45 protein-coding genes and 14 pseudogenes (1 of these 59 running past the window's edge) are annotated in these 57671 nt (G+C 59.7%); 36 read left to right on the top strand and 23 right to left on the bottom strand.

The features are described from left to right. From X750_RS159610 to folE, 3 genes are all read right to left on the bottom strand, one after another. Positions 1–246 carry the start of a patatin family protein gene (locus tag X750_RS159610; protein ID WP_023667624.1) on the bottom strand. Its footprint begins 726 nt before the window's first position, so 246 of the gene's 972 nt are visible here — the first part of the coding sequence; it begins with the start codon at positions 244–246; its stop codon lies beyond the left edge, outside the window. A gap of 84 nt (positions 247–330) precedes the next feature. Next, positions 331–789 (bottom strand): phosphoribosyl-AMP cyclohydrolase, encoded by a 459-nt coding sequence (gene hisI, locus X750_RS159615; RefSeq protein WP_023695458.1) that lies wholly within the window; start codon positions 787–789, stop codon positions 331–333. A 35-nt stretch (positions 790–824) separates the two neighbouring features. After that, positions 825–1460, bottom strand: coding sequence for a GTP cyclohydrolase I FolE (gene folE / locus X750_RS159620; RefSeq protein WP_023667622.1), 636 nt, complete (start codon positions 1458–1460; stop codon positions 825–827). A 241-nt stretch (positions 1461–1701) separates the two neighbouring features. Between folE and X750_RS159625 the strand changes: the two genes are divergently transcribed. After that, entirely contained in the window at positions 1702–2148 is a 447-nt protein-coding gene (locus X750_RS159625) for an iron-sulfur cluster assembly scaffold protein (protein WP_023707147.1), read from the top strand. A gap of 87 nt (positions 2149–2235) precedes the next feature. Here the strand turns inward: X750_RS159625 and X750_RS159630 are convergent, their stop codons facing one another. Beyond that, on the bottom strand, positions 2236–3153 hold the full coding sequence (locus X750_RS159630) for a LysR substrate-binding domain-containing protein (RefSeq protein WP_023746751.1): 918 nt from the start codon (positions 3151–3153) through the stop codon (positions 2236–2238). Positions 3154–3246: 93 nt separating this feature from the next. On the opposite strand from X750_RS159630, the gene X750_RS1000000166310 reads away from it, so the two are divergent. The 3 genes from X750_RS1000000166310 to blaOXA all read left to right on the top strand — a co-directional run bounded on the left by X750_RS1000000166310 (position 3247) and on the right by blaOXA (position 4872). Further along, positions 3247–3405 carry a hypothetical protein gene (locus X750_RS1000000166310; RefSeq protein WP_023667618.1) on the top strand — a complete coding sequence of 53 codons (159 nt, stop codon included), beginning with the start codon at positions 3247–3249 and terminating at the stop codon, positions 3403–3405. Positions 3406–3529: 124 nt separating this feature from the next. After that, positions 3530–3898, top strand: coding sequence for a membrane protein insertion efficiency factor YidD (gene yidD, locus X750_RS159635; RefSeq protein ID WP_023695455.1), 369 nt, complete (start codon positions 3530–3532; stop codon positions 3896–3898). A gap of 158 nt (positions 3899–4056) precedes the next feature. Beyond that, positions 4057–4872, top strand: a complete 816-nt coding sequence (gene blaOXA / locus X750_RS159640; protein ID WP_023695454.1) for a class D beta-lactamase — start codon at positions 4057–4059, stop codon at positions 4870–4872. Positions 4873–4885: 13 nt separating this feature from the next. Here blaOXA and X750_RS159645 read toward each other — a convergent pair whose 3' ends face one another. After that, on the bottom strand, positions 4886–5722 hold the full coding sequence (locus tag X750_RS159645; RefSeq protein WP_023695453.1) for an SAM-dependent methyltransferase: 837 nt from the start codon (positions 5720–5722) through the stop codon (positions 4886–4888). Between the two features lie 207 nt (positions 5723–5929). On the opposite strand from X750_RS159645, the gene thrS reads away from it, so the two are divergent. Both thrS and X750_RS01000000162680 read left to right on the top strand, forming a co-directional pair. Then, positions 5930–7903 (top strand): threonine--tRNA ligase, encoded by a 1974-nt coding sequence (thrS, locus tag X750_RS159650; RefSeq protein WP_023667614.1) that lies wholly within the window; start codon positions 5930–5932, stop codon positions 7901–7903. A gap of 85 nt (positions 7904–7988) precedes the next feature. Beyond that, positions 7989–8926: pseudogene (locus X750_RS01000000162680) on the top strand (GNAT family N-acetyltransferase). 84 nt (positions 8927–9010) lie between these two features. On the opposite strand, the gene X750_RS159655 reads toward X750_RS01000000162680, so the two are convergent. Beyond that, positions 9011–9901 carry an ankyrin repeat domain-containing protein gene (locus tag X750_RS159655; protein WP_023741479.1) on the bottom strand — a complete coding sequence of 297 codons (891 nt, stop codon included), beginning with the start codon at positions 9899–9901 and terminating at the stop codon, positions 9011–9013. 156 nt (positions 9902–10057) lie between these two features. Next, positions 10058–11020 (bottom strand): hypothetical protein, encoded by a 963-nt coding sequence (locus X750_RS159660; RefSeq protein ID WP_023695450.1) that lies wholly within the window; start codon positions 11018–11020, stop codon positions 10058–10060. Positions 11021–11259: 239 nt separating this feature from the next. On the opposite strand from X750_RS159660, the gene X750_RS159665 reads away from it, so the two are divergent. Next, complete coding sequence (locus tag X750_RS159665) at positions 11260–11844, top strand: nitroreductase (protein ID WP_023746750.1); 585 nt, start codon at positions 11260–11262, stop codon at positions 11842–11844. Positions 11845–11938: 94 nt separating this feature from the next. Here X750_RS159665 and X750_RS1000000164105 read toward each other — a convergent pair. The 3 genes and pseudogenes from X750_RS1000000164105 to X750_RS01000000162675 form a co-directional block, all read right to left on the bottom strand. Beyond that, positions 11939–12424 (bottom strand): annotated as a pseudogene (locus X750_RS1000000164105) (transposase); the annotation flags it as partial. 72 nt (positions 12425–12496) lie between these two features. After that, on the bottom strand, positions 12497–12781 hold the full coding sequence (locus X750_RS1000000166745; protein ID WP_156932361.1) for a hypothetical protein: 285 nt from the start codon (positions 12779–12781) through the stop codon (positions 12497–12499). A 49-nt stretch (positions 12782–12830) separates the two neighbouring features. Next, positions 12831–13631, bottom strand: a complete 801-nt coding sequence (locus X750_RS01000000162675; RefSeq protein ID WP_245271806.1) for an IS701 family transposase — start codon at positions 13629–13631, stop codon at positions 12831–12833. A 571-nt stretch (positions 13632–14202) separates the two neighbouring features. Here X750_RS01000000162675 and X750_RS1000000164095 point away from each other — a divergent pair. The 3 genes and pseudogenes from X750_RS1000000164095 to X750_RS1000000164090 form a co-directional block, all read left to right on the top strand. Further along, on the top strand, positions 14203–14817 hold the full coding sequence (locus X750_RS1000000164095) for a GNAT family N-acetyltransferase (protein WP_084567101.1): 615 nt from the start codon (positions 14203–14205) through the stop codon (positions 14815–14817). A gap of 408 nt (positions 14818–15225) precedes the next feature. Continuing rightward, positions 15226–15900, top strand: a pseudogene (locus X750_RS1000000165640) (IS5 family transposase). A 70-nt stretch (positions 15901–15970) separates the two neighbouring features. Then, positions 15971–17057 (top strand): annotated as a pseudogene (locus tag X750_RS1000000164090) (transposase); the annotation flags it as partial. Positions 17058–17444: 387 nt separating this feature from the next. Here X750_RS1000000164090 and X750_RS159670 read toward each other — a convergent pair. From X750_RS159670 to X750_RS01000000162660, 4 genes and pseudogenes are all read right to left on the bottom strand, one after another. Continuing rightward, positions 17445–18701: an aminotransferase class III-fold pyridoxal phosphate-dependent enzyme gene (locus tag X750_RS159670; RefSeq protein ID WP_023746746.1), complete on the bottom strand. Its 1257-nt coding sequence runs from the start codon at positions 18699–18701 to the stop codon at positions 17445–17447. A gap of 217 nt (positions 18702–18918) precedes the next feature. Beyond that, on the bottom strand, positions 18919–19314 hold the full coding sequence (locus X750_RS0132265) for a Rid family hydrolase (RefSeq protein ID WP_031242569.1): 396 nt from the start codon (positions 19312–19314) through the stop codon (positions 18919–18921). Between the two features lie 110 nt (positions 19315–19424). Further along, positions 19425–20738, bottom strand: a complete 1314-nt coding sequence (locus X750_RS159675; RefSeq protein ID WP_023746744.1) for an acetyl-CoA carboxylase biotin carboxylase subunit family protein — start codon at positions 20736–20738, stop codon at positions 19425–19427. Positions 20739–21065: 327 nt separating this feature from the next. After that, positions 21066–22065, bottom strand: a pseudogene (locus X750_RS01000000162660) (transposase). 1252 nt (positions 22066–23317) lie between these two features. Between X750_RS01000000162660 and X750_RS159680 the strand changes: the two are divergent. From X750_RS159680 to tnpA, 10 genes and pseudogenes are all read left to right on the top strand, one after another. After that, on the top strand, positions 23318–24925 hold the full coding sequence (locus X750_RS159680) for an ABC transporter substrate-binding protein (RefSeq protein ID WP_023746741.1): 1608 nt from the start codon (positions 23318–23320) through the stop codon (positions 24923–24925). Beyond that, positions 24925–25866, top strand: coding sequence for an ABC transporter permease (locus X750_RS159685; RefSeq protein ID WP_023746740.1), 942 nt, complete (start codon positions 24925–24927; stop codon positions 25864–25866). Before X750_RS159680 ends, X750_RS159685 begins: the two co-directional genes overlap by 1 nt. 1 nt (position 25867) lies before the next feature. Continuing rightward, positions 25868–26749, top strand: coding sequence for an ABC transporter permease (locus tag X750_RS159690; RefSeq protein ID WP_023746739.1), 882 nt, complete (start codon positions 25868–25870; stop codon positions 26747–26749). 2 nt (positions 26750–26751) lie between these two features. Further along, entirely contained in the window at positions 26752–27759 is a 1008-nt protein-coding gene (locus tag X750_RS159695; protein ID WP_023746738.1) for an ABC transporter ATP-binding protein, read from the top strand. Then, positions 27756–28796, top strand: coding sequence for a dipeptide ABC transporter ATP-binding protein (locus tag X750_RS159700; RefSeq protein ID WP_023746737.1), 1041 nt, complete (start codon positions 27756–27758; stop codon positions 28794–28796). Before X750_RS159695 ends, X750_RS159700 begins: the two co-directional genes overlap by 4 nt. A 23-nt stretch (positions 28797–28819) precedes the next feature. Further along, the gene (locus X750_RS159705; protein ID WP_023746736.1) at positions 28820–30232 is read left to right on the top strand and encodes a CapA family protein; all 1413 of its coding nucleotides are present in this window, start codon (positions 28820–28822) and stop codon (positions 30230–30232) included. A 184-nt stretch (positions 30233–30416) separates the two neighbouring features. Then, the gene (locus tag X750_RS159710) at positions 30417–31412 is read left to right on the top strand and encodes a succinylglutamate desuccinylase/aspartoacylase family protein (RefSeq protein ID WP_023746735.1); all 996 of its coding nucleotides are present in this window, start codon (positions 30417–30419) and stop codon (positions 31410–31412) included. 64 nt (positions 31413–31476) lie between these two features. Beyond that, a pseudogene (locus X750_RS01000000162655) lies at positions 31477–32293 on the top strand (IS5 family transposase). A gap of 297 nt (positions 32294–32590) precedes the next feature. Beyond that, positions 32591–33169: pseudogene (locus tag X750_RS01000000162650) on the top strand (transposase); the annotation flags it as partial. 344 nt (positions 33170–33513) lie between these two features. Continuing rightward, the gene (gene tnpA / locus X750_RS1000000167495; protein WP_348524463.1) at positions 33514–33936 is read left to right on the top strand and encodes an IS200/IS605 family transposase; all 423 of its coding nucleotides are present in this window, start codon (positions 33514–33516) and stop codon (positions 33934–33936) included. A 623-nt stretch (positions 33937–34559) separates the two neighbouring features. Here the strand turns inward: tnpA and X750_RS159720 are convergent. Further along, positions 34560–35462 carry a LysR family transcriptional regulator gene (locus X750_RS159720; protein WP_023746733.1) on the bottom strand — a complete coding sequence of 301 codons (903 nt, stop codon included), beginning with the start codon at positions 35460–35462 and terminating at the stop codon, positions 34560–34562. Between the two features lie 235 nt (positions 35463–35697). Between X750_RS159720 and X750_RS159725 the strand changes: the two genes are divergently transcribed. From X750_RS159725 to X750_RS1000000166710, 14 genes and pseudogenes are all read left to right on the top strand, one after another. Then, positions 35698–36693: a TRAP transporter substrate-binding protein gene (locus X750_RS159725; RefSeq protein ID WP_023746732.1), complete on the top strand. Its 996-nt coding sequence runs from the start codon at positions 35698–35700 to the stop codon at positions 36691–36693. Between the two features lie 10 nt (positions 36694–36703). Then, entirely contained in the window at positions 36704–37222 is a 519-nt protein-coding gene (locus X750_RS01000000162645) for a TRAP transporter small permease subunit (RefSeq protein ID WP_023746731.1), read from the top strand. Beyond that, positions 37219–38505 (top strand): TRAP transporter large permease, encoded by a 1287-nt coding sequence (locus X750_RS159730; protein ID WP_023746730.1) that lies wholly within the window; start codon positions 37219–37221, stop codon positions 38503–38505. Before X750_RS01000000162645 ends, X750_RS159730 begins: the two co-directional genes overlap by 4 nt. 3 nt (positions 38506–38508) lie before the next feature. Next, positions 38509–39126 carry an aminotransferase class III-fold pyridoxal phosphate-dependent enzyme gene (locus X750_RS1000000166730; RefSeq protein WP_245271805.1) on the top strand — a complete coding sequence of 206 codons (618 nt, stop codon included), beginning with the start codon at positions 38509–38511 and terminating at the stop codon, positions 39124–39126. Beyond that, positions 39032–39817, top strand: coding sequence for an aminotransferase class III-fold pyridoxal phosphate-dependent enzyme (locus tag X750_RS1000000166725; protein ID WP_245271804.1), 786 nt, complete (start codon positions 39032–39034; stop codon positions 39815–39817). Before X750_RS1000000166730 ends, X750_RS1000000166725 begins: the two co-directional genes overlap by 95 nt. Before the next feature lie 76 nt (positions 39818–39893). Next, positions 39894–40058 carry a hypothetical protein gene (locus X750_RS1000000166305; RefSeq protein ID WP_198020963.1) on the top strand — a complete coding sequence of 55 codons (165 nt, stop codon included), beginning with the start codon at positions 39894–39896 and terminating at the stop codon, positions 40056–40058. Continuing rightward, positions 40051–41121, top strand: a complete 1071-nt coding sequence (locus X750_RS159735; protein ID WP_023746728.1) for a hydroxymethylglutaryl-CoA lyase — start codon at positions 40051–40053, stop codon at positions 41119–41121. Before X750_RS1000000166305 ends, X750_RS159735 begins: the two co-directional genes overlap by 8 nt. A 212-nt stretch (positions 41122–41333) precedes the next feature. Further along, positions 41334–41640 (top strand): annotated as a pseudogene (locus X750_RS1000000166720) (integrase core domain-containing protein); the annotation flags it as partial. 343 nt (positions 41641–41983) lie between these two features. Then, positions 41984–43231 carry a methylaspartate ammonia-lyase gene (locus tag X750_RS159740; protein WP_023746727.1) on the top strand — a complete coding sequence of 416 codons (1248 nt, stop codon included), beginning with the start codon at positions 41984–41986 and terminating at the stop codon, positions 43229–43231. 19 nt (positions 43232–43250) lie between these two features. Further along, positions 43251–44402: a CaiB/BaiF CoA-transferase family protein gene (locus tag X750_RS159745; protein ID WP_023746726.1), complete on the top strand. Its 1152-nt coding sequence runs from the start codon at positions 43251–43253 to the stop codon at positions 44400–44402. A 330-nt stretch (positions 44403–44732) separates the two neighbouring features. After that, the gene (locus tag X750_RS01000000162635; protein WP_245271803.1) at positions 44733–45437 is read left to right on the top strand and encodes an aldolase/citrate lyase family protein; all 705 of its coding nucleotides are present in this window, start codon (positions 44733–44735) and stop codon (positions 45435–45437) included. Between the two features lie 127 nt (positions 45438–45564). After that, a pseudogene (locus X750_RS1000000165635) lies at positions 45565–46030 on the top strand (LysR family transcriptional regulator); the annotation flags it as partial. A 388-nt stretch (positions 46031–46418) separates the two neighbouring features. Continuing rightward, a complete protein-coding gene (locus X750_RS1000000166715; protein ID WP_245271819.1) occupies positions 46419–46922 on the top strand; it encodes a hypothetical protein in 504 nt (167 codons plus the stop codon). After that, the gene (locus X750_RS1000000166710; protein WP_245271811.1) at positions 46841–47578 is read left to right on the top strand and encodes a tyrosine-type recombinase/integrase; all 738 of its coding nucleotides are present in this window, start codon (positions 46841–46843) and stop codon (positions 47576–47578) included. The genes X750_RS1000000166715 and X750_RS1000000166710 overlap by 82 nt, the downstream gene beginning before the upstream one ends. Before the next feature lie 31 nt (positions 47579–47609). Here X750_RS1000000166710 and X750_RS1000000166705 read toward each other — a convergent pair. The 3 genes and pseudogenes from X750_RS1000000166705 to X750_RS1000000166700 form a co-directional block, all read right to left on the bottom strand. After that, positions 47610–48082 (bottom strand): annotated as a pseudogene (locus tag X750_RS1000000166705) (transposase). A gap of 64 nt (positions 48083–48146) precedes the next feature. Further along, positions 48147–49373 carry an acetyl-CoA carboxylase biotin carboxylase subunit family protein gene (locus X750_RS159750; protein ID WP_023746720.1) on the bottom strand — a complete coding sequence of 409 codons (1227 nt, stop codon included), beginning with the start codon at positions 49371–49373 and terminating at the stop codon, positions 48147–48149. 330 nt (positions 49374–49703) lie between these two features. Beyond that, a pseudogene (locus X750_RS1000000166700) lies at positions 49704–49947 on the bottom strand (integrase); the annotation flags it as partial. 44 nt (positions 49948–49991) lie between these two features. Here X750_RS1000000166700 and X750_RS1000000165630 point away from each other — a divergent pair. Continuing rightward, a pseudogene (locus tag X750_RS1000000165630) lies at positions 49992–50129 on the top strand (transposase); the annotation flags it as partial. 4 nt (positions 50130–50133) lie between these two features. Next, positions 50134–50556 (top strand): annotated as a pseudogene (locus X750_RS159755) (transposase); the annotation flags it as partial. A 27-nt stretch (positions 50557–50583) separates the two neighbouring features. Here the strand turns inward: X750_RS159755 and X750_RS159760 are convergent. From X750_RS159760 to X750_RS01000000162620, 5 genes and pseudogenes are all read right to left on the bottom strand, one after another. Then, positions 50584–51990, bottom strand: coding sequence for an aminotransferase (locus X750_RS159760; RefSeq protein ID WP_023746717.1), 1407 nt, complete (start codon positions 51988–51990; stop codon positions 50584–50586). A gap of 164 nt (positions 51991–52154) precedes the next feature. Beyond that, entirely contained in the window at positions 52155–52652 is a 498-nt protein-coding gene (locus X750_RS159765) for an Lrp/AsnC family transcriptional regulator (RefSeq protein WP_023746716.1), read from the bottom strand. Positions 52653–53168: 516 nt separating this feature from the next. Beyond that, positions 53169–54713: a fumarate hydratase gene (locus X750_RS159770; protein ID WP_023746715.1), complete on the bottom strand. Its 1545-nt coding sequence runs from the start codon at positions 54711–54713 to the stop codon at positions 53169–53171. A 6-nt stretch (positions 54714–54719) separates the two neighbouring features. After that, positions 54720–56153 carry an NAD-dependent succinate-semialdehyde dehydrogenase gene (locus X750_RS159775; RefSeq protein ID WP_023746714.1) on the bottom strand — a complete coding sequence of 478 codons (1434 nt, stop codon included), beginning with the start codon at positions 56151–56153 and terminating at the stop codon, positions 54720–54722. Between the two features lie 199 nt (positions 56154–56352). Then, positions 56353–57353: pseudogene (locus tag X750_RS01000000162620) on the bottom strand (LysR family transcriptional regulator). Between the last annotated feature and the right edge of the window lie 318 nt (positions 57354–57671).

Here is a 57671-nt window from a genome sequence, read left to right as displayed (position 1 = left end):
GGCGAGATAGCAGCCGCCAACCAGCGCGCCGATCGAGGTGCCGGCGATCATTGAGACTTCGATGCCGGCTTCGTCGAGCGCGCGCAGCACGCCAATGTGCGCCCAGCCGCGTGCGCAGCCGCCGCCCAGCGCGAGCGAAATGCCTGTCTTGCCCGCGGGTTGCGGGTCAGGCACGCCGCCGGACGATGAGGGGCCATTGGCCTCCCGCACGTCCGGTCTGCTACGCAATGACGCCCACTCGAGCATCATGATCTCCCTTGTCCCGCGTCCGTTCTACAGGAAGGACGTTTGAGAATAGTGAATATGAGTGGTTTGCGACTGTTGAATGGTTCACGCGGGCTTCCGATAGGTTTTTTCCGCATCGAACAGCGGCGTGCTGCCATCGTCGGCAAGCGTTGCCTTGCCGCCGATTAGCCCCACCGTCCGATAAAAACATGAACGCCGGCCGGTGTGACAAGTTGCGTCGTGGCCCAACACTTTGACGCGCAACCATATGGCGTCCTGGTCACAATCCGTGAGCATCTCGACGACGGTCTGAAAATTGCCTGATGTTTCGCCCTTCTTCCACAGCGTGCTGCGCGAGCGCGACCAGTAGTGCGCGATGCCGGTTTCGAGCGTCAGCGCCAGCGCCTCGGCATTCATATGCGCGACCATCAGCAGCATACCGTCAGCGGCGTCGGTGACGACGACGGTGACCAGCCCGGCAGCATCGAAACGCGGGGAAAACACCGCGCCTTCTTCGAGGGCCTTCTTGTCTGATGGAGCCTTGGGAAATGTTAGTGCCGACATCGCCGGTCCTTGATCTAGCGATGCCGGCGAGGGGCTTACGCCCCGAGGCCGCGCACCATGGTGACGAAACGGACCTGTTCCTCGGGCGTGTCCTTGAACACGCCGGTGAAGGTCGAGGTCAGCGTGGTGGAGCCCTGCTTGCGGATGCCGCGCATGGCCATGCACATATGCTCAGCCTCGATCATGACGGCGACACCGCGCGGATTGAGCACGTCCTGGATGACGCCGGCGATCTGTGCGGTCATGGCCTCCTGAGTCTGCAGGCGATGGGCGAAGATATCGACCACACGGGCAATCTTGGACAGGCCGACGACCTTGCCGTCCGGGAGGTAGCCGACATGCGCCTTGCCGATGATCGGCACCATGTGGTGCTCGCAATGCGAGTGGAACTGGATATCCCTGACGATGACGAGATCGTCATAGCCGGCGACTTCCTCGAAGGTGCGGCCGAGCTCTTCGGCCGGGCACATGTCATAGCCGTTGAACATTTCGAGAAAGGCCTTGGTGACGCGCTTGGGCGTGTCGATCAGGCCCTCGCGGTCCGGATTGTCGCCGGTCCAGCGCAACAGCGTGCGCACGGCGGCCTCGACCTCGGCTTCGCTCGGCCTGTCGGTGACCGGCTTGTCCAGATAGTCGGAAGGGGGCATTATTTTCTTGATGACGGCATCCATAAAGGCGTCTCCCGTAGTTCCTCTCTCAGGAGGAACGAGTTGAACGGACCACGACCTTTCGGGTGCTGAAAACTCGCCCGGTTTCCAGCCCGCAAGCGGCGTGAACGAAATGGGCAAGGACGATGGCTTTGCGTTGCCTTGTCGATACCCGACTGCCAGCATTATATATGGTCGTGCGCAGCGAATGAAAGACGCCACAGCGGCAATCGCTGTTCGCTTGGCGGCGACGGATTGGAAAAATATGATTGACGACGTCTACAATGCGAAAATTCTGGGTTTTGCCGGAAACATCGCCCGCATAGGCCGGCTCGATCATCCGGATGCGAGTGCCAAGGCTCATTCCAAATTGTGCGGCTCGACGGTAACCGTCGACCTCAAGATGGACAATGGCGTCGTCACCGATTTCGCTCATGACGTGAAGGCCTGCGCCCTCGGCCAAGCCTCGTCCTCGATCATGGCTCAACATGTCATCGGCGCCAGCGCCGACGAATTGCGGGCGGTGCGCGACACCATGCTGAAGATGCTCAAGGAAAACGGCGCGCCGCCGCAAGGCCGCTTTGCCGATCTGAGATATCTGGAGCCGGTGCGCGACTACAAGGCGCGCCATGCCTCGACCATGCTGACCTTCGATGCGGTCGTCGATGCCATCGGTCAAATCGAGAAGAAACGCGCAGAAGAAGCAGCGTGATGTTGGTACATGACGGCTCCTCCAACAGCCGGTGAATTGTCAAAATTGGGCGCTGAACACGTCGAGGAGCTTCTCACGTAACCGGGCTCATGCCTTGGTTTGCTGCGCCCGTCTGCTTTCGGCAAATTCGCTTCTCACCCAGTCGGCGAAGGCCTTGGCCGGCTCCGCCAGGTCCTTCAAACTCCTGGCGACCAGCCAGTAGGCGCCCGATGCGACATCAATGTCGAACGGCTTGATCAGCGCGCCGGATGCAATCTCCTCGCCGATCTGCAATAGGTCTCCGAGCGCAACGCCGTGGCCGAGCAGGGCCGCCTGCTTCGACAGCGACACATCCGCCAGCATCGGGCCGCGCGCCGGAATGGCGTCGGCAGCGACGCCGGCGGCCTCGAACCAGCGCGCCCAGCCCTGGCGGTTTTCCTCGTGCAGCAGCGTGTAGCGGGCAAGGTCGAGCGGCTTTTCGAGGGTAGGGCCTGATGCCAGCAATGCCGGCGACAGGACCGGCGAATCGACGGTCGAGGCGAGCCATTCGGCCTCGCTGCGCGGCCATGAGGTGGCGCGCGCGCTGAAGCGCAGGGCGAGTTCAGGCTGATCGCTGCGGAACTCGATCGGCCTTGGGTCGACCTCGAGGGAAACGTCGATATCAGGCCGCAACTGGCTGAACCGGTTGAGCCGCGGCAACAGCCACACAGAGGCCAGCGACGGCTCGACGCTGACGCGAACCACCGACTGTGCCGGGGCCGCCACCAGGTCCGAAAGCAGCCTGTCGATGTCGTCGAAACTCCTGACCAACTGATCGAGCAGGCGCTGGCCGGCCTCGGTCAGCTCGACGCGGCGGTGATGACGGCGGAACAAGGGCTGGTGCAGGAACTGCTCGAGTTCGCGGATCTGCCGGCTGATGGCGGCCTGCGAGACGAACAGCTCCTCGGCGGCCCGGCTAAAGCTCAATTGCCGGCCGGCTGCCTCGAAACTTCGCAAGGCCGTCAGTGGCAGCCGTCCGCGCTTCATTCGCATAACCCAGAGTTATCCGAAACGGAAATTATACTCGTTTGAAGGCGAAGGCCAGTGGGCGTCTAATCCGCTCTTAGAGGAGACACGGACATGATCCAGTTTCTGGAAATCTTTGGCGATGTGATGCGGATCGCGACGTTTCAATGGCGTGGCGACAGGCAGCATCATGTGCAGCGCACCGAGCAAAGGCCGGCCACCCGCTGGGCGGCTCCAGCGGAGCGGCATCCCTTTCGCCGCTCGCGACCCTGAAGCCGACAAAGAGGCGAGTGAGTGAAGAGGATTGCGTTTGCCGGCCGAAGCTCACATCTATCGGTTTGGAAACGCAAGCTGACCCGGAAGCCGGTTTCGGGGTCGCGTTCGGAAAGAGACTGCGGTGGGCGACCAGCATCGGCATGTGCATGCCGCCGGACAGACCCGGCGCGGGCGCAACTGGCCCGGTCCCTGGCGCAAAACACCCGGCCGCATTTTCGGCACGTCGCTGGTGCGCTTGTACCAGCTGACGCTGTCCGGCTTTGTCGGCAATTCCTGCCGGCATCTGCCGACCTGTTCCGAATACGCGCATGAGGCAATCGCCCGCCATGGCCTGTGGGCCGGCGGCTGGATGGGGCTTTTTCGCGTGCTGCGCTGCGGGCCGTTCGGAACGCATGGTGTCGACCGCGTGCCGGAGGTGCTCGCTCCGAGCTACGTCTGGTTCACGCCATGGCGTTATTGGCAGATCGGCAGGAAGCGCGGCGAGGCCTGACGGCGGACGCGCTGGGTCCCTGATATAGATCGCCAGGGCGGCATTTCTTTACGATCCGGTAGGGTTAACAACGGCCTGCACAAAGACTGCGCATTTGAGTCAAAATCGAGCCAAGACACTTCGCTAAGCGCCTCCTGTTCATTCCCAGGAGAGCCCACATGCGTCGGATCGAAACCCATCCCTTCATCATTGCCGCGGTCCTCTTCCTGCTGGCCTGGTTTCTGGGATTTCCGATGCGGGCGCAATCGGCGCCGCTTGGCGATTTCGCCTGCACGCTTATCCAGGACGCGGCGAGCGGCGAGACGCTCTATCAAAGCGGCGTCTGCGACCAACGCGTCAGCCCGGCGTCGACCTTCAAGGTGCCGCTGGCGCTGATCGGCTACGACAGCGGTGTCCTCAGCGACGCGCATACGCCGAGCTGGGACTACAAGCCTGAGTTCAACGCCGTGAAGCGCGACCACAAGGCCGTCGACCCGACGATCTGGGAGCGCGACTCGATCGTATGGTATTCGCGCGAGATCGTGCGCCGGCTCGGCGCAAAAAGCTTTGCCCTCTACGTCTCGAAATTCGGCTACGGCAACATGGATGTCTCGGGCGATGCCGACAAGGACAACGGGCTCACGCAATCCTGGATAAATTCCTCGCTTGAGATATCGCCGGTCGAACAGACAGCCTTCCTGCGCCAGCTGCTCGCCGGCAAGATGCCGGTTTCTGCCAAGGCGCATGAGATGACCCGAGCCATCCTGCCGACTTTCCAGGCCGGCGGCTGGACGGTGCGGGGCAAAACCGGCAGCACCAGGCTGGGAAACAGCAAGGACAAGCGCGCGCTGGGCTGGTTCGTCGGCTGGGCCGAAAAGGGCGGCCGCCGGATCGTCTTCGCCCGGCTGGTCGTCGACACCAAGCCGATCGACATGCCGAAAGGCCCGGCGACACGCGCGGCGTTACTGAGGGAGTTGCCGCAACTGGTGAAGTGAACTTGCTTTAGCTTCAAGTGCTCCGGCGGGCACGAAGGATGTGGCCGCCGGAATTCCTTGTCTCCGCCTTTGGCGTCCTGGAGAAGCGGGCGGCGATGTCGCTGCTTTCCAGATCTTCGATCTCATCGAAGCCGAGCTCGCGCAGCGATTGCGCCAGTGCCGCGGGCACGAAGAAGCTGATCCAGGGCTCTCCGGCAGCGGCGACGCGCGCCGCATGGAAAGAGAGGGCAGCCTGTCCAGCCGCATCGCGGTTCTCGGCCGGCTCGCTGTAGTCGAAGACGACCTCCGAACCGGGCATGCCGGCAATCCAGGACAGGGTGCTGAAGATTGCGTCCTGGCTCAGATACGGAACGACACCCAGCCAGATGAAGAAACTGGGCTCGGTCTGCCGCAAACCGGCCGATGCCAGGCCATCCGCGGGGCGCTGGCGCTCGAAGTTGACCGGCACGAACATGGTGGCCCGCGGTTCGGCAAGACCAGCATCGGCGATGCATTTCCGTTTCCAGGCCTGTGTCGCCGGGTGATCGACTTCGAACACCGCGACATCAGGGTACGGATTGCGCAGCGAGAAAGTGTCGAGGCCGGCGCCGAGCACCACCACTTGCTGGACGCCCCGGCGCACCGCCGCAGCCAGCCAGTCCTCGGCGAGGCGGGCGCGCGCTGCCACGAACAGGCGCATGCGCCGGCTGCGCTCACCTTCCTGCTCGAGCTCCTGCACCGTCGGTGCGGCATCGCCCAGTATCGCACTCGCATATGGGTCGCGAAACAGCGCCGCCTGCTGCGAGAACTGGTGGAGGGCCCGCATGCGCGCGACGCCCAAGGCGGTTCGGCTGGATTTTGCGTCTTCCATGCCGGGGATTCCAACCTCGTGTCGGGGAAATTCGCAAGCCTGTGCGACTGGCCTGCGACATCTGTCGCGCCATTTCCTGACAGCTGCGCCAACGACGGCTCTTTACCTGATGCCGCGTGGCCTCTAAAACCCGCCCGCTGCCGGATGCCTCCGGCTTCACACCACGACCACCCGCGCTCGTTTGCGGGACTGGATAGGAGATACCCGATGCTGAATTCCGTTTCCCTGACATTTCCCGATGGCTCCGTCCGCGACTATGACGCGGCGATGACCGGTGCGGGCCTCGCCGAATCGATCTCGAAGTCGCTGGCCAAGAAGGCTGTCGCCTATGCCATCGACGGCACCGTTCGCGATCTTTCCGACCCGCTTGGCAAGTCCGGCAAGGTCGAGATCATCACCCGCAGCGATCCGCGCGCGCTGGAGCTCATCCGTCATGATGCAGCACACGTGCTGGCGGAGGCCGTGCAGGAACTGTGGCCGGGAACGCAAGTGACCATCGGGCCGGTGATCGAGAACGGATTCTATTACGACTTCGCCCGCAACGAGCCGTTCACGCCTGACGATTTCCCGGTGATCGAAAAGAAGATGCGCGAGATCATTGCGCGTAACAAGCCGTTCACCAAGGAAGTCTGGTCGCGCGACAAGGCGAAAAAGGTCTTTGCCGAGAAGGGCGAGCGCTACAAGCTCGAGCTGATCGACGCCATTCCCGAAGACCAGGATCTCAAGATCTATTCCCAGGGTGACTGGTTCGACCTCTGCCGCGGCCCACACATGGCCTCCACCGGGCAGATCGGCAACGCCTTCAAGCTGATGAAGGTCGCCGGCGCCTATTGGCGTGGCGATTCGAACAACCCCATGCTGACCCGCATCTACGGCACGGCCTGGGCCGAGCAAGCTGAACTCGATGCCTACCAGACGATGCTGGAAGAGGCAGAGAAGCGCGACCACCGCAAACTCGGCCGCGAGATGGACCTGTTCCATTTCCAGGAAGAGGGGCCGGGCGTCGTCTTCTGGCACGCCAAGGGCTGGAAGATGTTCCAGAATCTGGTCAACTACATGCGCCGCCGCCTCGACGAGCAGGGCTACCAGGAGGTCAACGCACCGCAGGTTCTCGACAAGAGCCTGTGGGAGACGTCGGGCCACTGGGGCTGGTATCGCGATGCCATGTTCAAGGTGACGGTGGCCGGCGACGACACCGACGACGACCGCGTGTTCGCGCTGAAGCCGATGAATTGTCCGGGCCACGTGCAGATATTCAAGCATGGGTTGAAATCCTATCGCGATCTGCCCGTAAAGCTTGCGGAATTCGGCAATGTGCATCGTTACGAACCGTCCGGCGCCTTGCACGGGCTGATGCGCGTGCGCGGCTTCACGCAGGACGATGCGCACATCTTCTGCACCGAGGAGCAGCTGGCCGCGGAGTGCCTGCGCATCAACGATCTGATCCTGTCGACCTACGCCGATTTCGGCTTCGACGATGTCAGCGTGAAGCTGTCGACGCGGCCGGATAAGCGCGTCGGCACCGACGAGGCCTGGGATCATGCCGAGGCGATCATGGGCAACGTGCTGGATACAATCAGGACGCGCTCGGGAAACCGCATCAAGACCTCGATCAATCCGGGCGAGGGCGCTTTCTACGGGCCGAAATTCGAATATGTGCTGAAGGACGCCATCGGCCGCGAATGGCAGTGCGGCACCACGCAGGTCGACTTCAATCTGCCGGAACGCTTTGGCGCCTTCTACATCGGTTCGGATTCGGAAAAGAAGCAGCCGGTGATGGTGCATCGCGCCATCTGCGGTTCGATGGAACGCTTTCTCGGCATCCTGATCGAGCATTATTCCGGTCATTTCCCGCTGTGGTTCGCGCCGCTGCAGGTGGTTGTGGCGACGATCACCTCGGATGCTGACGACTATGCGCGAAAGGTCGTCGCACAGTTGAAGGCGGCAGGACTTTTGGCCGAACCGGATCTGCGCAACGAGAAGATCAACTACAAGGTGCGTGAGCATTCGCTGGCCAAGGTTCCTGTGATCCTCGTATGCGGCAAGCGCGAGGCGGAGGAGGAGACGGTCAACATCCGCCGGCTCGGCTCGCGCGATCAGGAATCGCTCAAGCTGGCCGACGCGCTGAAGCTGCTTTCCGACGAGGCTGTTTCGCCCGACCGAAGGCGCAGCGCGGCCTGAGCAATCAATATTTCGGAGAAATGGCGGTGGAGCGATCCACCGCCATTTTCACATGCCTGTCACGCCAACCTTGTAACGAGCCCCCATGCTCAAGCTGAAGATACGGGAAAGGCCGTTTCCCGAACTCTCCTACGCCAATGCGAGCCAGCCGGCGCTGACGCGCTGGTTCATCCATTCCATTGAAGGTCTGTCGGGGCGCGACCGGTATGCCGCGCTCTATGATTTCTGGCGCCGCCAGGTGGCGCCGACGGGCGAGCGGGTGTTCAGCCGCATGCTGGAGCTGATCGACGTCAAGGTGCGCAGCACCGATCGGTGGCCGCCGGCGGGGCTGCCGGACACGCCGCTGGTGATCGTCGCCAACCACCCGTTCGGCATTGGCGACGGCATTGCAGTGCTGTCGCTGGTCGAGCAGCTCGGGCGTCCGTTCCGCGTCATGATCCACAAGGATCTGCTGAAGGTCCGCGAAATGGAACCGTACTCGCTGCCGATCGACTTTTCCGAGACCAAGGACGCGGTGAAGAACAACATGGCGGTGCGCCACGAGGCAGTGCGGCTGTTGAAAGAGGGCGTCACCATAGTGGTATTTCCGGCCGGCGGCGTCGCCACCGCGCCGAGAGGCTTTGGCCGGGCGCGCGACCTGCCGTGGAAGATGTTTCCGGCGCGCCTCGTGCAGGACGCCAAGGCGTCGGTGGTGCCGATGCATTTTTCCGGGCAGAACGGCCGGCTGTTCCATCTGGTCAGCGGCCCGATGAACATGGGGGAGCGCGAAGGAAGGCTGGCGAAATTCGTCGGCAAGGCGTCGCTGACGTTGCGCCTTTCAATGCTCATCCGCGAATTCGGCGGCTGTCCGGCAAAGCGATCGACGTTCGCGTCGGCAACGTACTGCGCTGGGATGAGCTGGAGCCGCTGCGCGACCGCAAGACCTTGCTTGATCGCCTTCATCGCGGCGTCTTCGATCTGGCGCCCGACGCACCGCGCAGCCGCGTCCACTTCCTGCCGCGCCGTATGCGCAAGGCAGCCTGAGAGACGCTAACTAGGGCGTGTACTCATAAACGACGTTCAGTCGGTCAAATTTTCGACAACCTCGGCCTTTTTGCTCAATAGCTCCTAGGGCAGTGGGAGCGGTTTGTCGCTGAGTGTACGCAAGTAGGCGATCAGGTTGACCCGTTCGGTCTCGTCCGGGACGCCAGGCACCTCCATGTAAACACCCGGCGTGGTGAGCATGGGCTCAAGCAGATATTTGTTCAGGTCCTCGTACGTCCATACACCCTCTAAGGCCAGCAAGGTGTCGGAGTAACGCATATTTGCCATAGATGCCTTGTCGCGGCCGACGACGCCCCATAAGTTCGGTCCCGTTTTGATCCCTCCCTGTGGCTCGGCATTGTGGCAACCGTGGCACACGTGTGTGAAGTAGGTTCGGCCTTTCTCGACATCGGCAGCAGCCAACTTCATCGAGATCGGAGCTGGCGTTGGCAACACGACGCCGTTCGACATGAGATAGTCAGCAACTTCGCGTTGCCCCTTGAATTTTGCCAGATGGAGCGGTGTCTTGCCGTCCTTTGTCTTCGCATTCACGTCCGCGCCGGCCTCAACCAGTGCTTTCACGCAATCGAGGCAACCGAGATTGACCGCGATGTGGATAGCGTTTTCGCGGCTGCGCTTCGAATTTGGATTTGCGCCCCCGTCCAGCAACAGATTGATCAAATCGGTCCTGCGTTTTGCCAAAGCCAGAATAAGGGCAGGACCCAAACGCGGGTCCGGGACGGCGTTGACGTCGGCACCGCGTTCAATGAGCAGTTTTGCCGCTGCAAAATGACCGCCTTTGACCGCAAGATAGAGTGGTGTCGTGCGCCCGTCGCTCTCATCGACGCCGGCACCAGCGTCGAGCGCTGCCGTGATCGCCGCGACATCGCCCTTCATGGCGGCGTCGTGAATGCCGGCGGCATGCGATACAATCGGTGCAAGCAGTAGTGGAATGAAAAGCAAGGACATGCGCATTTGGCATCTCCCAAGGCAAACTGCGGTACGGGTCATGCTTTCAAGGCCGCAAAAACATACCACGAATGCCGGATCGTGGCCACTCCAACCGGTGCCTAGAAACGAATCGCAAGGTCGATCCGTCCGGCTGTGGCTTCGGGCTTATGAGTCCACAACCTAGTCGGCGCCTTCCTCGGGATCGATGGCCGACGCCTCGGTGGCCAGCACCTCGATCTCCTGGTTCTGCCCAGCGACCACGGTGAAATCCTTCTGGTAGATGCGGTCGCGGTTCTTGGCGATGATGGTGTATTGGCCTTCGGCCAGCACCATCGAGGCGAAGGCGCCGACGGCCTCCTTGATCGGATCGCCGGATTCGTTGAGCAGCGACCAGGATGTATCGGCGATGGCCTCGCCGCCGGTCTCGCGCACCAGCTTCATGGTCTCCTCCGCCGCGCGATGCTCGACGGTGGCTTCGGTCAGCTTGCCGGCTTCGACACGGATGTCGGAGCGAATAACGGCATTGACCGCGCCATAGGTGGAGACGACATGATAAACGCCGGCGTTGAGCCGCACGACGCTGTTCGGCTCGACATCGGGAATGATCAAAGCGCGGTCCCCATTGGCCTCGGCGGTGCCCTCATAAATGGAGAAGCGCAGTTTTTTCGGCGGAATACGCACGCCGCCCGACAGCACCGCGTCGAGCTTGAGGCCGCCGGCATCGAGCACCAGGCTTTCGCGCCTGGCGTCCTTGCCGACGGTGATGCGCTTGGTGGCGCCGGCGCGTCCGTATGAGGCGTGGACCAGATAGCTGCCGGGTTCGAGCTGGAACACGGCGCTGCCGCCATGCGCGGAAGCCACCATCGGCAGCTTGCCGTCGCCGGCGGCCTCGGGCTTGAAGACGCGCCAGACGATGCCGCGCGTGATGTCGGCGCCCTTGTCGGTCAACTGCGCCGACAGCGTTATGGCACCGCCGCCACCGAGTGCCAGCGGCGTCTCGCCCTTGGGCGGTGCATAGCTCGAAATATCGGGGAGTTTCAGATTGCCGATGCCGTCGGCATTCTGCGCCATGGCCATCGAGGCCGGCGCAAACAGCGCTACGGCGAGCCAAATCAGGAAAAGGCGCGATGTCCCCTCAAACATGCCTTGCGTTGAAGCCCAAGGCGGTGGCAATTTCAAGGCTTAAGAGTCCGATCCGCCTTGGCAACGGCTCTTTCGTCCGGCGCGTCCGCGCCAATGCACGAGCCGCCCCACCCGCAATGGCGCGCTTCAGCTCAAAATCGAGTGCTTTAGGAGACCTGGCCCCATGGCGTCGCCGATCATCGACTTCCTGCTGACNGCGCTTCAGCTCAAAATCGAGTGCTTTAGGAGACCTGGCCCCCATGGCGTCGCCGATCATCGACTTCCTGCTGACCCGAAACTCCGCACCGATTCCTGAATTGAAGGAACCGGCGCCCAGCGATGGCGATATCGCGACCATGATCGCGGCTGCAAGCCGTGTGCCCGATCACGGCCGACTGGAGCCGTGGCGCTTCATCCTCTATCGCGGCGAGGCGCGATTCGAGATCGGCAGGAAGCTGGCGGCGCTCGCCGAACAGCGCGAAGGGCCGCTGCCGGAAAACCGCCGCAACCAGGAGCTGGCGCGGTTTTCCCGCGCGCCGCTGGTGATCGGCGTCGTGTCGGTTCCGAAGGACAATCCAAAAATCCCGCAATGGGAAATGTTCCTGTCCGGCGGCATGGCGGCGATGAACCTGATGATCGCAGCCAATGCGCTGGGCTACGGCACCAACATGATCAGCAACTGGTATTCCGACGTGGCGGAGGGCCGGGCGCTGCTGGGACTGGCGCCACAGGAACGTGTTGTCGGGTTTATCCATATCGGCTCCTGGCAGGGACCGGCGCCGGAACGGCCGCGGCCCGATCCGGCAAAGCTCTATGCCGATTATGCGGGGCCGTGGAACGACTGACACCCGAAAGCGATTCCCCTTTATTTAAACACAGGCTAAGACAGCGGCTTCGGCGATGCGTTGGGGGTTGGCGCATCGACCATGGGGATTTTTTTTTGAGGCCGACGAGGAAGTCCCTCCAGGCCGAGCGGCTCTCGCGATTGGGCATCTCCACGGCCAGGATCTGCCGGCGCCCGTCCCAGTCGATACCGACCGCGATCAGCACCGCCTGGCTCATGACAACACCGGCTTCACGCACCTTCTCGTAGCACGCATCGAGGATGAGGTAAGGAAACGGCTCTTGAAGGGGGCGCCTGGCAAAGGCAGCGAGGCTCTCGTCCAGCCGCTTGTTGATGGCCGAGATCGACGAGGCCGAGAAGGCATGGCCGCACAGTTCTTCCGTGAACGCCTTCACCTTGCGGGTCGACAGGCCCTGCACATACATCTCCGCCAGTGTCGCCACCAAGGCCCGCTCGGAACGCTGGTAGCGCTCGAACAACTCGGTGGAGAAGCGCCCGGCCCGGTCCTGCGGAACCCGCAGCTCGAGCTTGCCGACCCGCGTCACAAGGGTACNGTGACGTGAACAATCACCAGCCTGCCATGACCGCCCCCTCTCAGCGAATTTGCAGAACTCTCAGCACACTACCCGTTGAAGTCAGGGTTGCGACCTATTCTACTCCTCGGCGCCCATGTCCCTGGCAACTAATCCCGCATTGCCAACCTGCACCTGCCGCCGCCTGACATCGTCGTCGCCATAGAGACCAGGCGATGATGAAGGCTTTTGTGTCGGTGGGAAGATCAGTATCCTGGCGAGGAGATAGCGGATCTCGGGGACGCTCGGGACGAGTGCAGCCATTCGGATCAGGCGGCGATTGGCTCTTTTCGTTTCGTTCGGTTTGCTCCATGCGCTGCGGCGAAGATCAGCCCATAGCTTCGAGAGGAATGCCAGGGCGGCCATGCACAGGCTCATGTGGCGATTCCACGCCTCGCAATGATCAAGTCCGAGATCATTCTTGGCGCGCTCCAGCGCAGGCCGGCCACTGCCACCAATTCGGCCAAGGAGGAACCGGGCGGGGCGAAGACCAGGTAATAGGCTTTTTCTCCGGATGTCGATCGCTTGCGGCGGACGAGAAGCCAATGCTCGAAGCCGCCTTTTGACGTCCAAGGACGGCGGATGCGTGCCCAGTCATATAGCCGAGGCCCTTGGCGCCTTCACCTGCCGCATGGCAGACCCAGTCGTCGGGCTCGAACTCGCTGGCCAGTTCCTCGGGCGAGGTTTCCTCAAACTGACGATCCCCTCCACGGCGCATGAAGTGAGCGCCTCGAACCGCCAAGACATAGGGCTGCTCGCGAGCTTCCAGCATCCGGCGAAGGCTGCTGTCCGCCCCGTAGACAGCGTCGCCCAGAACGTAAGCGCACGGGACGCCGGCATCCAGCGCCGCCTCGACCATGGCGCGCGCCATCTTTGGCTTGGCCGCAAACTCGACCGTCTCCGGGATCGACGCTGTGGCACATCGCGCCCGATCCTTTGTCCAGCTCTCCGGCAGATAAAGGCGGCGATCGACCAGCGCTTGGCCGTAGCGGCTCGCGTAAGCCAAGAACACGCCGATCTGGCTGTTCTCGATCCGCCCCGCCGTTCCCGAGTACTGACGCGCGACACCGGCGGAACGAAAGCCCTTCTTCACAGATCCCGTCTCGTCGACGATCAGGACGCCATCCTCATCGCCCAACGCCTCCACCACATAGTCGCGAACCTCGTCTCGCAGCCGATCAGCGTCCCAGTGGCTGCGCCCCAACAGCGACTGCATCCGATAGGGCCGCTCCGCTCCGACTGCTCAGTCATCAGCCAGCCTGTCTTGCGCTCAATGCCGGAAAGAAGGCCGTCAAGGAAATCTGCGACGAGGAAACACCCGCCCAACCCGCGCCTTCAGCGCTATGAGCTCCTGCTCCCAAGCCAACAACGACCCTGACCACGAGGCGACAGACATGGCTCCCTCATAACCTGTCGAAGTGAATCAGATAATCCGCACCATAGTACTACGTGCTGGCGATCTTGCCCCAGCGCGAGCTGAATCGCGTCGCCGGCGAGCTCTCTCGGAAAACTCTGCTTGCCTATGGGCCTAAACTAGGGCGCCATTCTCGACATCTCGCGCGCAGGCAAGGCATGCAACCCCCTTGGGTGATTTCAGCAACATCATCAGCGTGCAATAGCCGCGCCTCTCGGCGAATCTTGAACAGCCTTCAGCATCCCGGAAGCAATTATTACAGAGATTTCTTAGAACTTTAATCCAAAGAGCGCGGATTCTAGGAGATCATAGTCCCACGTTTGCTGTGGGTTCCACTCAACTATCGGTGCCGGCTCAGAGAAGGAATTTTCCCATGCACATCCTAGAAACCTCGCGCCTAATCCTGAGGCCGCCGTCACACAGCGACGACCTTCTTCTACATGGACTTCATAGCGATCCGTTCGTGGTAAACGCCATAAGAGATGGAGTTTATCCGACGATAGAACAGTCTAAAGCTGCGCTTATTCAGTTCATCAATCATTGGAAGCGCAATAGTTTCGGCTTGTGGATGGTTTTCGTCAAAGATGAAGGCCAGACCAGAAGATTTGCTGGCTATTCAGGATTAATATGCAGCGGCACGTATCCGCCAGAAGATGCGAATCATGTTGCCGAAGATCCGAATAATGTGGAAATGGTGACTTGTCTCCACCTTGCGGCCTCCGGGGAGGGGATCGCGGTTGAGGCTGGCAGGGCAGTGGTCCAATTTGCTTTCGAGAACTTAAAGCTTGATAGAGTGAATGGATTCATTCGCCCAAACAATACGCGTTCAATTATAAAGAATATGAAGCTAGGCTTTGTCTATGTTGGAGATGTGACGTACAAAAACAGTAGAAGAAGGCTGCATTTGGAAGTTTCGCCAATGACGGCTGTAAAGCCCGATAATGTACTGATTTATAGCTGCCGGTACCCAGAAAATACGATTAATTAGTGCTTCGACCAAACCGCATAGTTCGGGCGCTGCTTACCTTCGAGTTGGCACAATCGTTGACACCGAACCCCCGAGGGCCAGCCGTCGAGCAGGGGATCAGGTGTGAACTCATAATGTTTGCAGATGAGCGTTGTTGCACGCCGGTTCGTTGATGGCGAGCGAAACTAACCGAGCTTGGCGGGCATGACGCTCTATGGGCGACTCCTCCAGGTCGGCATCATCGATCAGTGGTACGAGGGGGCGTGACGGCGCGATCGGATAAAAAATCTTGTTAGAGCCGGTCGAAGTTCGTGAGCCGCACCTGGTCGCTGACACTTTGCTCGCCGATCTGCAGAACTGCGGTCTGATCGAACGAAGCTTGCCATTTCGGCGATCGTCTGATGCAGAGTTGGCATGAGCCGATGAGACCTGACCGACTTCGAGGGGCTGTTATCGAGCCGCTCTTGCCCAACGTTTTCTGGGTGCAGCGATCCGGCGCACCGTGGCGACACCGCCCGAGCGTTGTGGACCCGCGGACGACTTGTTACAAACGCTGGTGCGATGGCGAAAGGCAGGTGTTTGGGATCGATTCATGGACGCCGTCAGCGCCGGGCACGACGGCAACATCCAGATGATCGACAGCACCTCCCTTTGCGCCCACCACAAGCCGCGACGGCAAAAGGAGGGGCGGAAGTTCATTGTCTCGGTCGGTCGCGAGGCGGCCTCACGTCCAAGATCTACGTCGTCGTCGACACGCAAGGCCTCCCGTTCCGGCTCGGCTTGACGGCAGGACAGACACGTGATGGGCAGCAGATCGCCGATCGAGTGCTCGACCATTTTGTCCCGCGCATTATCGTGCTGGCCGACAAGGCCTAGGATGCTGACCGTATCTGGGAGCTGATCCAGCAGCAGGCGTGCGACGACCCAACGTTCCCGCCAAATGGGGAAGTGGAAACCTTGCTTCAGCAGGCTATCGCGAGCGCAACCTGATCGAGCGCTTCTTGTCCAAGCTAAAGCAACTTCCGCCGCCTCGCCACCCGCTACGAGAAGCTAGCCCGTCTTATGCACCACAACGCGTCTGAGAGGCTGGCGAATGTAGCTTAAGGGATTGAGTTGGCCTAGGATTCAGTTGTCTACGCCACCCTGCCACCGCCTCTTGCGAGCCACACCCGCCATGACCGACGATGCGTTGCTGCCGCTCTCTTTTCAGCCGTTGGGCGCAAGAAGATCACAGCCGCGGTTGACGGGGGACGGATCACCTCGGATGGTGGCGCCATGTGGCCGCAGCCGAGCGATGCCTGCAACTGGCCGACAGGTTGGCCGCAGCCATCCGCGCGATCCAGAGCGGGTGACGCACGCCATAGCCGACATTCTGCGCGCCCGCATCTTTGCTACCGTGTGCTGCTACGAGGATGGCAACGATCTCGACCGACTGAGCACCGACCCGGCCTTCAAGCTCGCCTGCGGGCGGTTGCCCGACAGCGGGCTGGATCTGTGCTCGCAGCCGACATGCTCGCGGGTGGAGAGCCTGCCGGATCTGCGCACCGTCATCCGGCTCGGCTGGGTGCTGGTCGATCTTTGGCTGTCGAGCTATGCCGCGCCGCCCGCAAGCGTCACGCTCGAAATCGACGACACGGTGGATGTCGTTCACGGCCATCAGCAGCTCTCGCTCTTCAACGCCCATCAAGGAGATCCGCGGCCATCTGCGCCGCTTTGTCCGGCGCAGCCGCGCCCGCTGGCCTGCCGCGCATTCTGATCCGCGGCGATGCCATTCTGGCCGGGCGCAAGTCGTGGCCTGGTGCGAGAACAATGTTATCGACCAGGTCTTCGGCCTGCCCGGCAACAAGGTTCTCCAGCGTCTCGTTGACGAAGCCGCCGACGACACCCGCACCCGCCGGTGCTGCGCGGCTATGCCGCGACCCGATACAAGGCGAGATCCTGGAAGACGAAACGTCGCGTCTGCGCCCGCATGGAGGCAACCTCGATGGGCCTCGGCATCCGCTTCGTCGTGACCAATCTGGACAAAGGCTCAAAGGCTCCGCCGCGCATTGTCTACACGTGATCTACTGCGCCCGCGGCCAGGCCGAAAACCAGATTAAGATGCACAGGAGCCAGCTTTCCGACCGCACCAGCTGCCGCTCACCGATTGCCAACCAGTCCGTTTCGTCCTGCACACCACCGCATACTGGTTGATGCTCACCCTGCGCGAGGCGGTGCCCACCACCCATCATCTCAGCAACGCCGAATTCGCGCGCCCGCGACGCCTCACACTCGCATCAATGCGTCTGTGGCTCCGCGCTTCGAGGACAAAGCGCGACAACCTAACCTGGTGTGCTTCCGCCGACGCTCATCTGCACTGGAAACGGAGTTCCCGCTCGCCTTGTTTCCCGCAAATTGCCGCGCTCAGCTCACATACGTAAGGCGCTCGATGATTGCGGTCGAGCGTTGAAAACTGTGTGGGTGTCCTCGCATATGCAGTCGGTCAATCTGCCATCCTGATGGGGTTTGGCGTGGCCGGGCCTCCGCAATCGGCCCCAACTTTCGAGCATCGCGTGCTTGGCCAGTTGGAAGACTGTCGCCTTTGCCGGAGTTGGAGCTTGCGCTCATCGCAGCGCCGACTCTCGCCGGACGAAAGCTCGCTGCTTTTCTCAGGTCGGAATTCCGTCAGGCCCAGTCGGAAGAGAGTCTACCGCTTGCCTGATGGCTTGCGCCATCTCGCCACAGACGGCATCGTCGTGGGCGAAGCTGAGATAGAAGCGGCCGAAGGCCTGCGGCATCACCATGACGCCTGCCCGGCGAAGCGCCCGGTGAACCGCCACTGCCAGTCCTGGATTCGCAATTGATTTCGCGTCCTCGTAGATTTTCGGCTGACTAGATGCATACCAAGGCGTAAAAACCATTCCGAGGCCGGTCGTCGTGATCGTTGCCCCGCGATCGGCAAAGGCAGCGACCAGCGCATTGCGCGAGAGATCGCCGCGCCTTGCAAGCCCGTCATAATCGCTTTCTCGAAGTTGAGAGAGCGTTGCCTTCACCGCCGCCGTGGCGACGGGATTGCCGCAATAAGTTCCGGCGCGTACCGCCCGGCCGTCGTCAGCGGCTGCCATGATTTCGGGTCGACCGAGAACCGCCGCAACGGCGAATCCGTTTCCGATCGCCTTGCCCACGGTGGCAATATCGGGATCGAGCGCCAGCCCGTGGCTGGCTAGACCGAACCTGCTGCGAAAACCCATAAGGATTTCGTCCGCGATTAGCAACGCGCCATGAGCGCGTGTAAGAGATTCAAGGGCCCTCAGATACGAAATATCGGCTTCGATGCAACCAGCATTTGCCAACATGGGCTCGAAAATGACGGCGGCGATTTCGGTGTTGTCCGAAAACAGCCTCTCCAGATCAGCCACGTCGTTGTAGCGCGTCAGCGTCATGTCTTGCCGAATGGGCCGAGACTCGCCGTTTCCGAAGAACGCTTCCCTGGATCCAGCATTGCCGAAAGCAACTGGATCAAACCACCCGTCGAAGCCCGCAGCAATCTTCGCAACGATGCGCCGGCCCGTCACGGCGCGGGCTAAACGGCACGCAAGATGGACGGCCTCGCTGCCGGAATTGGTAAAGATAACGCTCTGCAGCGGACCGCAGGGGGCGCTCAGCGCGTCAGCCGCCGTTTCTTCGCCCGCGTGCGCGAACGCCGGCATCGAGCCTTTTTCAACCGCCTCGACAACGGCCGCATTGACCACCGGATCGGCGTGTCCGAGAAGTACGGCACCAAACCCGAGGGCCGTGTCGATCATCCGGACGCCTTCATCCGTCCAAATATACGGCCCTTTTGCCCTCTCGATGTAAAGCGCTTTGCCGTCGAGCAGCGGCACGGCGCGTCCAGCACTGGAAATACCTCCGACAAGATGTCTCATTCTCTAACTTCCAATCAAAGCCGGCAGTCATTCGCTCAGGCCTGGCACGAAGACCAAAAGCATTGGCATCACCAGACTTGCGATCGAGAAAGGTACGAGCTCGCGTGAAACAGCCGCCAGTTCAACGCTACCGACATTCGCAAATTGCAAGCTAGCGATGCAATCAAAAACAACCAATGGGAAGGATCCAAATATGCTGTTCCTGCATCAGACGACTTTATGCGATCGAGAAGAACGTATTTGATGTCAGGGGTCGGGCCGCAATCACCGCAATTTCCACGAGCGTGCCGGCCGATAATGTCGCTCCGACGCAGGACAGTTGCGGCCAGTGATTCGGATTGTCGCCGACCCAGGCTTTCCACTCGATATCGAAGGCTTCCTTATGCTCTACGTTTGACAGACGAACATTTGCGAAGAGCAAATATCGCTTGTCTGTCTTCAAGTCAGAAAGAACGCGATCGATTTTGGAGAAACTAGCGGAAATTTGCTCCTTCAGATTGAGTTCCTTGTCTTCTAACGTTGCCAGAACCCATACTAGATGACCGCATGCAGAGCCGGAACTCCTTCCTGAAGCAGTTCCAGGCGCTCTTTCAATTCGGAAATCACTCTCCATTTGTCCTCCCAAATTTTTGCGGCGTCACATTTGGATCAGCAAATGCAAAAGCATTAGAGACACTCGCGAATAATGAACTAGTTACACAACGCCAATGGAAGGCTGGCGAGTCAGCTTTCATGGGCATTGGTATTACCTGGCGCCACCTGCGACGGTGCGGTCAGGTAAGGAGGCCCAGATTGTTCCTGTTCGCCAGTGGCGGGAAATGGCGTGATCGACCAACCGATTAAGTCCACGGCACGTTGAAGTATCCCCGCGGTCTGAGCAAGGCTCGATGAAGCGGCGATGACATGCCCGATACAGTCTCGGCAATCGCCTTTCCTGACGATCGGCGTCTTGGGTTGAATATACAATTCGACCTCGGCGACGCCAGGTATAGCAGCCGCCTGACTGTCGCCAACGATCCAATCGAGGGTGCCATCATGATCAGGAACTAGGATCCGCGCGGCCGCAGCATGCGAACGCCTTCTGCGCAAATTCCATTGCTCGCCGATGACAAGTTTGATGTGTTCGGCGATTAGATCGACACCGCAAGCCAGCTGAATCATCTGGGGATCTGGGGCGCCCGCAAGACGCGGATTGACTTCAATGACGACTGGGCCACGCTTGGTCCACCGGAATTCAATGCAGGTTGGCCCCCAGCCAAGGTCGAGAGCTCGCAAACAGCTCAGCGAAACATCGGCGATACGTGCATGCTCATCAGCGGTCAGAAGGGCCGGGAAGGTGAACTCACGAAAGACGAAATGCGGTGGCCGGCCGAAGTCAGCAGCGACAATCCCGATGACCTCATTTCCCATTATGTGAGCGCTATAATGGGGGCCTTGTGCGAATTCTTCGACTAGGATCCTCGGAGAAGACCCCGATATGTGCTTTCCGCCCAACAGATACGTCGTATGTTCGGCTAACTCGTCGACGCTGCGGCACAATCGGACGCCGATGCTGCCGCTGCCTACGGCTGGCTTAAGAACCACCGGCAAGCCGATCTCCGCGGCAGAGCTTTCAACCTCCGTCGCATTCCCTGCCACGCGATAAGTCGGTATTGGAATGCCGGCCTCCGCGAGGAGCTGGCGTTGAGTCAATTTGTCGCAGCATCGTTCGATCGATGCAGGGTTCGGTCCCGGTAGATCGAATTGCCGGCAGAGCTTGCCAACTGCCACATAGACCGACTCGTCATCGCCCGCAAAGCCAGTAATGCCAGCAATGTCATGGGTCGCACGTAGCCTGGAACATTCGTGGATCAGCGCATCGAGATTGTCTGTATCGGTCCGGATTGCCTCATACCTTTCCGCAGCAAGATAGTCGTACCGAGATGGCTCAGTCGACAGGGTAATTGGAGTAAGACCAAGACGCTGGGCCGCTTGGACGTATAGCAGACCAGTACCATGTGTGTTGCCTTCAAGCAGGATAAGTGCTCTTGTTGCCATTGGCGCTGGCCCTCCATTGCGTGCTGTGCGGTGGTCTGAGCGTAATCGACGTCAGCTCTTCAGCGTGCCTGCCCTCAGACCTTGTGGTAAATGTACCATTGTCAGTGACTGGCGGTCGCAAAGATTCTGTGAAGTTATTTTTAAGATCTGTTGCGAAGCCGAAAAGAAAAATCGCGGACGGCCAGGCGGACGCGTTTTCCCGCCCGCGATTGTGAAGATGGGATGGAATGCCAGCCTTCTCCGACGGCATCGCAATGTGCCAAGTTTTGTGGTGTTAGCACTACTTTGGCGGTTTAGGTTCGGTGGTGTCTGCGAGCAGCTTTTCTTTCACAGTGAGGACATTTGCAGGGCCGAGGTCGAGTGAAGAGGTCGAGAATGGCTTGTCCCACTGGCATGCTCGGTTGTGGCGGTGGTCCCCCGACTCTTTTTTGCCGTCCCGCTGCTTTGAGGCGGCGGGCTTGGAGAAGGCGTAGCCGATCATTGTCATCAAGGCTTGTCGATGTAATCCAGTCCATGATCGGCCTCGAAGTGGTCGAGGCCGAGTTCCTCCTTTAATTGCTAATGTGCCTGCTCACAGACCCACCTCGGTGGCGGCGAGCATCTTGAAGCTGGCATCGGCCGGTAAGTTCGACACATAGTATCTTTGCTCGCCACTCGACCGGCGTTCGCCGACGAGCCGGATCTCATCGCCTGGCATGCATTGCACGCGATTGTCGAGTATCCTGTGCTTATGACCATCCGCAACGCGCACACGGCGAGCCGCAAACAAGTATGTCAGCCGACCTCTAGTGGCCGCGCCGCCAGCATATCTTGTGCCATCTCTCACCAGACCGGCGGCTGGTCCGGGATGTGATATTGGCGGCGCCTGCCGGTGGTCGTGACCGGGAAGATCAGGTCAACATCGGCCCGATAGAGGTTTTGGCGTCGCGATAGTCCTACAGCCCACAGCAGACCGCGCCCACTCAAAGCCGCACGAAAGAGGTGCTCGACCCATAACCCGCGTCGGCAAGCACGCAGCCGAAACGCACGCCGGAGGCGATCATACGATCGATCTCTTCGATCGTGATCTCCGGCTACGTCAGAGCTGTCGATCCTTCGGGACGCGCGCCCGCATCATCCGCTCGGGATCATTCTCGACAAAATGATGAAGCTGATCGCAGCCGACATTGCCCGCTCGCGCGGCCATCGGCTGTGCGCTCTTACGGTCGCCCGGCCCGATCAAGCCGGCAATGCACAGCGGACACATCGGTCGTCGAGTTCGCTGCGAAAGACCTGCCGAAAACGGCTGAAGCCAGTGCTCGAGATCGGCTTGCCAGTCCACATCCATTGATCGGCCCTCCACAAGCCGACCTCCCCGAAGCAATCACAGCACTACATACGACCTTGCCAAGCCCTCGCCCCGGCGACGGGACTTTAAGAGAGCGGTGCGGTTTCGGCTCGCTCCAAACGCACTATCTTCTATGCCATCGTGGTGGCCTTGCTCCAGCGGAACCGCTCCCGTCTGTTGCGCAATAAAGGCTCATAGTCGGAGAAGGCACTATTCGGATCCGGTTGGCGCCTGTCACCGGAGATGCTCTTGGCCCCCCATTCGATTTGTTGCGGCATGTTGGCGCGGACGTGTCCCGATGGCATTTGTGACAACTTCGAGCTCGGAGCAAAACACCATAAAGATTCTTGTCCGGGTCAAGCGGGTTGTGAGTGCAAATGTTAAGGTTCTGGTGAAGGGTGACGGCTCAGCGGTTGAACTCGCCAACTCCCGTGCACGGTCACCGATCCAGACCTGCGTCCCCGATATTGAGAGGGAAGTAGCTGCCTCCATCGGACTCCGCGCCGCATCCAGAAATCGCAGCGCTCCCGTTCGAGTCTACCGGTTCCCCGTATGTAATGGCCGCGATCCGCCGTAGCACAGGGCTGCCCATCCACGACATTACGGACCTCTACCGGCTGCCGCTCGCGTCAGTCGCCTCAGGGCGATCCCATGGGCTGGCTTGCCTGTTCCTTGGCTGCCAAGAAGGCGAATGGCACTCTGATGTGGCTTTTGACAGCCGCACTTTAGCAAGCGCGATCCGCGGAGGGAGGTTGTCCACATGAGGTCATATCACGCTTAGCCACCATCTCGTTTCTAGATGACGACAATACACAAACTGTGTTTGACGGAAGCCGCTAGGGGATTGATGCTCGATTCAAATAAAGGCGCCAAGTGACTACAAGAGCCTTGTAATTCGGGAAGAGCAGATGCACTGCGTCGAGACGTTCCGCGATCTGCAGGGAGAGGCAACGGCATGGCGCCGCTGCCTCCACGAAAATCCCGAGCTCGACTATCGGGTATATAACACAGCGAGGTTCGTGACCCAGAAACCCGCTTCATTTTGGCATCAAACCTCGTCGAAAAGCCCGCGGCATATGCAAATGCATGCGACCACGACGGTCACGCCTGTTGCTGGGGACCGCGGAGTACCTTGCGAATATGCGCAACTTCAAGGCTCCCTTGATGCGCTTGCGGGTCATAGGCGCAATGATCATCTGCAATTCCACTGCGTGGGATCAACATGCGACTGAGAAAAAAGGGGAACTGGAACATGACAATCTCTCGACGCGACCTCTTTAAAGTGGGCTTGGCCGCCGGAGCGGCTATATCGATACCTTCGGTCCTGCGGGCACAGACTTCGTCAGCCGGCTCGCGAACCGTGCGGATGGTGAAGTCGTCTGACCTGCGTGTATTTGATCCGATCTGGACGGCGACGAACATCACGGCCGATCATGGCGCGGCGATTTACGACACGCTGTTCTCGCTTGACTCGAAGTTCATGCCCCAGCCGCAAATGGTCGGAAAATGGGGCGTCTCCGACGACAAGAAGACCTATACGTTCGAGTTGCGGGATGGCCTGGGCTGGCACGATGGCAGCCCCGTCACCGCAGCGGATTGCGTCGCCTCTATCCGCCGCTGGGGCCATGTGCATCCCGGCGGGCAGCTGATCATGGCACGCGCCAGTGACATCTCGAAGAAGGACGGCAAAACGTTCACGATCGCGCTCAAGGAGCCGCTTGGGCTTTTGATCGATCTCCTGGCGGACCTGACGCCCCCGTGCCTATTCATCATGCGCGAGAAGGACGCGAATCGCCCCGCAACCGAACAGGTGACCGCGAATATTGGATCAGGACCGTTCAGGTTCAATGAAGGTCTTGCGAAGCCAGGCGCGAGCATCACCTATGACCGCAATGAGAAATACGTGCCGCGCAAGGAGCCGTCTGACGGATTGGCGGGCGGGAAGATCGCCAATGTCGATCGGGTCATCTGGGATGTTATCGCCGACCAGCAGACGGCGATGGCGGCCTTGCAAGCAGGTGAGATTGATTATTTCGAGACGCCGCCGGCTGATCTCTACTCCTTGATCGAGAGCGATCCCGATCTTGAACTTCACGTTCTGGACAAGCCGGGCTGGAACGTGGTGCTGCGCATGAACTTCCAGCAGCCGCCGTTCAACAACATCAATGCGCGCCAGGCGGTGCTTCACCTGATCGATCAGGAGGCGTTCATGCGCGTCATGTCAGACCCAAAATACATCGACACCGTCACTTCGATATTCGGCAACGATACGCTCGTGTCCAACGATGAGAACACGGGATGGTACAAGAAAGGTGGCGATGCGGAAAAGGCCAAGCAGCTCTTCAAGGAGGCCGGATACACCGGCGAGAAGGTCGTCATTCTCGATCCGACGGACTCGCGGGAGTTCGACAATGCCTCACAGCTACTGGCGGCCGCGCTGCGCAAAATCGGCGTCAATGCCGAGCTTGCGCCGAGCGACTGGGGCGGGCTGACCACGCGCCGGGCAAACAAAGGCCCCGTTGAGAACGGCGGCTGGAACATGTTCATCACGGCGGAATCCAACTATTCCCTCGGCAATCCGCTCGCCACCCCCCTTCTCCTGGCGAATGGAGACGACGCCTGGTACGGCTGGCCGAAGAACGACGAATATGAGACGCTTCGCAGCAAATGGGCAAATGTCGCAACGCTCGAGGAACGCAAGGGGCTGGCCCGCAAGATGCAAGCAATCTGGTGGGACTTCGTCGGCGATGTGAGGTTGGGAAAATACGTCTCGCCAATCGCACATCGCAAGACCCTTACGGGCCTCATCGGCATGCCGCAGATCGTCCCGATGTGGAACATGCAGAAAGCTTCGGCCTGATGGCTGTCTACATCCTACGCAGATTGCTTTCGACCGTCGCCGTCATGGCGATGGTCGGGATCTTCGTTTTCCTGCTTCTCAGGCTGGCGCCGGGCGATCCAGCGGCCATGATAGCCGGCAAGTCGGCCACAGCGGAGATGATCGCCGCCATCCGCGAAAAGCTGGGCCTGAACGATCCTATGCCAGTTCAGTTCATACGTTGGGTGCGCGACATGCTCAGCGGCGATTTCGGCATCTCGATCTTTTCCGGACGACCGGTTCTCGAGCTGATGTCGCAGCGGCTTGAGCCGACCCTTTCCCTTTCATTCCTGACGATGATCCTTTCGGTGTCGGTCGGGGTCTCCTTCGGCATCCTCGCCGCGTGGCGAACTGGTGGGCTCGTTGACCGCCTCCTCGCGGCCTTTTCGGCACTTGGTTATTCCGTCCCGGTCTTTGTCATTGGCTATTTTCTCATATACTTCTTCGCCATCAGGACACACTGGCTACCGGTCCAGGGATATGTGCCGATCGACGAGGGCGTAGGGCCTTGGTTTGCGCACCTGATCCTGCCCACAGTGGCGCTAAGTCTTGGCTACATTGCATTCGTCGCGCGGGCTACGCGGGCGAGCATGCTCGAGGTCCTGTCGGAAGACTATATGCGAACGGCCGCCGCCAAAGGCGCTTCGTCCTATGCCATGCTTTTCCACCATGCCCTGAAGAATGCCGGGGTCCCGATCCTTACCGTCGTCGGCATAAGCTTCGCCTATCTTATCGGTGGCGTCGTCCTCACGGAAACGGTGTTCAACATACCCGGTATCGGTCGTCTGGTCGTGGATGCGATCAACAACCGCGACTACCCCATCATTCAGAGCGTGCTGATCCTGACTTCGGGGCTGTACGTCCTTATTAATCTCGCGGTCGATCTGTCCTATACGCTGATCGATCCCCGCATCCGGTACTGACATGTCGCACCTCTCCGCACCAGTTGAAGCCGTGCCGATCGGTCGGCTTCAGCTATCCGATCTTCCCCGTCTCGCAAGGTGGCACTCGCTGGTCCTGATCGGCGGCGGCCTTTTGGTGCTGCTGATCATCCTGGCGCTCGGCGCCCCGTTTTACGCCGGAGATCCAGTGAACATGGATCCATTCAAGCGTCTCCAGCCGCCTTCGGCCGAGATGTGGTTCGGGAGCGATAATCTGGGCCGAGACGTGTTTGCCCGAACCATCTTCGGTGCTCGCATCTCCCTCATGGTTGGATTGCTGTCGGCGGCATGCGCGGCTCTTACCGGGCTTTTGATCGGGCTTGTCGCGGGCTACAGCCGCAGCTTCGACAACGCCGTCATGCGGGTCATGGACGGCCTGATGTCGATCCCGACGATTCTGCTGGCGATTGCGCTCATTTCTCTAACAGGACCGGGGATCGGCATCCTTATCGTCGCCATTGCGATCCCAGAGACGCCAGCCGTCGCGCGGCTGGTTCGTTCGGTGGTTTTGGGTGTCCGCGAGCGTCCCTACGTGGAGGCTGCCCTCTGCGGCGGTGCGCGCCTGCCCAAGGTGCTGTGGCGACATATCCTGCCGAGCACCATTCCGGCACTGATGGTCCAGAGCGCTACTGTCTGCGCCAGTGCGATCCTGACGGAGGCGGGGCTGAGTTTCCTCGGCGTGGGCGTGCCGCCCGAGATTCCGAGCTGGGGCAACTTGATCGCCAGTTCGCGCCTGTATCTTGCCATCGCCCCATTGACGATCTTCGCCCCCGGGATCTGCCTCGCCGTCACGGTTCTTGCCGTCAACCTGCTCGGGGACGGCGTGCGCGACCTGTTCGACCCTCGCGCCAAGCGGAGGCGGTAATTATGCAGATGCATCAAACCGCAGGGAACGACGTGCTTCTCGATGTCCGAGACCTTGAGACGCTCTTTTACGGCGAGGAAAGCGTCACCCGCGCGCTGGGCGGCATCAGCTTCCAGGTGAAGAAAGGCGAAACGCTCGGCGTCGTCGGCGAGTCGGGATGCGGGAAGAGCGTCACTGGCCTCTCCATACTTCGACTGCTGCCGAAGCTCACCGCCAAGACCGTCGGCGGCGAGATCCGCTTTCACGGACGCGACCTCCTTGGGCTATCCGATCGGGAGATGCGACATATCCGCGGCGACCGAATTGCTATGATCTTCCAGGAGCCGATGACGAGCCTGAACCCGGTCTATACGGTCGGCCACCAGATCGCCGAGGCGGTGCAGATCCACACGAAAGCATCCCGCTCGGCTGCAATGAAGAAAGCCGAAGAGATGCTCCGTCTCGTCCGCATCGCGGACCCCGAGCGTCGCGTGAACAACTATCCCCACGAAATGTCGGGCGGCATGCGCCAGCGCGCCATGATCGCCATGGCTCTTGCCTGCTCGCCGGAACTGTTGATTGCCGACGAGCCGACGACCGCGCTTGATGTCACTATCCAGGCGCAGATCCTGCGGCTCATCGTCGATCTGAAAGAGCGCACGGGAACGGCCGTTATGTTCATCACCCATGATCTTGGCGTTGTGGCCGAGACATGCCAACGCGTTATTGTTATGTATGCTGGTCGAATCGTAGAGAAAGCGACCGTAATAGATCTGTTCGCGCGCCCGGCGCATCCGTACACCCAGGGCCTCATGCGATCGGTACCGGATCGGCGGCGCGGCCGACAGCGCCGCCTCCCCGAAATTCCCGGCATCGTGCCAAGCCTGCGCGAGCCGATTGTCGGATGCAACTTCGCTCCCCGCTGCCCGTTCGCGATCGATATTTGCCGCGAGAAGACACCGAGCATGCGTGATGTCGGCTCGGGCCACGCGGCAGCTTGCTGGCGCGCCGAAGAGGTAATGGGCTCATGAGTGGCCCTTTACTGAAAGTCGAGAAGCTGACCAAGCATTATCCGCTTAGCACGGGAATCTTCAAGAAAAGCATTCCGGTGATCCGGGCGGTGGAGGATGTATCCTTTTCCGTTGAGGCGGGCGAGACGCTTTGCATCGTCGGTGAATCCGGCTGCGGCAAGTCGACTGTCGCGCGGCTCTTGATGCGCCTCGTGGAGCCGACGGGCGGGCGCGTGCTGATCGACGGGACCGATATTGCTGGCCTGAAGAAGGACGCGCTTCGCGCATTTCGCCGTCGGATGCAGATGGTCTTTCAGGATCCTTATTCGTCGCTGAACCCGCGCCTTACCGCCGGACAGATTATCACCGAACCTGTCGAGAATTTTGAGCGTTTCAGCCGCAAGCAGCGCCAGGCGCTTGCCGCCGACCTGCTCCGAAAGGTCGGGATGTCGCCCGACATGATGCACAGGCTTCCGTCGGAGTTGTCAGGCGGTCAGCGCCAGCGGCTCGGCATTGCACGCGCCCTGTCGCTCAATCCCTCGCTCATCATCGCGGACGAGGCGGTGTCAGCCCTTGACGTCTCCGTGCAGGCGCAGATCTTAAACCTGCTTCTGGATCTACAGCAGCAGATGGGCATCGCCTTCGTCTTCATCTCGCATGACCTTGGCGTCGTGGAGCACATCGCCCATCGGGTCGCGGTTATGTATTTGGGGCGGATCGTAGAACTCGCCCCATGCGAGGCGCTCTTCGCCAAGCCAGTCCATCCCTACACCGAGGCGCTGATCGCGGCAGCTCCGGTGCCGGATCCGACGCGACTTCGGCTGGAGGCGCCCGTGGAGGGTGAAGTTCCGAGCCCGATCAACCCGCCGAAAGGGTGCGCGTTTCACCCGCGCTGTCCGCTCGCGGTCGAGCGTTGCCGCATCGACGCGCCGCCCATGGTGCCGATGCCAGACGGACGCATCGTGGCCTGTCATGTGCGCGCTCCGGTGGCGGAAGTTCCGGCCAAGCTGGCTGAAGCGGCAAATGCCTCGGCCATAACAGTTTCGGCGGTTTCGTAAGCAGTCAACCTATTGAGGATGCAATGGAAGAAAATTCACACGATAACGGTTCTCATCCAGTCCGGCGGGCTGATGGCTACGATACGGTCGGCTCGATCGAAACCAACGTTGCAGACGGCTTCACCATGGTCGCAGTTGGCGACCTCATCGTATCGCGACCGCTGACCAGATACGAACATCCCGGCTTCGGCGACGTCGTCAAGATCCTTTGTGATGCCGATGTCACGTTCGGCAACATGGAAACCCTGATCTTCGATATTCGATCGTTCAAGGGAAGTCCGGAGGCTGAGTACGGTGGTGCATATCACATCAGCATTCCGGAGCTCGGACCTGATCTGAAGGCGATGGGGTTCAATCTAATGAGCCGCGCAAATAACCATACGCTTGATTGGGGCCTTGAAGGCATGCGCGAGACGAGCCGCATATTGGATGAGAGCGGGATCGTCCATGCAGGTGTTGGGGAAAATCTTGCACAAGCCGGCGCCGCTCGCTTCTTGGAGACTACGCGCGGTCGCGTGGCACTGTTGTCGTTTACCTCAACGTTCATGCCGATGTCTCGTGCGTGCGGTCCCGCCGGCGAGGCGCCCGGCAGACCCGGACTCAACCCCCTTCGTTTGGCGGAAATCATCGTGGTCCCGCCAGAGATGCTCAAAAACTTAAAGCAAGTGCGCGATGCGCTGCCCGGTTACAAGTCCGGCCATGGTGACTCAGCCCGAGTAGTGGTCGCCGGAGCGACGTTCAAGGCGGGCGACAAGGCCGGCTATAGCTACGAACCCGACCCGGGCGGTGTCGCCGACATCCTTCGAAACGTTCGCCGGGGCAAGCAGTTCTCTGATTTCTGCATCGTCACGAACCACGGTCACGAGCCTAATTGGAGCGAGGAAGTAAGCCAGGAACCGCCGGATTATGAGCAATCCTTTGCGCGTAGACTTATTGATGCCGGGGCCGATGCATACGTCGTACATGGACCTCACCTGCTGCGAGGCATAGAGATCTACAAGGGCCGCCCCATCTTTTACAGCCTCGGAAATTTTTTCTACGACGACCTGCGAACGCCCGTGGGGGCTGACATGTTTGCCGCCTACGGCAAAGATCCACGACGCGACACCGATGCCGAGGTGACTGTCGACGAAGAGACGAAGGGATACCCCACGGCGGACGGCTTTGTGGGCGCGCTTGCGCAACCCATTTTCTACGAGAGCATCATCACCGTAAGCCGATTTGAGCAGAACCAGCTTGCTGAACTGCGGCTTTATCCGATCGAACTCGGCTACTCCAAGAGGTTTGCCAATCGAGGTATCCCGCAGTTGGTCCCCGGGCCACAGGCAAACGCCATTCTGGAGCGTCTTCAGAAGCTCTCCAAGCCGTTCGGGACCGAAATTGCCATCGAAAACCACATTGGAGTCATAAGGCTGAAACCCGGCTCGTCACTATGAGGTGCCTCGGGCGCGCGGCTCAGAATTCTTATCCCAGAAGGCTGCGACGCGCTTAGATCGGTGTTTAGCGACCTACCGTTTACACAATGTCATTGAAACAGATGTTGTCGCTGGTTTTACAAAAACCTGCGGCAGGTTCCGCTGACTTGCCAATCGTAAATTCTATACCAACGGAGGCTGAACAATGAGCCAAACACCACACCTTACGTTCGATCTCGACACGCCTGGCGTGAGCACGGGCCATCTTGTTATTCCCAAAGGAGACGACTGCGAAGCCCTTGCTCTTCCGGTCTTCAGCCTCAATAAAGGGGAGGGACGGCAGCTTCTTATCACTGGCGGAAATCATGGCAACGAACTGGAGGGGCCAATTGTCGCACGACGGCTTGTTGACTGGCTGCCTGAAGCGCAGACCTGCGGAAGGGTGATCATCGTGCCTGAGATCAATCCACTGGCCGTGCAGGCTTGGACCCGCAACACGCCGGTTGATGGGAAGAATCTCAATCGAGTGTTTCCGGGCCGTGCCGACGGGTCGGTAAGCGAACGGATCGCGGATGCTGTTTCGCACCTGTTGTTGCCAATGGTGGACACCGTATTCGATCTGCACAGTTTCGGACCAGGGTGGGATTTTCCACCGGCGGTCATCACGCATCCTATTGCTGATGCCTACCTCATGGCCGAGACGCTCCGAATGGCAGAGGCATTCAAACTACCCTTGACATTGCTCTGGGGATCCGACGACACGCCAGGAATGTTCGATACTTGGGCGCATAGCCAAGGCAAGGTATTCATTTGTGCTGAATTCGGCAGCGGCACGGTCAGCGCCGAAGCTTTGGCGATCTATGAAGCTGGGGTACGCAACGCTCTCATCACGCTCGGACTTGTCGAGGGAAAAGCCGAGTATCCGACCTTCCGTCAACAGAAGTCCAGCCAGACACTTCAAACGCTCTCATCTGACTTAGTAAAATCGCCCGCGCGGGGCATCTTCGAACCTCGCTGCTTGGCGCTGGACAAAGTCAACCAGGGAGACCTTGTAGGCGTCCTACATTCGATGGAGTCGCTATCGGATGGTTCTATTCATATTTGCGCGCCTAGCACATCTATCGTCTGCGCTGTAAAATCCGGATTGCATGTGGAGGCCGACGAGGAGATAGCAATGCTTGCGAGACCGCTCAACGTCTGAGAGGCGGTCTTGAAAATTGGCCTGCTGGGGTTCGTCTGAGGCTGGGTTATGATTCAAGCTGTCGATGTGGACAAAGCAGAGCCGTGGCCGGATGGCCCGGATCGCCAAGAAGACCAAGCGCTACCCGTCTGATTTGACGATTGAGGAGTGGGAGCAGTTCGCGCCGCTGATGCCCAAGCCTGGGTGGCGTGGCCGTCCGCGCGAGGTTGATGCGCGAGGCGATCAATGCGGTGCGATACCTGGTCCGTTCGGGTTGCGGCTGGCGGATGCTGCCGATCCGCTTTGGACCTTGGCAGACGGTCTAAGGCTGGTTTCGAGAGCTGGCGCGCCGGTTTCTGTTCCAGACCGTCCACGATGTGGCGCTGATGCTGGATCGTGAGCGGGCCGGACGCGAGGCGAGCCCGTCGGCGGCGGTGATCGACAGCCAGTCTGTCAAGGCCCCGCAAGCTAGAACAAGGGGTTACGACGCCGGAAAGAAGATTGTCGGACGCAAGCGCCATATCGCAGTCGATACGGATGGGCGGCTGTTGATGGTCAACCTGACGCCGGCCGATATCTCCGCAGCGCCGGCGCTCGGGCGATCTTGCATGGTATTCGCCAGCGCTGGCCCTGGGTGAAGCATCTGTTCGCCGACGGCGCCTATGATCGGCTAAAGCTCATGGACAAGGCCGCCTGGACTTCGTGGTTGAGATCATCCGTCGATCCGATGACCAGAAGGGCTTCGATGTCTTACCCCGACGCTGGGTCGTCGAGCGGACCTTCGGCTGGATGACCCGATGGCGCCGCCTCGTGCGCGACTACGAGCAGCGCATCGACGTCTCTCACGCAATGATCCTCGTCGCAATGGGCGCAACCTCATCCGCCGAAACGCCGATCCTTGAATTTCAAAACGGACTCTGAGAAACATATCCGTATCGACGAGCGAGATCGGTAGGCACCTGCTGAGACACGATTGATCGGGATAGGGAACGCCTCACGGTAGGTTTGATCGAATTTGGCTTCCAGCACCGCAAATACTGGCTGAGCCTGCGGGCGAGCAATCGGAGGCAGCCGATGACGCAGACCAAATGACGAGAGCAGCGGTTTGTCGGACGACCGCGCATCGCTATAGGCATGCTTTGGCAGGAAACAGACAGCTTCAATCCTTTGCCGACCGCCGCAGCAGACTTCATTGTCCATGGGGCAGAAGAGATGGAGAAGTCAGTCGTGGAAAGTTTGAGGCGCGCATCGGAGATGCTGACAGCAGGGCACGTCACTCTGGAGACGGTGATTGGTGCGATGCTGACGGCGCGGACGGAGTTCTGGGGCGAGTTCACCAAGCTCCATCGCGAGATGCTGAAGATCGCGAGCGCTGAAGGTTTGCCGCAGACTGATGAGCACACCTGGCGTCGGGGCCTTGGTCGCACTGACCAATCGCTCGGCAGTGGACGACCCGATGCGGTTTGGAAAATCCAGTACGGTCGGAGCCTACTTCGCGCTTACGCACAAAAAAATCAATCCGGTGAGACTGATCGAGGCGGTGGTGTCAGCAAGGTGGGCGGCGCCATGGTGCGAACCGCGCTCTTTGAAGCGGCGCACATCATGCCGACGCGGGCGACCCGCTTCTCGAGCCTGAAGCACTGGGCACTCGATGTGGCGAAAACGTCGGGGCATGAAGCGCGCCAAGGTGGCGCTTGCCCGCAAGTTGGCGTCGTCTTCATCGGGTGTGGGTGGATGCGACCGACTTCCGCCGGAGCAGGGCCATCACGATGGCATAGGAGATAGAGCGTTTGGAGCGAGCCGAAAAGGCACCGCTCTTAAGGTCCGGTCGCCGGGGCGAGGGCTTGGCAAGGTCTTGTGTGGTGCTGTGAATGCTTCGGCAAACCACGTTTCCTAGATTGACCTGTCAGCTCTGGATCTGATGGCATAGTGTGGCGGCCTTCGCGCTGACCACGGACAGAAGCATGATCCTGGTGATGACATATCGTTCAGAGGGGACTTGACGAACGAATGCCCATTACAGAAGCATCACAGTTGCATTTTAGAGTCCCCGAGAGGGGATCTGTAAACCCCACGCCTTTAGGCGGCTGGGATTGTGGCGCTTCCGGTATAGATTGTGTGGATGGAAGCATACAAGCGTGGCAGCCACACGGTTTGGGACTGCAAGTATCACCTGGTTTGGGTGACGAGATACCGTTACGCGGTGCTTGTGGCGACGTTGGGACCCGGCGGGAACTACTGCGCGAGACGGCGCAGGCGCATGAGATGGTTGTGCATGCCGGATCGATCAATCGCGACCATGTGCATACGCTGGGTGTCGATCCCGCCGAACCTGTCGGTATCGCGAGCCGTGCAGCACCTGAAGGGGCGCAGTTCACACAAGCTGCTGAGCGAGTTCGGTATATTGCGCAAGCGCTACTGGGGCCAGCACCTGTCGGCCAGCGGCTATTGGGTAACCACCAGTGGGAACGTGACCGACGAGATGTGGGGTCGAGTATATCAAGAAACCAGAAGCCGCCGGAGCCCGACGACAACTTCAACGTGACGTGAGTTTCGCTCCTGTCCGCCCATCGGCGGACCGATCCGGCTTTAAGTCGTAACCCGAAGCCACCGCCTTTCAGGCGGTGGAGCATTCACGTGAGCTCGTCGAGCGGCAGGCCTGATGGGCGCGCCTCCAGCATGACCACGCAATGACGTAGGCGGGTTTTATGCGACGCTGGGCATGGTGGCGATGCGTCGGACGCCCTGGACAGGCCAGCGGATCAGATCCTGATGGTCGGCTCCGCAGTCTTTTTTGGGGCGCCCGTGGCCTCGAGACCCGGCGCAATGACAGCGACGGTGACCTCGCATTCTTCACGACATGTTGGTCCAAAGCCCGATTTCGTCTCATTATATTGGTCGGCATCGAGATCGACGAGTTCGCGGTAGGAAGCTCTTGCGCCGCAGAATGTCACGACCGATCTTCCACTGGATGCAATGGAAACCTTCGCTAGTGCCGTGGTCTGATAGTGCGATTCGGTAGTCCGCCGTCCGAAACCACTTCGTCCCATCCCATACCAACCGTTCCGCAGCACAAATTCCAACCCAGCGCCGCCAAGCCATGGTCCGTTCGACCAGCACGGGCGCCGAGTCAGAGGGTTGAGTCCTCCGAAGTATTGCGGAAGCGGGTCAGTGAGACAAAGTTTGTGGCTTCAACGTCCGATTGGGAAACGGTTCGACCACCGTGCTTTGAAACTCCGTCCTCAAGAAAGTGGCGAGTTGCCTGACCGCCAAGCGTGGTTGTTGTGGAAGAACCATCGCCAGACGCAAAAGTGGGAGGTCCGGCATCCCATCCTCAGTCGTCAACTTGCGCCAGTCTGCCGGCACCACGGCTTCTGGCAGGACCGTCAAAAGGTCACCGGAAACAACCGCCAACTGAATGCCGGCAATATCTGAAGAAGAATAGACAATGCGCCAGCGCCGGTCCGCCCGTTCGAGAGCAGACAAAATCTGCGGGCGCGCCCGGCACCCGTCGGGGAAAAGCGCGAGTTGGACACAGCTGGCTTCCTCGGGGCGTCTGTTCGGCGCGGAACACCAGACCTGTTTTTCCAATCTGATGACCTCACCTTTGGGATCTCCTGCGTTCTGGGTGATGATCGCTATGTCCAGTTCGCGATTTTCGACCATGTATTCGAGACGGTGCGAAAAATCATACTGAAGATCGAGACTGACGGTCGGGTGCTGTGGAACGAAGCGCTGCATAAGCGCCGTACCGAACAGAGTGAGGTAGTCATCCGGCATGCCTAATCGCACTCGGCTTTCGTTTCTGCCTTCGAGGAGGGTCGCAAGAGCCTCGTCTTCTATCGCGCGAATCCTCCGCGCGTAGCCTAAGAGACGCTCACCAATCGGAGTTAGCGTTACGCGGCGGTGACCTCGATCGAACAGTCGCAGATCGAGACGCTCCTCCCACCTGCCGACTGCCATGCTGACGGCAGCTTGGGTTCGACCCAGGCGCTCGGCGGCCGCGGTAAAACTGCCTGTTTCCGCGACAGCGACGAAGGCTGCCAAAGCATCGCTGTCGAGATTGCGCATTCGTCCAGCTCCAAGGGTTCGCAGCGGTTTGATTATGCCAGATGATGACGCGTACGGTACATTAATCTGACATTGAATCTCTGACCGCGCTTGGGATGAATGACGTTTGGAGCTCCATCAACGGCTCATCAGGTATCAACTACGCTTATGCTGCAATAACAAATTTGTGGTTTTCAGGTCCGCTGGCGCGGTTATTTTAAAGTTGCGGCAATAACAAGATCGCAAAGGGGAACCAATGTTCAAGACCACGACACCGTGCCAGATTCTCGCCTCGCTCATCGGGGGCGTCTTCTGCGTCTCGAGCTTGTGGGTGGCCCAAGCAAGTTCTGAAACGACATTGCGGCTTGCGCATGCTTCCTCTGCCGATAGTCTTATCAACAAGGCGATGGAGAAATTCGCAGCCGAAGTCACGGACGCCACACAACAGTCGGTGAAAGTTCAGATTTTCCCAAACGCGCAACTGGGTGACGAAGGCCCGATCGCCGATGGTGTCGGCGCGGGCTCTATCGACATCGGCCTTGGCGGAGCCGTCGATGCAATCGACCCGCGCTTGAACGTGCTTTCGCTGCCGTTCCTATTTCGCGATGCGGATAATGTCCACAAATTCCTTGACAGTGACCAGGGGCAGCAGGTGCAACGCCTTGGGGAAGGCCGAGGCTACCTTATGCTGGGCGTTTTGGATTCAGGGTTCCGACAGTTCGCCACCAGCAAGGCGATTGTGACGCCGGCTGATCTGGCCGGAATCAAGATCAGGACACCTCCAAACCCGGTTATTCTGGCTACGATGAAAGGCCTGGGCGCACTCGCGGAATCTATCCCTTTCGGACAGGTCTACACGGCGCTGCAGTCGCACGTCGTTGCAGCCGTCGAACCCGAGATGCGCGATTACTATGACTCCAAATGGTACGAGGTCGTGAAGAGCCTCTCGATCTCCAACTATATCTGGACCGCCAACTGGTGGTACATGAACAAGGACAAGTTCGACTTCCTTACCCCCGCCGAACAGGCCTCAGTGAAAAAATCCGCCTCCGATACGGTTGCCTGGTATCGCACCGAGCTGACAGCGACCTACGCCGAAACGCAGAAGAAGCTCGAGGAGAAAGGCGTCAAGGTCACCACCGTGGATACGGCGCCGTTCGTCGTGCTCGTCAAACCCGTCTACGACAAGTTCTCCAATGAATGGGGCGCCGATCTGGTCTCCGCCGTCAAGCAAGCCGCGACCTCCAACTAGGGTGATCTCCATGGAGTCCGATACCTTGAATCCCCCTCCGGCTGGGCGGGGGTGGCTGGTGCTCGCATTCGAGTTCGTCGGCGTGGCTGCGTTCGTCGTCATGTTCGGCTCGACCCTGCTCAGCGTCATCGCGCGCTATTTTGAATTTGGAGGCGTCGAATGGTCCTTCGAGATCGCTGGCATTGCATTCATCTGGATCACCTTCATCGGAGTAATCAATGCCGAGCTGCGGGGTGAGAACGTCGCATTCGAAGCGCTGAACCACAGCGCTCCTGCTCGTCTGAGGGGGGTCTTCGACATCCTCGGTACGATCGCGCTGCTGGCAATCGGTATTGCCTTCATGGTTAGTGGCTGGGCGGTCTGGCAACGGTCATGGGCGGTGCCGACTTCCGTGCTGCGGATGCCCACCGGCGTGATCACTATCACCGTCCTTATCCTGGGCGTATCCGCGATTTGCATCGCTGCCTCGCGTGTTCCGCGGGTTCTGGGCTTGCAGTTCTCGGCGGCCGGGAAAGGCGAAGCGCAATGACGGTCGCGATCCTCATCTTAAGCTTTTCGTTCCTGCTCCTAATCGGTGTCCCGATCGCCTGGTGCATGGGCATAGCCAGCCTCCTGACAATCTATTTCGGCAACCTTGGTTTGCCGTTCGAGTGGTTCGGCCAGCAAACCATCCGAGGTGCGGATGCCATTACGCTCGCCGCGATTCCGCTGTTTCTCTTTGCTGGCGAGTTGATGAACCGGGGTGGGTTGACTGCGCGGATCATGCGGATGGCGGAGCATATTTTCGGGCGCATCAGGGGAGGTCTCGGGTTGGTAAACGTCGCCACCGCCCTGGTCTATGGCGGTATAAGTGGGTCGGCCACCGCCGATACGGGCGCGGTCGGCGCAATCATGATCCCGGCAATGGCGGAGCGTGGCTATCCCAAAGCGTTCGCGGCGGCTGTGACCGCGGCGTCCGGCACGCTGGGCATCATTGGGCCGCAGAGCGTCATCCTTATCCTGTATGGCGTTCTGACGGGCACGTCGGTCGGCGGCCTGCTTGTCGCAGCGCTAGTTCCCGGCGCCTTTATCGCGGCGACTTTCATGGTGACTTCCTACATCGTCGCGCGACGCAACAATTTCCCGCGTAGCGATACACCCGCGTCCTGGGGAGAGATCGGCCGTGACGCCATTGGTGCATTGCCGGCACTGTTGATGCCGGTGCTCGTGTTGGGGTCCATAATTGGCGGCATTGCCACGGCCACGGAGGCGTCTGCACTTGCAGTCGTCTACTCGTTCTTCGTCGGTATCCTGGTCTACCGGGAACTTCCGATCCGTTCGCTCTACTCCGCTGCGGCCGGCGCCGTGGCAACGACGGGCGTGATCATGATGATCATGGCTCTCGCCACACCATTCGGCTGGACTTTGACCGTGGAGCAAGTGCCGGCCAACGCCGCAGCGTGGATTACCGGACTGCACACGTCGCCATTGATCACCATAATCCTGGTTTTGGGATTGCTGAAGGTCGTAGGCTTTTGGCTGGATCTCGGCCCCGCGCTGATCATCCTCGCGCCTATCCTCGTGCCAATCGCGCTCGCGGCGGGGCTCACGCCCTACCAGACCGGCATCGTGTTCACCATGACGCTGGGCATCGGTCTGTTCACGCCGCCGATCGGCACAAATATCTTCGTCGTGTGCAAGGTCGCGAAAATCGACATGTGGTCGGTTTCGGTCTGGCTGGTGCCGTATTGGATCGCGAGCATTGTCTGTGTTGCGGTGCTGGTCGCGTTTCCTTCGCTCACCGAATGGCTTCCGCGCCTGTTTGGAGTTTAGGTCATGCAGCACCTGGTTGGCGGTATCTCAAGCGCGGGGCGAGTGGTACCCGATGTGAACGGGCGGCGTTTCCTCGTGTCAAAGGCAGAGGGTCCTTATGTCTGGGACGACCAGGGCCGGCGTTATGTCGACACCGCTTTGGGATTCGGAGCGACATTTCTGGGGCATGGCGATCAGCAGGTTTCGCAAGCGATCCACGAAGCGATCGATAGGGGCTCCATGCCGGCCTACGCCCATGCTCTCGAGGAGGAGGCAGCGGCCAGTCTGGCGTCCCATACCCGCAATCTCACCAAGGTGGTGTTCTTGAACTCGGGCAGTGAGGCCGTGCACCTCGCCTGCCGTGCCGCAAAAGCGATCACGGGGCGCCGCAAGATCGTCAAGATGGCGGCAGGCTATGATGGCTGGTTCGACGATGTAGCGTTCGGCAATGCCGGATCGCGCGAGGCGGCGATGGCGTCGAACGAAAGGCCGTCGAAGGGCGATACGTTGCTCCTGCGCTTCANATGCCGGATCGCGCGAGGCGGCGATGGCGTCGAACGAAAGGCCGTCGAAGGGCGATACGTTGCTCCTGCGCTTCAACGACAAGGAAGATGCCGATCTCCTCTTCATGGAATGTACTGACATAGCCGCGATCGTTCTCGAACCCATGATGGCGAACGCGGGGTGTATCCTCGCGGAAGCAGGCTACCTTCAATACGCAACTGCTGTCGCCAGACAGCATGGGGCTCTGGTCATCATGGACGAGGTTCTGATGGGGTTTCGGCTCCATCCGGGATTGGCAAGCCACTTGCTTGGTGTCGAACCCGATATGGCTACCGTTGGAAAGGCAATCGGAAACGGGGTCGCCGTCGCGGCGTTACTTTTTTCGCCAGAGATCGCGGCTGCTTTCGACGAGCAGCGGGTCAACAGAGCCGGAACCTATAACGGCAATCCGCTAGCCTGCGCTGCGGTAAAAGCCACTATGAGCGTCGTCGACACCGTGGACTATCCGTCCGTTCTGCAGGCCGGCAATCAATTGAGGGAGAGTGTCGTGAGCGCCTTCGCCGCTGAGGGCATATCCATCTGCACAAGCGGCTACGGGACGGTCTTTACAGTCTGGCGCGGAGACAAAGAGCCGACAAATTATCGCGAGGCCATGTCGATTTCGGACCCCGACTTCACATTGAACCTCCACCTGGAACTCAGGCGCAATGGCGTGATGTCAATGCACAGCCCCTATGGCCGCCATTATGTATCCGCGAGGCATGACCAACATGCCTTGGCACTATGGGCCGAGGCATTCGCGTGCACAGCCAAACAGTTCACTGCATAACAAGGTAGCTAAGGCATTTCCAAATACCTGCATAGATTTGAAAAAACAGGCAGCGAAAATCGGAAGGTTTGGCAAAATGAAAACTTCGATAGCCACCGATCTAAGTAAAAAACTCAATGTCGAGACCGGCTTCAACGGATCGCAGATATTTGAGAAAGACTTTCCGACTTCCGGCGAGAGCCTGCGGCAGGTGGGCAAGATGGTTCGCGACCAGGGACTTACGGGGCTCTCTGATGTTTGATTTTTCCGGTGATATCCTGATCGAGGACGAATTCCTCCGAGACGGCTTGCAGAACGAGGCGCGGATGTTCTCGCTCGACGAAAAGCTGCGCTTTGTCGAGGCGCTGGAGTCGGCAGGGGTCCGGCGCATCCAGGTCGGCTCGTTTGTGCATCCGAAATGGGTGCCGCAGATGGCAGATACCGATGCGCTTTGCGAACGGATCAGCCGGAAGGCAGGCGTGACCTATACGGCCCTTGTGTTGAACAAAGCAGGACTCGAACGTGCGCTTGGTGTGGGGCTGACGCATCTGTCGATCTCGATTTCTGCCTCCGAGACGCATTCGCAGAAGAATACAAATCGCAGCGTAGACGAGGGCCGCGCGGCCATCGCACCAGTTATTGCAACGGCGCTGTCCGAAGGGGTGACGGTTCGGGCGGGGATCCAGTCGGCGCTTGGCTGCGGCTTCGAGGGATTGGTCGATCCAGCGCGGGTTATCGACATCGCGCGGGATTTCGCCCTATTGGGCGTACACGAGATCAACATCGCAGATACGGCGGGGTTGGCCAATCCGCGCCAGGTCTTCACGCTTTGTCGCCGCCTGAGCGACGACATCGGTCCCGAGGTCGCGCTTTCCTTGCATCTGCACGACACACGGNATTTCGCCCTATTGGGCGTACACGAGATCAACATCGCAGATACGGCGGGGGTGGCCAATCCGCGCCAGGTCTTCACGCTTTGTCGCCGCCTGAGCGACGACATCGGTCCCGAGGTCGCGCTTTCCTTGCATCTGCACGACACACGGGGCCTAGGGCTGGCCAATATGCTGGCAGGCATTGAGGCCGGGGTTCGGGTCTTCGACGCCGCGCTTGGCGGCCTTGGTGGATGCCCCTTCGTACCCAAGGCCACAGGCAATATCGCGACCGAGGACGTGGCCTTCGCCTGCGAGGAGATGGGTCTTTCGACCGGCATTGACTGGGACGCTCTGCGCGCCCCTGTTGCCAAGGCCGAGGAACTGCTGGGTCGGACCCTTCCCGCGCGCCTAAGTCACTTGCCTGCGCCACCTGATACGGCAAAGGAAGACTGAGCTTGGCACACGCCTATTCCCTTTCCTACCTGACGGTCCCCGGCGTTACCCCCCCGGAACAGACCTATATCGCCGGCCGCTGGAAAGGACCATGAGCCCGGCGATGGCAACGCGAGATCCGGATTGACAAATACCCGCAATTAAACGGCCGTTTGACACGCCATACTCATCGCAACCTCCAACTTGAGGGCGTTGCGACGACCATTGAATCCGCCCAACATACGAGCGAGCAGTTCCAGCGATCGGTGGCCGACCACGGCATCATTTGTTCAATGAGCCGGTCGGGCAACGTCTGGGACAACGCTGCGATGGAGAGCTTCTTCTCGTCGCTCAAGACCGAGCGGACAGCCTGCGAGGTCTACAGGACGAGAGATGACGTCGATGTGTTCCGATTGCATCGAGCGCTTCTATAACCCTCGGCGAAGGCACTCGACGCTAGGCTATCTGAGCCTCGTCGAGTTCGAGGAACAAGCTATGCTGGGGCTGTTCCGGCTTCAGGCGGGTCCCGAGTACTATTGAGACAAATTGGACGGTTGGTCTTCCGTTTCGAGTCCACTATTGTGCCATATGTCGCCATTCATCACGGTTATGCACGGTTCGTCGGCAGGTTCCGAAGCACTTGACCGATATGAAGGTTCGCGACCACGTACGCCATGATCAGGTCGTAGAGCTTTAATTCGCTGGCCGTTCGCCGAAGAGCGGTGTTGCGGATTTCCTTGCGCGGGCGCGAGCTATCTGAAAACTCGATGGCACCGCCCGGAACTTTATATTGGCGAACTCAATGCCAAATGACGCATAATTGCGCGGGTAGTGGGTGGGTCTGATCCGGCCTCAAATGCGTTGGAACAAAGAGCGAAACGAAGTGCAGATCAAAGATGTCTTGCTCGCGCCTGGCAACGGCGCATTTTTCTACGACGATCAGGAAGCCATTAGGTCGGGCGCAACCCAGGACGGCTTCATCTATGTCGGCGGACCGAAAACGCGTGGGTTCAAATCCATTCGTGTTCCAGCATCTTCGCTCAGCGTCGGGCTCGTCCTTACCGACGGGGCCGTAGTTTGGGGCGACATGATGAACGTCCAGTACTCTGGAGCCGGTGGACGCGATCCTCTGTTCGACACCGATCAAATCTCAGATTTAACGTCCCGCGTTGTCGCACCGCGGCTTCTTGATGTGGATGCCTCTTGGTTTCGTAATTCTTGCGCAAAAGTTTTTGAAACTGTCGAAAATCGGCGATTACCTCTGGCTGTTGAGTATGGCGTCAGCCAAGCTCTTCTTCGTGCAGCGGCCCATCTTGAGCGCAAGACGATGGCGGAGATCATATGCGCGGAGTTTCGTCTGCAGCTGCCGACGTGCCGCGTCCCAATTTATTGCCAGAGCGGTGACGGTCGCGAAATCAACGTCGACAAAATGATTCTAAAGGTGGTGGATGTGCTTCCCCACGGCCTTATCAACTCACGCCAAAAATTCGGCACAGACGGCCAGACGTTCGTGGAGTTCGTGAAGTGGGTTGCAGCGCGCACGCGCGAAATCGGCCGCCCGGGGTATCATCCGGTGCTGCATTTCGACGTCTACGGCTGGATCGGCCTGGAGATCGGTCTGGAGCCGCAACGGATCGCCGACTTTATCTGCAGGGTTGCCGATACCGTTCCGGGTTTTACGCTCAACATCGAGTGCCCGGCGGACTTCGGTTCCACACAGGCCCAAATTGAGAACTACGCCAAGATCGTATCGATTTTGGACAACCGGGGTTCCAGCGCGCGTATTGTCGTGGATGAGAGATGCAATACTCTCGAGGATATTCGGCTCTTTGCAGAAGCGAAGGCCGCGCATCTCGTTCAAATCAAAACCCCCGACGTAGGCTCAATAGCCGATACCGCGCGCGCAGTTCTCATCTGCAAGGAGAATAGGGTGGGGGCGTATGTCGGGGGAAGCTGTACCGAGACAGATCTCTCCGCCCAGGCTTCAGTCCACATTTCGGTAGCGACCCAGGCCGACATGATGCTCGCAAAACCAGGAATGGGTGTCGACGAGGCATTTTCCATCGTTGGGAACGAGCAGAACCGTTTGCTTGCGATCCTGAACCGTCGAGCAACTGAAAATGTTGGGTGAAAAGCGCGGTGTGTGACCAATGCAGAACAGCCTTGAGGGGATCACAGTTGTTGCGGTGGAGCAGGCTGTGGCCGCGCCTTATGCGTCATCTCGCCTTGCGGATGCCGGCGCCCGGGTAATCAAGATCGAACGGCCGGAAGGTGACTTTGCCCGAAGCTATGACAAGTTGGTTCGGGGGCAGAGCGCTTACTTCGTCTGGCTCAACCGGGGCAAGGAGTCGGTGTGTCTAGACCTGAGGTTGGAGGCGGACCGCGAGGTCCTCGACGCGCTCATTGCCGATGCTGACGTCCTCATCCAGAATTTGAAGCCGGGCAGTATCGAAAAACTGGGTTTCGGGTCTGCTGATATGCGTTGCCGGCATCCGCGGCTGATCGCCTGCGACATCTCGGGTTTCGGGGACAAAGGGCCATATTCCCATTTGAAGGCTTATGATCTGATCGTCCAGGCCGAAGCAGGTCTATGCGCAATCACCGGCAACCAACAAGGGCCCGCGCGTGTAGGGGTCTCGGTGTGTGACATCTCGGCGGGCATGACAGCGCATAGCGCCATTCTTCAGGCCCTCTATCACCGCGAAGTCACCGGCGAAGGCACCAGCATCCAGGTGTCACTGTTCGATTCCATCGCCGACTGGATGAATGTTCCGGTTCTACAAAGTGACTACAGCGGCTATCACACCGTACGCGCCGGCGTGAAACACCCGTCGCTGGTACCCTATGGCGCCTATCGTTGCTCTGACGGCAAAGAGCTCATCTTTTCGGTTCAAAATGACCGCGAATGGGTAAACTTCTGCGAGAAATTCCTGAAGCAGCCGGAGCTTACACGCGCACCTCGTTTTGCCGATAATATGGAGCGCCTAAGTCACCGCGCGCAACTTGATGAGGTCATTGAGAGGCGCTTTTGTGAACTGTCCTGCCATGAAGCGATGCGAGAGCTTGAGGCGGCCGGCTTGGCATATGGCCGACTGAACGAAGTGGTGGATGTTTCAAACCATCCACACATTCGCAGGGTTGAGGTTAGAACACCCGAAGGAACCGTCGAGACGATTGCGCCGGCGGCAATTTTCAACTCCGAGCGCCCCTCGCTGCGCCCAGTTCCGGCTCTTGGCGCTCATACCGAGATTGTTCGCGAGGAAGTTCAGGCGCGTTTGCGCGCGCGAGCCGCGTCAGCGTGAGCGCGCATCTCGGTGCGGTGAGCGCGCAAGTGATCTCTAAGGGCAGATGTCCCGCGCATCATCTCAGCACGCCGGCCGCCCTAGAAAGCTCACTGCCGCCGCCCTCCCTAAAACCGACTGCCGAGGCGACTCCATGATCAGGGACACCCTTCCAGCCGTTGAGAACGCGATGGCTTTACCCCGCTGGAGATCCCTGCTTTTCGTTCCCACTCACGTTCCGCGCTTTGTGGAGGCTGCCCATGAGCGCGGGGCAGATGGCGTTATACTCGACTTGGAGGACTCCGTTCCGCAAGATCAGAAAGGCGAGCACGGCGGCAGCTTCCCGAATCCGTGGCAAAGGTGGGCCGCAAGGGCGCTTCGGTTTTGGTCCGGGTCAATCGTGGTTTGCATGCGTTAGCGGCCGATCTTGATGCAGCCGTTGTGGCGGGTGTTGACGCACTTGTTCTTTCCAAGACGGACTCGGCAGAGTGGGTATCCGAGATCGCCAATGCGGTTTCGGAATTTGAACGAGAACGAAATCTTGCGCTGGGACGCATCCGGTTCCTTGCCCAGATCGAGACGCCGGGCGCCTTGCAAAAGCTCGCGGCTATTGCGTCGGCGCATCCAAGAATGGTCGCAATGGCGCTCGGTCCTGAGGACTTCAGTGCCGCTGTTGGCGGCGCTCCGGAATTCGACCTTCTCTTGACGCCGAACCTTTCTGTTCTTTTTGCCGCCCGGGCGGCCGGGTTGCTCCCGCTAGGCTTTATAGGAAGCATCGGCGAGTTCTCCGACACTGACAAACTTCGTGAAGCCGCGGCGCATGCGCGGCGGCTTGGCTTTGCCGGAGCTTTGGCGATCCATCCGGCACAGGTGGCCATATTCAATGAGGCTTTCTCGCCAAGCGCACAGGAACTCGAGTGGGCCCGTCGCGTCGTCGCGGCGGAAAACGATGCCGCCACGCGTGGACTGTCTGCATTCTCGTTGAATGGTAAGATGATTGATCCGCCTGTGGTGCGGCGCGCTCACGAGATTCTGGCTCTCGCCAGCAGTAACTGACCTGCCTTTAATCAGTGGCCGGACAGGCACTGGGTTCCGAAACATGGCCCGACGGTTTGTCTTGCCTGCCATCTCGTTTCGAGATAAACGCAAAGGGACTGGGGAGTTGCCTCAGTTGGGTTAAGCCGTGGATATCAGGCAGTTAAAATACTTTGTCGGCGTAGTGGAAGCCGGCAGTTTCACGAAGGCGGCTTCGCTCCTGCATGTCGCTCAGAGCGCCCTTAGCCTCCATGTGCGTCAACTGGAGGAGGGCTTCGGCACTCAGCTGCTGGTACGCGACAGGACCGGCATCAGTGTGACGGCCTCCGGAAGCATGAGCGGGCGCGCTCGATTCTGAGGGAAATTCAGCTCACTGAGGCGGAACTGACCAACTCGGTGGCTGCTCCTTCTGGAGAGGTGACCATCGGCATTCCGTCCGGGGCCGCGCGTGTCCTTAGCGCTCCGCTGCTTGAATCGGTAAGAGACGAGCTGCCAAGGATCTCCCTTAAGATGATACGGGACCGCTGGAGGAGTGGAGGGCTGCCGGCCGCTTCAATCTGGCTGTCCTCTACCGCACTGCCGAGAGCGCGGGTTGGATGACGGTGCTGGTGCGGATTCCGACGTGAAGCCGGCCGCCATTCCGATCAAACACCGGCCACCATTGTCGATCGCAAGACCGGGAGATCCGCGAGGCGGAGATCTTCGTGGCGGTGCTGGGTTCGTCCAACTACACCTTTGCCGAGGCCACCTGGACGCAAACGCTCCCCGACTGGATTGGCTCCCATGTCCGGATGTTTCGTTTTTTCACCGCGTTCCCAGACTCGTCCATCCCCGATTACGTGCCCGGGCACGTAATCGGGGTTTTGTTCCCAGCCCGGTTATGTGGCCTACCGTCGGTAAGGTACTGACGTTAGACATTCCTGTGGGCTAAAGACGGCACATCTCTTTGCGGCAGCAACAGAAGCGCATCCTCCGGTTCCCTACTTTGGAATGGAGGTTGCCATGTTGGAACGCTTTTTCGTCAAGCCGCAGACTGTCGATGGGATAATGGGTTGGTGGCTCGGGTCGCAGATTGATCAATATGTCGCCGCGGTTTGTGAGCGGGTTTACGCGGTTCGCAGCATCTACCGGCGGGTTCCGATCCTGACGAAGCTTGCAGCGTTCACCGCGGCCCGCAATGTTGATCAGATCGAACAACCCGAGGCGCTCATCGAGCCATTCATCGACGATTGGCTGTCACTCATCGCGCCGATCGATCCGCTGATGCGTGTCGACGCGATCGCAACTTCGTCGGGGGCACTGTGCGGCATTTCTTCAGCCAGGTCGTCTCGAAGTCGGATAACACCAGCCGTAGAACAGCTTGGCCGATCCCTTTCGCTACCCAGGTGCCGGGATTCTTTGATTACCTTCACGAAGAGCGGGGCCTGCGCCCGACCTCCATCCATCACTACCGGCACTATCTGCGCGGTATCGAGCGATATCTCAGGGATGTTGGATGCGAGGTGACCACGCTTTCGTTGCCTGTGGTGACGGGGTTCGTCACGACGCAGGCTCAGCACTTCGGGCCCAGATCAATGATCGGTCTTGCAAGCACATCGCGGGTTTTTCTCCGATATGTGCATCGAGAAGGTCTTCTCCAACGCGACATCAGCAAGCTGGTCGAGGTGCCCCAGCATTATAGGTTGGCCGACATTCCCCGATCGATCGGTTGGGATTCCGTCCAGAAGATGCTCGACCAGGTCAATCGCCGCACCGTCGTTGGGCGACGGGATTACGCCATGCTGTTGCTGATGATCACATATGGCCTTCGCCCGCGAGGTCGCGATTTGACGCTCGACGACCTCGACTGGAAGCGTGACCGCCTGCATGTGCGCGAGCGCAAGGCCGAGCATAGCACGACCTATCCGCTGGCGCCCGTCGTCGGCGAGGCGATCGTGGATTATCTCAAGAACGGCCGACCCGAGGTGGCAAGCCGGCTGCTCTTCTGGCGACACCTGGCACCACGATCGCCGCTGACGCAGCCGGCAGTGTCGGCCACGGCCACCAGATATCTGCATAGAGCAGACATTCCCGTATCCCGCCCTGGTTCCCATACGCTCCGACATGCGTGCGTTCAGCGGCTGGTCGATAGTGGCTTTCCGCTCAAGACCATCGGCGATTAGTCGGACATCGCGCAGCTTCGTCGACGATGATCTACGCCAAGGTCCAGGTGGACGGCTTGCGTGAAATCGCTCTTGGCGACGGGGAGGATCTGCAATGAGCCCCCGTCTTCCCGAGCCTACAAGTCCGATCGCGCCGCATATCATGGCCTTCGTCTGTCACAAGCGCGCCCTCAACCGGCGCTACGACGTCGAGAATGAGGCATTGCGGATGTTCGACGGCTATCTGAACGCGCATGCGCATGGCCTTGACCAGGTCGTCGACCGAGCGGGTCGAGATCCCCTGGACGTAGGCCTCCTGGACGACGGTGGTCAGCGCCTTCTCGGCCATGCGGCGCGGTCTAGGAAACCGGGGAAATAGGAGCCCTTCCTGAGCTTGGGGATGCGCAGCTCGAGGGTGCCGGCGCGCGTCTCCCAGTCTCGCTCGCGATAGCCGTTGCGCTGGGCCGTGCGCAACGGGTTCTTCTCGCCATAGGGGACGCTGGCGGCGCCAACCTCCAGCTCCATCAGCCGCTCGGCGGCAAACCGCCGAGCTACACCACCTGTAGGGACGCGACCGGGCACAGACTTGTTACTGTTCGCCGCGGGTCGGAAATGGTGTGATCGACCAATCGACGAAGTCGACGGCACGCTGAAGTGTGGCCTTGGCCTGAGCAAGGTTGGATGAAGCGGCGATGACATATCCGATCCAGTCTCGGTGATCGCCCTTCCTGACGATCGGCGTCTTGGGTTCAACATCTAATTTGACTTCGACGACACCTGGTATCGCAGCTGCCCGACTGACGCCATCGATCCAATCGAGGATGCCATCGCGATCAGGAACTAGGATTCGCGCAGCCGCGCTCTGCGAATGCTTTTTGCGCAAATCCCATTCCTCGCCTATAACAAGCTTTATGTGCTCGGTAACGAGATCGATACCGTAAGCCAGCTGAACCAGTTGAGGACCGGGCACGCCACCAAGACGCGGATTGACTTCGATAACGACTGGGCCAAGCTTCGTCCACCGGAATTCAATGCAGGTTGGACCCCACTCAAGGCCGAGAGCCCGCAAACAGCTCTGCGAAATATCGGAAATACGCTGATGCTCATCATCGGTCAGCAGGGCGGGGAGGGTGATTTCACGAAAGACGAAATGCGGCGGGGGCCCGAAGTCACCGGTGCCAATCCCAATGACCTCATCTCCCATTATGTCGGCGTAATAGTAAGGGCCTTGTGCGAATTCTTCGACGAGTATCCTCGGCGAAGACCGCCATACGTGCTTCCCGCCCAACAAATAGGCCGTATGTTCGGCTAATTCATCGACATTGCGGCACAATCGGACACCGATGCTGCCGCCGCCTACGGCCGGCTTAACAATCACCGGCAGGCCGATTTCCGCAGCAGCGCTTTCCACGTCCGCCGCATTCGCTGCCAAGCGATAAGCAGGTAATGGATTGCCGGCCTCCCCGAGGAGCTGACGTTGAACGAATTTGTCGCAGCATCGTTCAATCGATGTGGGATTCGGCCCGGGTAGATCGAAATGCCGGCAGAGCTTGCCAGCTGTCGCATAGAATGATTCTCTGGCGGACGTAATGCCAGCAATGTCATAGGTGGCACTTAGCCGCGAACATTCGCGGATCAGTGCATCGAAATTGCCTGTGTCGACACGGATTGCCTCAATGCTTTCCGGCGCAAGGTAGTCGTACCGAGTTGGATCAGCCGACAGGACAATTGGGCGAAGGCCAAGATGCTGGGCCACTTGGACGTACCGCAGCATAGTACTCAAGCCTTCAACCAGGATAAGAGCTCTTCTCGCCATTGCTGTTACTCCAACATTGCTTGTGCGGTGGTCTGAGCGCAAATCGCAATCAGCTTTATCCGCGCTTGACGTCAGACATTGAGGTGAGGATACCATTGTCAACGACTCGCAGCCGCAAATATTCTGCAAAGATATATGGAGAATTTGTTGCAATGGCTGAAAGTGCATGCAAGGAGGATCGGCCGGCTTCGGGTACACCGGCAATGGCTAACCGCTCGGCAAGCGAGCGATTCGAGCCCGAGGATCAACCGCTCTTACCACCTCTGTCGAGAGGATGGGCTGCCCGTCGCAAGCGCAGAGTCCGGAGGCGCGCGGTCGGCAGACGCGCCTCGATTTTCGACACTTCAGGCTCGGCACCGCTTCAAGAAACCGGACAACCTCGTCGGCATTCAGCACCACCGGCAGAGTGTGTTGCGAGGGCGCATAGACAATCCGTTCCGGGATCTCGGCATGGCCCAGCGTCACGCCGTAGAAGAACCGCAGTGCACACACCGGCTGGTTCAAGGCCGGCCATGAGACCCCGGTCGAGACTAGATGCACCTGAAAAGCGGATGTCCTCAACGCTAAGTCGGTTCCGGAGAGCGGCCGAAATGGCGGGAAACTTCGCCACCGCGTCTCGACGACTGTCTGCAGGAATTGCGCTGGCTCTACGACCGGCGCGATCTCGCAGAGGCCAAGGCTGATCTTGCCGCATGGCTTGCCAAATGGTCGGCCCGCTATCCGCGCCTGACAGGCTGGGCCGAGGATGCCATCGAACNACCGGCGCGATCTCGCAGAGGCCAGGGCTGATCTTGCCGCATGGCTTGCCAAATGGTCGGCCCGCTATCCGCGCCTGACAGGCTGGGCCGAGGATGCCATCGAACGAACCCTGACCTCCTTCAGGCTGCCGAGACAGCACCACAAGCATCTCAAATCCACCAACATGCTGGAGCGGCTCAACGAGGAAATCCGCCGGCGCACCTATGTCGTGCGCATCTTCCCCAACACCGAAAGCTGCCTGCGCCTGGTCAGGGCCTTGGCCGTCGAGACCAATGAAAACTGGATGGAGGCCAACCGCTACATCAACATGGACGACCTGCGCGAGCACAAGAAGCTCGCTCTAATGGCGGCCGGCTTTACGTCGGAATCCGGATCGCCTGGTTCATGTGTCGCCTTGCCCGGGTATTCAAGTGGATCTGAATAGGTTTGTATTTACCGACCTCCGTGAGGGTCAAATTGTGCCCTCAGCCTTCAGCGTCCGATAGGTCATATCGACCGATCTCGCAGTCGCATCGACGATGATGTCGATCTCTTTTCTGGTAATGATCAGTGGTGGGGCATAACCGAGAATATCGCCATGCGGCATAGCCCGGCTGATGACACCATTCTCAAACAGAGCAGCGGCGGCGCGCACGCCGACCTGAAGTCCGGGTTCAAATGGTACCCGCCTTTTAGGATCCCGCATCAGTTCCACGGCGGATAGTATGCCTACGCCGCGAACCTCGCCAACAATGGGATGACCCCCCAGCTCGGCTTTCATTCGGGCATGCCAGTACGGTCCGACATCCCGAACATGTTCCAAGATGCTTCTTTCCTTTAGCAATTTAATGTTGGCAAGCGCTGCCGCCGCGCAAAGCGTGTGACCGGAATATGTCCAGCCGTGGCCGAGTGGACCGTGCTTCTCCGTTCCTTGTTCCAAGACCGACCAGACACGGTTGCCGATAATTGACCCTGAGATGGGCAGGTAGGCTGAACTCAAGCCCTTGGCGATGGTCACCAGATCCGGACGCATGCCATAGAGGTGGGAACCGAATTTCTCACCGGTGCGAGCGAAGCCGCAGACCACTTCATCGGCGATCAGAAGGATATCGTACTTGTCGAGCACGCCTTGAATTGCTGTCCAGTATCCCTTTGGGGGCGGAACGATGCCCCCGGTCCCAAGTACCGGCTCTCCGATGAAAGCTGCAACCGTCTCTGGCTTCTCAGCAAGAACAATGGCTTCAAGTTCGGCGGCGCAGCGCTTGGAGAAGGCTTCTTCTGTTTCCCCCTCATGTGCCTGGCGGTAATGGTGCGGCGTCGTCGTATGGCGCACCAAATCCAGAGGCAGATCGAAGAACTCGTGAAAGAAGGGAAGGCCTGTCAGGCTACCAGTGACCAGCCCGGAGCCGTGATATCCGCGATGCCGCGAAATGATCTTCTTCTTTTCAGGGCGGCCGAGGATGTTGTTGTAGTACCAGACCAGCTTGATGTTGGTTTCGTTGGCGTCGGAACCGGAAAGGCCGAAATAGACCCTTCGCATGTTCTGCCCGAAATATTCGACGACCGCCTCCGCCAAGAGGGCAACCGGCGCCGTGCCCTGGCTGGCATAGACATGCGCGAACGGCAGTTCATGTGCTTGCCGGGCAATGGCGTCGGCTATCTCGGTGCAACCATATCCCATATTGACGCAGTAGAGCCCTCCGAAACCGTCAAGGCTCTTTCGTCCGTCCGTATCCCAGATGTACACGCCTTCTCCGCCTGCCATGATCCGATTTGGCGTCTCGCCGCGGCTGTGCTTGGCTAAGTGCGTAGACGGATGAAAGACGAAGTTCCGATCCTTCTCCCGGAGTTGCTCGGTTCCCAGATTGCTCAAGCTCATCGTTCCTCTCCTTGCGATCCTTCGGCTGAGAACACTCGGCCAGCCGCCACGTTAGCCATTAGCATACCGGCAAACACCTCTCGAGTTTCGCTGGAATCCACGTCTTTAGCCGCGGAATTCGCGGAATCGGCCCCGATTGCCGTGGAAACCAAGGCTTCGGGGATTTACCGTTGCCTTAAAGCGGACAAGTGGATTGGTGAGTTGGATTTCACTGGTTTCGTCACGACAAGGCTGTAGTATTGGTCGATACCCAAGTCTGCCTGCAGCAATCCCTCCATGAAATCCTGATACGCAGCCATGGAAGGAGATGAAACGCGCATCAGATAGTCTATCCGCCCCCCGATAGCCCAGCAGTCGAGGATTTCCGGAAGCTCTTGGACCGCAGTCTCGAAGTGTCGTTGATCCTCGAGACGATGGCGATCCAGAACCACCTCCACCATTATAGAGATGATGCCCCCGATGAGGGCTGGACTGAGCCGCGCGTAGAACCCCTCAATGATCCCTGCGGCTTGGAGCCCACGGAGCCGCTCCGAACAGGCCGACGCCGAAAGGTGAACACGCTTTGCGAGCTCGCTTTTCGAAATCCGACCGTCTGACTGAATCTCTGAGAGAATCCGGACGTCCCAAGCGTCTAGTCGCAGAGGGTCGGGTTTCGACTTCATGACCTTTGCTCTCAAGCCGTGGTCGACAGCGCAATTAGTGCCGACCAATTCTATCATTGATTGAACCGACCGAATGTAGTGGACGCCACCCATTCTCGGCCGGCAATGCGCCAGAGTGGGGTTGTCAAAAGTCAGGTGAGAGTGTTCGAACCATGGAAAGGCTTAGAATCAGTGGGCTATCGCCCCCGCCCCCTAACGGGGCGATGACCCACTGGAGAGGGTATAGTCGCATTTCGGCAGAGACCTCGTCGAAATTGACAGCGCATTTTTTGAATCTCCGCTACTTTACCTGATTGGCACCCTCGACAGTTCCCGAGCATCGATCGCGTGGGCGGCATGGTCGATGCAGTGTTTACATCGGCGCATTTGGCTTCGAGATGAATTGAAGGCCATTCTTCTTTGGCTCGCCGAGGAGCCTGGGCACCGCAAATCCCTCTCGTGTTGCCGCTAGGCCCCGAGTCCGGCCCGGCCCGATGTCGCGACATTGAGCCTGGCCGGATCGCCCAGCCGGAAGACTCAAACACCGATGCTGCGTGCGATGCTGTCGGCCGCCATGCGCTTACGCCACTCAAGGGGCCCGGAATTATGAATGGAGTTTCCCTCCACATCGACAGCCATGATGACCGGCATGTCCTGCACCTCGAATTCATAGATGGCTTCCATACCCAGGTCTTCAAAGGCAACGATCCGCGCTGCCCTGATCGACTTTGAAATCAGGTACGCAGCGCCGCCCACTGCGACGAGATAGGGAGTTTTGTATCTGACAATCGACTCGATGGCGGCCGGCCCTCTCTCCGCTTTGCCGACCATCGCATATAGCCCGGTCTCCACGAGTATCTTTTCAGTAAAACCGTCCATGCGGCTGGAGGTTGTCGGACCAGCCGGCCCGACGACCTCATCCCTCACCGCGCGGACTGGTCCGACGTAGTAGATCACGCGTCCGCGCAGATCGACCGGGAGCGGCTTGCCGGCATCGATCAGGTCGACGATGCGCTCGTGGGCGGCGTCACGGCCGGTCAGCATCTTTCCGGACAAAAGAAGGGTTTCCCCGCAGCGCCACGATGCCGTCTCTTCCTTCGTGAGCGCATTGAGATCGACCCGACGGACGCCGGTCGTGTGCAAGTCCTCATGACCGATCTGGGGCCATTCGGAAAGGTCGGGCGGTTGGAGCTGTACCGGTCCTGTGCCGTCCAAGATAAACTTCAAATGCCGATTGGCGGCGCATTGCGGGATTAGCGCCACAGGCTTGGACGCCACATGGGTTGGATAGCTAGCAACTTTGACGTCAACGACTGTCGTCAGGCCGCCTAGTCCCTGAGCGCCGATGCCCAGCGCATTGATTCGTTCATAAAGCTCAACCCGCAGTGCCTCCTCCGCACTTGACGGCCCCCTGGCGATCAGTTCCGACATATCGATGGGCTCGTTCATGGCCTCCTTCGCCAGCAGCATCGCCTTTTCAGCGCTGCCACCGATACCGACCGAAATCAGGCCGGGCGGGCACCACCCGCTGCCAAGGGTTGAAACGGTTTCAACGACCCAGTCGGCAACGGACGCGCTGGGGTTCAGGGTGGTGAAACGCGCCTTGTTTTCCGACCCGCCGCCTTTTGCGGCGATGGTAATCTCAATCTGGTTGCCGAGCACGAGGTCGACGTGGACGATCGCCGGCGTGTTGTCGCGGGTGTTGACCCGCCCGGCGAGCGGATCAGCAACGATCGATGCCCGAAGGGGGTTGTCCGGGTCGAGATATGCCCGACGGACGCCCTCATTCACGAGGTCAGCGAAACTGGCCGTTGATTTGATGCGGGCGTCCATGCCGACCTTTGCGAAGACCACCACGACGCCGGTGTCCTGGCAGATCGGGCGCCGCCCGAAGGCCGCCATGCGAGAGTTCAGCAGAATCTGCCCGATGGCGTTCTTCGCCGCCGGGCTCTGTTCGCGCGCGTAGGCCTGCGAAAGGTACCGGATATAGTCGGGCGGATGGTAGTATGAGATGTACTGAAGGACGTCGGCGACGCTCCTTGTGATATCCTTGCTGGCAATGGTCCGAGTTTTTTTATTCACGAAATCTCATCCGAACGACGCGAACCCGTTGACCAGTTTCAGGTTCTGGAAGCTCCGAAAACCTTGGTCGCCGCCTTCGTATCCATAGCCGCTCTGTTTGACGCCCCCATATGGCGCATCTGGGGAAACGCCTTTTAGGTAATTTACACTGAGAGCGCCTGCCGAAAGACCGCCGATCAGCGCCCGTTTCGCATCGGCTGCACCGGTGAAGAAGTAGGCGGCCAAGCCATACTCGGTGGCATTGGCTTCTTCGATCCCCTCCTCGATCGTGTCGAACGGCGCCACGGTGAGGATTGGCCCGAACGGCTCGTCATGAAGCACTTTCGCATGCTTTGGCACCCCTGTCAGGATGGTTGGTGGCCAGTAAAAACCGGGCTGGTCGAGGCGGGTGCCCCCGGTTTCGATGCGGGCGCCGCGATCGACCGCATCCTTGACCAGACGCTGCATGGCCTCGATTCGCCGCGCGTTTGCCATTGGGCCCATCTCCGTCGCCGGGTCGTCCGGTGGGCCGATCTTGATCTTGCGGGCGGCTTGCGTCATCCGGGACAGAAATTCCTCGTAGAGGTTGCGCGCGACGAGGATCCTGCTGGGCGCATTGCAGCTTTGACCCGCGCATTCGAATTTGTATTCCGTGATTGCCGGTATAGCTTTTGCCAGGTCGGCATCCTCGCAAACAACGACCGGGGAGTGCCCACCGAGTTCAAGAATGCACCGCTGCAAGTTATTCGCGGCGAGCTTTGCGAGCTGTTTTCCAACCTCGGTAGAGCCCGTAAATGTCAAGACCCTGACAATCGGCGAGCTGAGGAGATACCGGGAAATTTGCACCGGAACGCCAAAGACGAGATTGACCACGCCGTCCGGAATACCCGCTTGTTGCAAGGCTTCGACGAAATGGACAGCCGCGCTTGGTGTCTCTTCAGCCGCTTTGAGGATCACGGGGCAGCCTGCCGCCAAAGCGGGGGCGAGCTTGCGGGCGATGAGAACGGCGGGATAGTTCCAAGGCGTAAAGGCAGCAACGACGCCAAGTGGCTCGGGGACGATCATCCTGTTCGGGCCTATCGGAATAGGGGCCGACAACTGTTCGGCGTGCGTTCCGTTCCACTCCAGCGTTTCGACAGCGCGCGCGTACTCGCCTGTTGCTTCGGCAATCGTCTTTCCCTGTTCGGCTGACAGGTCCCTGGCTGCCGCTTCAACCTTCGCTGCCAGAATCCTGGCGGCTGCTACAAGAAACTTGCCACGATCTTTTGCAGGCCGTGAGGACCAGGACTTGCGGCTGCGCTCTGCCGAAGCGAGGGCCTCATCCAGATCCGGTATCGTCGCCGAGGCCACCGAGGCAAATACCATCTCCGTCGCCGGATTGATTACCGGCAGAGTGGCTCCGCTACCACCGGCTCGCCATCTGCCGTTGATGAACAGCTGATAGGTCGTGGTGTTGGACATCGCATGCTCCGCTTTCGTGAATTTGCCAAGTACCGGAACGGCCGATATCCCAACCGTGTCTTGCTCCATTGCAATTTCATCGCGATAGTTGCATGCGGTCAAATATCGAATGTCGCCCAAAACCATCTCGAATCCAGATTGACACCACTCAAGCAACCGTGAAGAGCATGGCGCTAGGAGAATTTGGCTTGGGGATTACCTAAGTCCGGTCTGGAATTGTGGCTGACCAGTGCCTGCTCTCGATCAAGGTCTTTACGACCTTGGGGATCAGCTTACGGACCGCAGAGACGGCTGGAGAGCGCTCATCTTTCGGGTTGACGGCAAGCACCACGGAACGGGTAATCACCGGATCAATGATCTTAACCGTCCGGACTTGGCCTTGAGAGGCCTCCCTCTGAATGGCCGAGGGGGCAAGGATAGAATAGGCTTTTCCTTCCATGACCATGTTGATGATCGTAGAAAGGGAGTCGACTTCGAATCTGACGTCCAGCACACACCCGTGCTGCGCAACGACATCAGCCACCGAACGCCTGACATTGTTGTTGCGCATCGGAACCGCCAGCGGAAACGCATGCAGGTCGGCGAGCGGTATCGAATCTTCGAAAGGCGGTTCACCCCGCGGCACCACCAGACAAAGTTCTTCCCGTGCCAGCACCGTCATTCGCCCTACACTCTCGGCAGTTCGGTAAAGGACAGCCAGATTGAAGCGGCCAGCAGCCATCCACTCCTCGAGCGGTCCCGTCATGCCCTCGATCATCTTAAGTGAGATTCTCGGCAATTCGCCTCTTACCGATTCAAGCAGCGGACCGCTAAGGACGCGAGCGGCGCCGGACGGAATGCCGATGGTCACCTCTCCGGAGGGAGCTGCCACCGAGTTGGTCAGTTCGGCCTCTGTGAGCTGNCGGACGGAATGCCGATGGTCACCTCTCCGGAGGGAGCTGCCACCGAGTTGGTCAGTTCGGCCTCTGTGAGCTGAATTTCCTTCAGGATGGTCCGCGCGCGCTCAAGCAGCTTGTCTCCGGACGCCGTGACGCTGACACCGGTCCTGTCGCGAACCAGCAATTGGGTGCCGAACCCTTCCTCCAGCTGACGCACATGCAGGCTTAGAGCGCTTTGAGCAACGTTGAGGCTCGCAGCTGCCTTCGTGAAACTCCCGGCTTCGACGACGCCGACAAAGTATCTTAACTGCCTGATGTCCACGATGAACAAATCCAACCGGGGCATGATCCCCAGGTGCCTTCATATCTATCTCGAAACAAGATGGCAGGCAAGGAGCAAAGCTCGGCCAAGGCTCAAAACCGGCGCCTGTCCGGCCGTGGATTAACGGCAGGTCAGTCACAGAGCGAGAGCCAGGATCTCATGAGCGCGCCGCACCGCAGGCGGATCAACCATCCTATCATTCAACGAGAATGCAGACAGTCCGCGGGTGGCAGCATCTTTCTCCGCTGCGCCGAGCGCTGCCATGTAGAGTGCGCGACGTACGCGTGATCGACCACCCTGGATCTGGCTCCTGCGATT

Source organism: Mesorhizobium sp. LNJC391B00 (assembly GCF_000502535.1).
Lineage (GTDB): Bacteria > Pseudomonadota > Alphaproteobacteria > Rhizobiales > Rhizobiaceae > Mesorhizobium.
This window is presented reverse-complemented; position numbering and strand designations above follow the sequence as displayed.

Excerpts from the sequence above, each read along its gene's own strand:
- hisI (WP_023695458.1), bottom strand. The coding sequence starts at position 789 with ATGTCGGCACTAACATTTCCCAAGGCTCCATCAGACAAGAAGGCCCTC.
- folE (WP_023667622.1), bottom strand. The coding sequence starts at position 1,460 with ATGGATGCCGTCATCAAGAAAATAATGCCCCCTTCCGACTATCTGGAC.
- X750_RS159625 (WP_023707147.1), top strand. The coding sequence starts at position 1,702 with ATGATTGACGACGTCTACAATGCGAAAATTCTGGGTTTTGCCGGAAAC.
- X750_RS159630 (WP_023746751.1), bottom strand. The coding sequence starts at position 3,153 with ATGAAGCGCGGACGGCTGCCACTGACGGCCTTGCGAAGTTTCGAGGCA.
- X750_RS1000000166310 (WP_023667618.1), top strand. The coding sequence starts at position 3,247 with ATGATCCAGTTTCTGGAAATCTTTGGCGATGTGATGCGGATCGCGACG.
- blaOXA (WP_023695454.1), top strand. The coding sequence starts at position 4,057 with ATGCGTCGGATCGAAACCCATCCCTTCATCATTGCCGCGGTCCTCTTC.
- X750_RS159645 (WP_023695453.1), bottom strand. The coding sequence starts at position 5,722 with ATGGAAGACGCAAAATCCAGCCGAACCGCCTTGGGCGTCGCGCGCATG.
- thrS (WP_023667614.1), top strand. The coding sequence starts at position 5,930 with ATGCTGAATTCCGTTTCCCTGACATTTCCCGATGGCTCCGTCCGCGAC.
- X750_RS159655 (WP_023741479.1), bottom strand. The coding sequence starts at position 9,901 with ATGCGCATGTCCTTGCTTTTCATTCCACTACTGCTTGCACCGATTGTA.
- X750_RS159660 (WP_023695450.1), bottom strand. The coding sequence starts at position 11,020 with ATGTTTGAGGGGACATCGCGCCTTTTCCTGATTTGGCTCGCCGTAGCG.
- X750_RS159665 (WP_023746750.1), top strand. The coding sequence starts at position 11,260 with ATGGCGTCGCCGATCATCGACTTCCTGCTGACCCGAAACTCCGCACCG.
- X750_RS1000000166745 (WP_156932361.1), bottom strand. The coding sequence starts at position 12,781 with ATGGCCGCCCTGGCATTCCTCTCGAAGCTATGGGCTGATCTTCGCCGC.
- X750_RS01000000162675 (WP_245271806.1), bottom strand. The coding sequence starts at position 13,631 with ATGCAGTCGCTGTTGGGGCGCAGCCACTGGGACGCTGATCGGCTGCGA.
- X750_RS1000000164095 (WP_084567101.1), top strand. The coding sequence starts at position 14,203 with ATGCACATCCTAGAAACCTCGCGCCTAATCCTGAGGCCGCCGTCACAC.
- X750_RS159670 (WP_023746746.1), bottom strand. The coding sequence starts at position 18,701 with ATGAGACATCTTGTCGGAGGTATTTCCAGTGCTGGACGCGCCGTGCCG.
- X750_RS0132265 (WP_031242569.1), bottom strand. The coding sequence starts at position 19,314 with ATGGAGAGTGATTTCCGAATTGAAAGAGCGCCTGGAACTGCTTCAGGA.
- X750_RS159675 (WP_023746744.1), bottom strand. The coding sequence starts at position 20,738 with ATGGCAACAAGAGCACTTATCCTGCTTGAAGGCAACACACATGGTACT.
- X750_RS159680 (WP_023746741.1), top strand. The coding sequence starts at position 23,318 with ATGACAATCTCTCGACGCGACCTCTTTAAAGTGGGCTTGGCCGCCGGA.
- X750_RS159685 (WP_023746740.1), top strand. The coding sequence starts at position 24,925 with ATGGCTGTCTACATCCTACGCAGATTGCTTTCGACCGTCGCCGTCATG.
- X750_RS159690 (WP_023746739.1), top strand. The coding sequence starts at position 25,868 with ATGTCGCACCTCTCCGCACCAGTTGAAGCCGTGCCGATCGGTCGGCTT.
- X750_RS159695 (WP_023746738.1), top strand. The coding sequence starts at position 26,752 with ATGCAGATGCATCAAACCGCAGGGAACGACGTGCTTCTCGATGTCCGA.
- X750_RS159700 (WP_023746737.1), top strand. The coding sequence starts at position 27,756 with ATGAGTGGCCCTTTACTGAAAGTCGAGAAGCTGACCAAGCATTATCCG.
- X750_RS159705 (WP_023746736.1), top strand. The coding sequence starts at position 28,820 with ATGGAAGAAAATTCACACGATAACGGTTCTCATCCAGTCCGGCGGGCT.
- X750_RS159710 (WP_023746735.1), top strand. The coding sequence starts at position 30,417 with ATGAGCCAAACACCACACCTTACGTTCGATCTCGACACGCCTGGCGTG.
- tnpA (WP_348524463.1), top strand. The coding sequence starts at position 33,514 with ATGGAAGCATACAAGCGTGGCAGCCACACGGTTTGGGACTGCAAGTAT.
- X750_RS159720 (WP_023746733.1), bottom strand. The coding sequence starts at position 35,462 with ATGCGCAATCTCGACAGCGATGCTTTGGCAGCCTTCGTCGCTGTCGCG.
- X750_RS159725 (WP_023746732.1), top strand. The coding sequence starts at position 35,698 with ATGTTCAAGACCACGACACCGTGCCAGATTCTCGCCTCGCTCATCGGG.
- X750_RS01000000162645 (WP_023746731.1), top strand. The coding sequence starts at position 36,704 with ATGGAGTCCGATACCTTGAATCCCCCTCCGGCTGGGCGGGGGTGGCTG.
- X750_RS159730 (WP_023746730.1), top strand. The coding sequence starts at position 37,219 with ATGACGGTCGCGATCCTCATCTTAAGCTTTTCGTTCCTGCTCCTAATC.
- X750_RS1000000166725 (WP_245271804.1), top strand. The coding sequence starts at position 39,032 with ATGGCGTCGAACGAAAGGCCGTCGAAGGGCGATACGTTGCTCCTGCGC.
- X750_RS1000000166305 (WP_198020963.1), top strand. The coding sequence starts at position 39,894 with ATGAAAACTTCGATAGCCACCGATCTAAGTAAAAAACTCAATGTCGAG.
- X750_RS159745 (WP_023746726.1), top strand. The coding sequence starts at position 43,251 with ATGCAGAACAGCCTTGAGGGGATCACAGTTGTTGCGGTGGAGCAGGCT.
- X750_RS1000000166715 (WP_245271819.1), top strand. The coding sequence starts at position 46,419 with ATGTTGGAACGCTTTTTCGTCAAGCCGCAGACTGTCGATGGGATAATG.
- X750_RS159750 (WP_023746720.1), bottom strand. The coding sequence starts at position 49,373 with ATGGCGAGAAGAGCTCTTATCCTGGTTGAAGGCTTGAGTACTATGCTG.
- X750_RS159760 (WP_023746717.1), bottom strand. The coding sequence starts at position 51,990 with ATGAGCTTGAGCAATCTGGGAACCGAGCAACTCCGGGAGAAGGATCGG.
- X750_RS159765 (WP_023746716.1), bottom strand. The coding sequence starts at position 52,652 with ATGAAGTCGAAACCCGACCCTCTGCGACTAGACGCTTGGGACGTCCGG.
- X750_RS159775 (WP_023746714.1), bottom strand. The coding sequence starts at position 56,153 with ATGTCCAACACCACGACCTATCAGCTGTTCATCAACGGCAGATGGCGA.